Source organism: Enterobacter sp. 198, assembly GCF_009025585.1.
GTDB lineage: Bacteria > Pseudomonadota > Gammaproteobacteria > Enterobacterales > Enterobacteriaceae > Enterobacter > Enterobacter ludwigii.
Window position 1 is genome coordinate 1 of the sequence record NZ_WCIM01000021.1, and the last position, 57,156, is coordinate 57,156.

Below are 57,156 nucleotides of genomic sequence, written 5' to 3' on the forward strand. Positions count from 1 at the left end.
GGCTTCGTGAAGTGCGCGGACGGCAGCGGCGCGACGGCCGCCAGCTGACCATGTTTTTTACGCAGCTCGTCGATAGGACCGAAGTCCAGCGCACGCAGCGGACAGGACTCCACGCAGATCGGCTTTTTGCCGTCTGCCACACGAGTGTGGCAGCCGTCGCACTTGGTCATATGCCCTTTGGCGGCGTTGTACTGCGGGGCACCGTACGGACAGGCCATGTGGCAGTAGCGACAGCCGATGCAGACATCTTCATCCACCACCACAAACCCGTCGTCACGCTTGTGCATCGCCCCGCTCGGGCAGACCTTGGTGCAGGCCGGGTCTTCGCAGTGGTTGCAGGCAATCGACAGGTAGTAGGCAAACACGTTCTGATGCCAGACACCGTTGTCTTCCTGCCAGTCACCGCCTGCGTATTCGTAAATACGGCGGAAGCTGACGTCCGGGGTTAAATCTTTGTAATCCTTGCAGGCGAGCTCGCAGGTTTTGCACCCGGTGCAGCGGCTGGAATCAATAAAAAATCCATACTGAGTGGTCATCACTTACTCCTTACGCCTTCTCGATCTGCACCAGATTGGTATGCTGCGGGTTACCTTTGGCCAGCGGTGACGGGCGGTGCGTGGTCAGGGTGTTGATGCATGAACCGTGGTCGACACGATCGCCGTTCATATTGGCGTCATGCCAGGCTCCCTGGCCCATCGCGCTCACACCGGGCATGATGCGCGGTGTGACTTTCGCTTCGATGCGTACTTCGCCGCGATCGTTAAACACGCGCACCGTATCGCCATTTTTGATGCCGCGTTGCGCCGCGTCCACGGGGTTAAGCCAGACCTCCTGACGGCAGGCGGCTTTCAGCACGTCGACATTGCCGTAGCTGGAATGGGTGCGAGCTTTGAAGTGGAAGCCGAAGAGCTGCAGCGGGAATTTATGACGTTCCGGGGCGTCCCAGCCGTCGAAGGTCGAGGCGTAGACCGGCAGCGGGCTGATGGTTTCGTCGTCGGCGAGCTCCCAGGTAGCCGCAATCTCTGCCAGCTTGCTGGAGTAAATTTCAATCTTGCCCGAGGGGGTGTTGAGCGGATGAGCCTGCGGATCATCGCGGAATTTTTTATAGGCCACGAAGTGCCCGGCCGGATCTTTACGCTTATAAATACCCCTCTCTTTCAGTTCGTCATAGGACGGCAACTGCGGATCTTTGTCGAGCATTTTGGCATACAGATACTGCAGCCACTGCGCCTGGGTACGTCCTTCGGTAAATCGCTGATGAATATCCGGGCCGAGGCGTTTCGCCACTTCACTCATGATCCAGTAGATCGGTTTGCGCTCAAACTTCGGTGCGGTCACGGGCTGAAGGAAAATCAGGTAGCCCATGTTGCCTGCATAATCGTTAGGAATAATGTCTTCCTGCTCAACGGTCATTAAATCGGGCAGCAGGATGTCAGCATATTTCGCCGACGAGGTCATGAAGTTGTCGATCACCACGATGGTTTCGCATTTACTCTCGTCCTGCAGAATATCGTGGGTTTTGTTGATGTCGGAATGCTGGTTGATGATGGTGTTGCCGGCGTAGTTCCAGATGAATTTGATCGGCACATCCAGCTTCTCTTTTCCCCGCACGCCGTCGCGCAGGGCGGTCATTTCGGGTCCGCGCGCGATGGCGTCGGTCCAGCTAAAGCATGAGATTTGCGTTTTCACCGGGTTATCCGGCAGTGGCATACGCTCAATAGTGATCGTGTAGGTCGATTCACGCGCGCCGCTGTTACCGCCGTTAATACCGACGTTTCCGGTCAAAATCGGCAACATGGCAATGGCGCGGGAGGTCAGCTCGCCGTTGGCCTGGCGCTGTGGGCCCCAGCCCTGACAGATGTAGGCCGGTTTGGTACTGCCAATTTCCCGTGCAAGCTTGATGATGCGATCGGCCGGTATGCCTGTGATGCGCGAGGCCCATTCCGGCGTTTTGGCGATGCCATCATCACCCTGACCGAGAATATACGCTTTGTAATGCCCGTTAGCAGGCGCACCTTCCGGCAGCGTTTTTTCGTCATAGCCGACGCAGTACGTATCGAGGAACGGCTGATCGACAAGGTTTTCGTCGATCAGTACCCAGGCGATACCCGCGACCAGCGCGGCGTCCGTCCCCGGGCGAATCGGGATCCACTCGTCTTCGCGCCCGGCGGCGGTGTCGGTATACCGCGGATCGATGACGATCATGCGCGCGTGAGAGCGCTCGCGGGCCTGCTCGAGATAATAGGTTATCCCGCCGCCGCTCATTCGCGTCTCTGCCGGGTTATTGCCGAAATCACCACCAGCTTCGTGTTTTCAATATCTGAGGTGCTGTTGCCATCGTTGCTGCCGTAGGTGTAGGGCATTGCACAGGCTATTTGCGCGGTGCTGTAGGTGCCATAGTGGCTTAAAAAGCCGCCGTAGCAGTTCATCAGACGCGCGACCAGCGAAGCATAAGGGGAGGAGCGGGTGATATTGCCGCCCACAATGCCGGAGGAGTAGTTAATGTAGACCGCTTCGTTGCCGTATTTTTCGACGACATCTTTCAGGCTGCGGGTAAGGGTGTCCAGGGCTTCATCCCATGAGATACGCTCGAATTTGCCTTCACCGCGTTTCCCTACGCGCTTCATGGGGTAGTTCAGACGATCGGGGTGGTTGATCCGACGGCGAATAGAACGCCCGCGCAGGCAGGCGCGAACCTGATGATTGCCATAAATATCCTCACCGGTGTTATCCGTTTCGACCCAGTAAACTTCTTCATCACGGACGTGAAGACGCAGCGCGCAACGGCTCCCGCAGTTGACCGAGCAGGCACCCCAGACCACTTTGTCTTCAGCGGGCTTTACGGCGTTTTGTACCGCGGCAGCGGCGCGTTTGAGGCCAAAAGGCAGTGAAATCCCCCCGGCGGCAAGTGCCAGAGAGCCTATTGCAGTGGATTTAACCAACGTTCGACGGCTGATCCCGCCGTGATTTTCGACATCGGACATAACTCACCCCATCATTTTAATTGCGTATTATTTTCGCCCGTGATTACAACCGGGCTAATGATGGGGTGAATGTTACTTATTTGGAGGTATTAAATATTAATCCTCATCAAGTCAAAGGGAATTGGCCGCGAGAAAGTAATTAAAATCACTGAGGTTCGCCCTGACCATTATCCTGCATCCCTGATGCGGCACCGCTACCGGTGCGGGTATAGAGAATTTTAAAGGTATCGTTCGCACAATGACCGACTACCTGTGCATCCGGCTGGTCAGCCTGATCGTTTGGCACAATATTCAACGTAAAGCCGGACTCGGGCACGCCGTTATTGATGATTTTCTGCTGAATGTCGCTTTTTACGCGCTCGCAGGAATCCGGGGCAGCCAGAGCCGCTGTAGAAGCGCTCATTAACAGCAGGGCGGTAATCCAGGGTAACCGTTTCATCTGTAGCTCCTTTTCTCTGTGTGTCGGTTAAGCTTAGCAGGGTTCGTGTAAGCTTTTGTTATTGGGGATAACTTTCTGAACAATCTTATACAGGCTTCCTGCGCTCATTTTCCCCAATTTCAATTTCCATCAACACGTCCTGCGGGCGGTGATACCCGCCCGGCATCGCGACGCTAAGCGCGGTGCGTTTTGCTCTGCACCTGTTGTTCGCCGGAGTGATGCCGTAAGTCATCACACATCGCCTGTAATTCATTGAACAATCTTGCCACATGGAAACCATCGCACACGGAATGATGGACCTGCACGGCGAGGGGCAACAATACTTTTCCACCCTGGTTGACGTATTTCCCCATCGTGAACATGGGGGCAAAAAAGTTCTGCATATTGGCTACGTTGATATTAAAACTGGTAAAACTTGACCAGGGGATCGCCGACACGAAAAATACATTTTCCCGTGACTCTTCCTTCGGCCAATAAGAAAGGCTATTACCATAGCGAGCAACATCTTCCGAATAAACGTTCTGGAAATGATCAATATTGCCATCGAAGTGACTCCATAATGAAGAAAAGGTCTCCGTTTCATTATGGAAAATGGTATAGCTTGGATGAATTTCATTCCATATGACAAGTTCATTGTTCTTCATGGCCATACGGAATTCCGAATGGTTGTTGACGATTTTAGAAAGGAGGGAAATCATCGTCGGATAAAATTTCCAGCCCAGTTCTTTTATATCCCTGAGCAATGCGGTGATGTCTATTTGAACAGTTTGATTAAATGTAGATTGAGCAAAGGACTGAAATACCTCGAAATGTTCTTTTCTGGCCCAACGTGATAAGTCAACAGGCGTATATGCAGGGATTGTTTTTTTCATTTTTTAACCTTTGATGAGCAATCAAAAATCAGCGTTTTGCCTACGTTTTTTCATGAATAAAGAAAGCATAGAGATTCCAGGCGGTTTTGGACGCGAACGCATTTGTGAGGGTAGCGCATCCTTATAGAGGAAGAAAGGGGATGGTAAACATTTAATATATCAAAGAAAAAGTTAGATGGTGCAATCTGCCGGCGTTTTCATGTTGTTAATATGTCACAGAATATCCGTCATGCGCTCAAAACAGGTGTGTTTCCTGTTCAACAGCGGGCACAGCGCCTTCTCGTTCTGGCGAGGTTTTGCAGAGGGTAAGAGAGATTAATGCATTGATTGTACGTCTCTTTTCGCCTGACATTTTGCTATCGTGTGAACAACGGTATTTGCTAATATGATCGGGAATACTCTCCCTGATTCGGTAAATGATGTGAAGAACTACGCAGCGATAACGCTAATGGCAGCAACACTGGTGGGGTGCGACAACCCTTCCGCGCCGCTGTCGTTTACGCCCGAGATGGCGAGCTTCTCCAATGAATTTGATTTTGACCCTCTGCGCGGCCCGGTAAAAGACTTTACCCAGACACTGTTCAACGACAAAGGTGAAGTCTCCAAACGGGTAACCGGTACGATGTCGACGGAAGGGTGTTTCGATACCCTCGAACTGCACGACCTCGAGGCCAATACCGGCGTGGCGCTGGTACTGGATGCTAATTACTACCTTGATGCGGAAACCCAGCAGCGAAAAGTGAAACTGCAGGGGAAATGCCAGCTGGCCGAATTGCCGTCGGCGGGCGTAACGTGGGATACCGACGATAACGGGTTTGTGGTGGCGGCGCACGGCAAAGAGATGGAAGTGAAGTACCGCTATGATGCGGATGGCTATCCGCTGGGGAAAACCACCGTCTCCGGGGACCAGCATTTATCCGTCCAGTCGACGCCGTCTAAAGATCTTCGCAAAAGAATGGATTACTCCGCCGTGAGCATGCTGAATGACAAACCGCTGGGCAACGTCAATCAGAGCTGTGATTACGATCGACACAATAATCCGGTGAGTTGCGATCTGACGATCACCGACAACAGCGTGAAGCCCGCCGTTGAGCGCAAGTACACCATTAAGAACAGTATTGAATACTACTGAGAAAAAGCCGCGCAGGTTACTGCGCGGTGGGTTTCAGCAGGCTGGCGCCTGACGGTTTGTGTCCGGCCAGGTGCTGATGCTGGAAGATGCACATGCGAATGGTGTTGCGGTATTCACCGTTGATAAAGAACTCGTGAACCAGCTCGCCTTCCACCATAAAGCCCAGCTTGCGGTAGATATGGATTGCTTTCTCGTTCTCTTTATCCACGATGAGATAAAGCTTGTAGAGATTCAGGACGTTGAATCCGTAATCCATCGCCAGCTTCGCCGCCCGCGTGGCAAGACCTTTCCCCTGATGCTCAGGTGAAATGATAATCTGGAATTCTGCCCGACGATGAACGTGGTTGATCTCAACCAGTTCCACCAGACCGGCTTTTTCACCTTCACACTCCACGACAAAACGGCGTTCGCTCTGATCGTGTATGTGCTTATCGTAGAGATCCGACAGCTCAACAAACGCCTCGTAAGGCTCTTCGAACCAGTAGCGCATCACGCTGGCGTTATTGTCGAGCTGGTGGACGAAGCGCAGGTCTTCACGCTCCAGCGGGCGGAGCTTTACGTCACACTGCACTGACATTATGGCGCGACCGTGCGGCCAGTACGACGATCCAGGCAGCGCAGGGTATTTGGCTCCCAGTAGGCGTTAACGTTGGCACTTTGCTGACACTTATCGCGCGCGTCGAAAGCGACATCTTCTTTGTCCCACTCTTTTTCAACACGTTTGTTCACCTTCTGGCGAAGGCTACGGGTGTCATTCCATTGTTCTTTGTCCATGGCGGCGTTCTGACGGCTTTGCGCGCTGTCGCCAGACTCAATAATGAGTTTGCTGGTTTCGGCGGTGGCAGAGGCGGCAAAGGCGAACGATGACAGCGCCAGCAGGGCTGTCAGACAAAGGCGTTTGCTTAATGTAGTCATAGCGTTTCCTTTTAAATGGGCGCAGATAATTAAGTTATCCCGTTCAGATTCTACACCAAAGAGAAATAACGGCATACCCGCGGCACGGGTATGGAAAAGTAAACGATATCATCAGGTATGATGTCTAAATAAATCATCACATGACCGTAAATATGCTCAAAACCACTCTGCTTTTTTTTGCCACTGCGCTGTGTGAAATCATCGGCTGCTTCCTTCCGTGGCTCTGGCTGAAGAAGGGGGCAACCGTATTCCTGCTGATCCCGGCGGGCATTGCGCTGGCCCTGTTTGTCTGGCTGTTGACGCTGCACCCGGCGGCCAGCGGGCGCGTCTACGCCGCTTATGGCGGGGTTTATGTCTGTACCGCGCTGCTGTGGTTACGCGTGGTGGATGGTGTGAAGCTCAGCGCCTATGACTGGGCCGGGGCGCTGGTTGCGCTGTGCGGCATGTTGATTATTGTTGCCGGATGGGGGCGCGCCTGAGCGCCCGATTTTTTTGTGACCGTTCGCTGATTTTATGATCATTATACTTGTATGGTAGTAGTGCAGAAGAGTAAGTTTCCAGCATCACAATGAGCGATGTAAGGAAATGGATTATGAAGATTGTCGGGGCTGAAGTCTTTGTTACCTGCCCGGGGCGTAACTTTGTCACCCTTAAGATTACCACCGACGAGGGCATCGTCGGCCTGGGTGATGCCACCCTCAACGGACGTGAACTTTCGGTGGCCTCTTATCTGAAAGATCACCTCTGCCCGCAGTTGATCGGCCGTGATGCGCACCGCATTGAGGATATCTGGCAGTTCTTCTATAAAGGCGCCTACTGGCGTCGTGGTCCGGTCACCATGTCGGCCATTTCCGCCGTGGATATGGCACTGTGGGATATCAAAGCCAAAGCGGCCAATATGCCGCTCTACCAGCTGCTGGGCGGCGCATCCCGGGAAGGGGTGATGGTCTATTGTCATACCACCGGACACTCCATTGATGACGTGCTGGAAGATTACGCCCGGCATAAAGAGATGGGCTTTAAGGCGATCCGCGTCCAGTGCGGCGTGCCGGGTATGAAAACCACCTATGGCATGTCGAAAGGAAAAGGGCTGGCCTACGAGCCCGCCACTAAAGGTGACTGGCCGGAAGAGCAGCTCTGGTCCACCGAAAAATACCTCGATTTCACACCGAAGCTGTTCGATGCGGTGCGCAGTAAATTTGGCTTTAATGAGCATCTTTTGCACGACATGCACCACCGTTTGACCCCGATTGAGGCGGCGCGATTCGGTAAGAGCATTGAAGCATTCCGTATGTTCTGGATGGAAGATCCTACGCCTGCGGAAAACCAGGCCTGCTTCCGTCTGATCCGTCAGCACACGGTCACGCCGATTGCGGTTGGAGAAGTGTTTAACAGTATCTGGGACTGCAAGCAGCTTATTGAAGAGCAGCTTATCGACTATATCCGCACCACCATTACCCACGCGGGCGGCATCACCGGCATGCGGCGCATCGCGGACTTCGCCTCGCTTTATCAGGTGCGTACCGGCTCACATGGACCGTCGGATCTGTCGCCTGTTTGCCACGCCGCCGCGCTGCATTTTGACCTGTGGGTGCCAAACTTTGGTGTACAGGAATATATGGGTTACTCCGAACAGATGCTGGAGGTCTTCCCGCACAGCTGGCGCTTTGATAATGGCTATATGCATCCGGGCGACAAACCCGGGCTGGGCATTGAATTTGACGAAAAACTGGCGGCGAAATACCCGTACGATCCTGCCTATCTTCCGGTTGCCCGTCTCGAAGATGGCACGTTGTGGAACTGGTAAACGAGGAGCGAACGATGAAAAGCGTAGTGATTCAACAACCCAACGCACTGGTGATTGAAGATCGTCCACTCCCGGAACCCGCGGCAGGTGAAGTGCGCGTCAACGTCAAACTGGCCGGTATTTGCGGTTCAGACAGCCATATTTACCGCGGGCATAATCCGTTTGCCCGATACCCGCGCGTGATTGGCCATGAATTTTTTGGTGAGATTGATGCCGTTGGTGAGGGAGTTGACCCGGCCCGCGTGGGCGAGCGCGTCTCGGTTGACCCGGTGATCAGCTGCGGACACTGCTATCCGTGCTCCGTGGGCAAACCCAATGTCTGTACTTCTCTGGTGGTGCTGGGCGTTCATCGCGACGGAGGCTTTAGTGAGTATGCCGTCGTACCGGCAAAAAATGCCTGGGTTGTTCCGGACGCTATTCCAGATAAACACGCGGTAATGATCGAGCCGTTCACGATTGCCGCTAACGTGACGGGCCACGCACAACCCACCGGGCAGGATATCGCCCTGATCTACGGCGCAGGCCCCATGGGCCTTGTCACCCTCCAGGCGCTGAAAGGTGTCTATAAGGTGAAGCAGGTTATCGTTGTCGATCGGATCAATGAACGGCTGGCGATGGCGCAACGCAGCGGCGCGGACTGGGTGTTCAACAACGCGGAGCTGTCGTTACAGGCGGCGCTGGAAGAAAAAGGGATCAAACCAACGCTTATTATTGACGCAGCCTGTCATCCGACAATTTTACAGGAAGCCATCACCATTGCCTCTCCGGCGGCACGCATCGTGCTGATGGGGTTTTCCAGCGACCCAAGCCAGATTGTTCAGCAGGGGATCACCGGAAAAGAGCTGGCGATATTCTCATCACGGCTGAATGCCAACAAATTCCCCGTCGTCATCGACTGGCTGGAAAAGGGGCTGATCGACCCGGACAAACTGATCACCCACACTTTTGACTATCACCACGTAACAGACGCCATCGAACGGTTTGAAAAAGATCAGCGGCAGTGCTGCAAAGTCTTACTCACGTTCGGGCAATAATAATTCACGCGGTTAAGAGCCTGCGCAGACAGGCTCTGAGTGGTACGCATCTTACCTTGCAGAGATAGCCATTATGACGCAAACACAACCACAAAGAACGACTTCAGATCTGGTGAAAGCCGCCGTTTCCGGCTGGCTGGGTACCGCACTGGAGTTTATGGATTTCCAGCTCTATTCGCTGGGGGCCGCACTGGTATTCCATGAGATCTTCTTCCCGGAACAATCGGCCGCAATGGCGCTGATTCTGGCGATGGGGACGTACGGTGCAGGCTATATCGCGCGCATTGTCGGCGCCTTTATCTTCGGGCGAATGGGCGACAGCATTGGCCGTAAAAAGGTGCTGTTTATCACCATTACTATGATGGGGATCTGCACGACCCTGATCGGGGTCTTGCCGACCTACGCGCAGATTGGGATTTTCGCGCCCGTGCTGTTAGTGACGCTGCGTATTATCCAGGGGCTGGGGGCAGGGGCTGAAATCTCCGGCGCCGGGACCATGCTGGCGGAGTACGCCCCTAAAGGGAAACGCGGCATTATCTCCTCGCTGGTGGCGATGGGCACCAACTGCGGGACGCTAAGTGCAACGGCTATCTGGGCAATTATGTTCTTCGCCCTCGACCGCGAACAGTTGGTTGCCTGGGGCTGGCGTGTCCCGTTTCTTGCAAGCGTGGTGGTAATGATCTTCGCCATCTGGCTGCGAATGAACCTCAAGGAGAGCCCGGTATTTGAAAAAGTGAACGAGGCTGAGACAACCGCACCGGTGACAAAACACGATTTATCATTTGCAGCGATGGTGAAGAGTAAGTCCTTCTGGCTGGCAACCGGGCTGCGTTTTGGTCAGGCGGGGAATTCGGGACTGATCCAGACGTTTCTTGCCGGGTATCTGGTTCAGACGCTGCTGTTCGATAAAGCGATCCCCACCGATGCGCTGATGATAAGCTCAATTCTCGGGTTTATCTCTATCCCGCTGTTGGGCTGGCTCTCCGATAAAGTAGGGCGTCGTCTGCCGTACATTCTGCTCAATATCTCCGCCATTATTCTGGCGTACCCGATGCTGTCGATTATCGTTGATAAGAGCTATGCGCCGGGCGTGATCATGCTTTCCATCATCGTTATCCATAATTTCGCCGTACTGGGACTGTTCGCCCTGGAAAACATCACGATGGCGGAGATGTTTGGCTCGCGTAACCGCTTTACCCGGATGGCTATCTCAAAAGAGGCGGGCGGGCTGGTGGCGGTAGGCTTTGGGCCAGTGCTCGCCGGGATCTTCTGCAATATGACCGGTTCCTGGTGGCCAATTGTCGCCATGATGATCGCCTACTCCGTGATTGGGCTGATCGCCGCCATCTGCATGCCAGAGGTCTGCGATCGTGATTTGAGCGTGGCGGAAGATGCGGCGGAGGGGCCGGCACGTGATTCCGTTGGCTATGGGGCGGTTTCATCGCGGCGGTAATGGTTTATATCTTTAGTGACATGTCACACAACTTTATGTTCATGTCACACCACATGCGTAAAAGTTAATATAAATCAAAATCTCAAACTGCAGGATCAGTATGGTTAATGGCAGTTCTTTTTTACCCCGACTGCCATTCTAGTTGGTGTAGTCAGCAGGCGCTGCTGCTCATTCAGAGCGGCAGCGAATCCCAGCGTACATAACTTAACGAGTCTTAATCATGGAAAACCGGTTATTACAGGCGAAAGCGACGCTTCCTCAGTACGATCGCGAACGCCTCAAGGCACGCATTGTTCATTTAGGGTTTGGCGCATTTCACCGTGCGCACCAGGCGGTGTATGCCGACATTCTCGCCGCGGAATATAATAGCGACTGGGGTTACTGTGAGGTAAACCTGATTGGCGGTGAACAGCAGATTGCCGATTTGAACGCACAGGATCATCTCTACACCGTGGCGGAAATGTCTGCCGATGCGTGGACATCGCGGGTGGTGGGCGTGGTCAGGAACGCACTGCATGCACAGGTTGACGGGCTGGAACGCGTGCTGGCCGCACTGTGTGAGCCGCAGGTGGCGATTGTCTCGCTCACCATTACTGAAAAGGGATATTGCCACTTGCCGGCGACCGGGAAACTGATATTCGATCACCCGTTAATCGCCGCCGACCTGCAAAACCCGCATCAGCCGAAATCTGCGCCGGGTGTGGTGGTGGAAGCACTCGCGCGACGCAAAGCTGCCGGGCTGCCCGCGTTTAGCGTCATGTCCTGTGACAATATGCCGGAGAACGGTCACGTCATGCGTAATGTGACCTGCGCTTATGCCCGCGCGGTTGACGGCGAGCTGGCAGACTGGATTGAATCCAGCGTCACTTTCCCGTCCACCATGGTGGATCGCATTGTTCCCGCGGTTACACCGGAGACGCTGGATAAAATTGAGCAGCTGACCGGCGTTCGTGACCCGGCAGGCGTGGCGTGCGAACCGTTCCGTCAGTGGGTGATTGAGGACAACTTTGTTGCAGGCCGTCCGCAGTGGGAAAAGGCCGGGGCGGAGCTGGTTTCAGACGTCATTCCGTTTGAAGAGATGAAGCTGCGCATGCTTAACGGCAGTCACTCTTTCCTCGCGTATCTTGGCTATCTGGCGGGGTACCCGCACATCAACGACTGCATGGAAGACGAACACTACCGTACTGCCGCCCATGCGCTGATGCTGAACGAGCAGGCGCCGACCTTAAAAGTGAAAGGCGTTGATTTAGGCCACTATGCAGACCTGTTGATTGCCCGCTACAGCAACCCGGCGTTACGTCACCGTACCTGGCAAATCGCAATGGACGGCAGCCAGAAGCTCCCGCAGCGTATGCTCGATTCCGTGCGCTGGCATCTGGTGCATCAAAAAAGCTTCCCGCTGCTGGCATTAGGCATTGCAGGCTGGATGCGGTATGTCGGTGGTGTCGATGAGCAGGGCAACGCTATCGACGTGAGCGACCCGCAGCTGGCGGTCATTCAGGCGGCGGTGAAGGGAAGTGCTGAGGGCGAAGACCGGGTGAAGGCGCTGCTGGGCATTGAGGCCATTTTTGGCAAAGAACTCCCGCATGAAACCGTCTTTGTGGATGCGGTAATGCGTGCTTACCAGACGTTACTGCAAAAAGGTGCAAAAGCCACGATCGCAGAGTACGCGGCGAACTGCTAAGTCATCACATGCCGCCGCGTGCGGCGGCATGATGTCGCATGAATCAGTGCATACCCAGGCGAATTAGTTCAATCGGTTCGAACTTACCTTCGCAACCTTCCACTTCTACCGTTTTGCTGCGACGCACCTGCGCGGCATCCAGCCCTTCGCTGTGGATCGCTTTAATCACGCCGGTGTGTCCTGTGCCATTGATCATTACACGGCTGCCGGTGGTAATTGCGTTACGGTTACGGTCGTATGTCATCATGGTATTTTCTCCTCTCTCACTTATCCGTTACGGCGCTATTTCAGGTTTCACCGTTCACGGGGCACTATAAATACGCCTGTCTGCATCTCATTTTTTTGTTTTTGATCAAACTCACACTTTTTTCTCAATATTGGTGGGTGCTGACGGTTCACGACAGCAATTTACAAAGCCCACATTTATTTTCCTTTATTGATAGTTTCTGCAGGCAAGCGTTTAGGGTTTGTTTATATTCCGGCTGTCATTCTTGGAGCAGGGAATACCCCTTTCACAGGAATAAGGAGTCAGGCTTATGTATAAGAAGATTTTAATGCCTGTTGATGTATTTGAAATGGAATTGAGCGACAAAGCGGTTCGCCACGCGGCCAACCTTGCAAAGGCGGAAGGTGCGTCGATTACGCTGGTGAACATTCTCCCCAACAGCAGCCGCTCGTTGCTGCGCGGATTCAACGCCGATATCAAAAAGTTTGAAGCGTTTATGACCGCAGAATCCGGGAAGAAAATGAACGAGCTAAAAAGGCTGTTTGATCTCCCCGGGGAGAATATCCACAGCCTGGTCTGCTTTGGCAACGTGCGTGACGAAATTATCAAACTGAGCAAAGAAGGGGAATATGACGTGATCGTCATCGGGTCGAAAAACCCGAGCATCAGCACCCATCTGCTCGGTTCAAATGCGGAATCTATCCTGCGCTATGCGAGTATTCCGGTGCTGGTGGTTCGCTAATCTCTTCGCCGCAACCGAAACGGGGGCGGCGTATTTTACTCTTCGCTAAACCAGTCGCTGTTTTCCTGACGAATTAACTGTACGGATTCGCTGATTTCCTGCAGGTGCAGCGTCATCGCTTTTTCTACACCGTCCTGATCGCGTTTTTCCAGCGCACTGAAAATATCATGATGCTGTCGTAGCAACATTTCCGGTGGTGAGACGTGGTCGAGGCTCATATAGCGCACGCGGTCGATGGTGGCTTTGATGTTTTCAATCGTGTCCCATGCCAGCTGACAGTCCGCAATTTGCGCCAGCTTCTGGTGAAACTCGTCATCAAGCTGGAAGAAGTCGTTGAGCTGTTTACGGTCAATCGCAATACGCTGCTGATGCAGGTTTTGCTCCAGCAGATAGCACTGGTTATCGTCAATCAGCGATGCGGCCCGGCGCGCCACCGCGCACTCAATGGCCTGACGGACAAAACACCCGTTACGCACCTGGGAGAGCGAGATTTTGTTCACATAGCTGCCGCGCTGCGGGCGGATCTGAATCAGACCGTTTTCTGCAAGCTTGATAAACGCCTCACGCACGGGCTGGCGGGACACGTCAAACCGCACGGACACCTCTTTTTCAGAGAGCGGCGTTCCGGGTGGGATCAGGCAATGGACAATATCACGTCGCAAAATGCGATAGATTTGCTGGTTTACAGGCTGGGTAGGATTGAGTTGCGATTCAGCGGCCATGAGTTGTCATTTCTCAGAGAGTTAGCCTGAACATACTACCATTCTTTTATGGCCTGAAACAGACCCGGCCCGCAGGCCGGGAAGGGCAATTTTAGCCACGATGGACGCTAAGTCCGCCAAAACTCTGGCTGACTGGCATCATTTCTACCGTGTTAATGTTGACGTGTTTTGGCAGCGTTGCCACCCACCAGACCGCTTCGGTGACATCTTCCGGCGTCAGGGCGTTCGCATTCTCGTAGGTTTTGTCTGCTTTCGCGTCATCACCTTTAAACCGAACGTTGGAAAATTCGGTTCCGCCTACCAGGCCCGGCTCAATATCGGTCACGCGAATGGCGGTGCCGTGCAGATCGGTACGCAGGTTAAGGCTGAACTGGCGCACGAAGGCTTTGGTCGCGCCATAAACATTACCGCCCGCATAAGGCCAGCTTCCGGCGGTCGAACCGATGTTAATAATGTGGCCGCGATTGCGCTCAACCATGCCTGGCAGCACGGCGCGGGTCATGTACACCAGCCCCTTGTTATTTGTGTCGATCATGTTTTCCCAGTCTTCGACGCTGGCTTTGTGGGCAGGCTCCATACCGAGCGCCAGACCGGCGTTGTTGACCAGCAGGTCAATGGCACGCCATTCGGCCGGCAGGTTAGCAATCATCTCTTCGATGGCGGCACGGTTACGGACATCAAGCTGCGCGGTCAGGATGCTGTCACCCAGCTCATCTTTCAGCTCCTGCAGACGCTCCTGACGACGACCCGTCGCAATCACCTTATGTCCGTTGGCGACGAAGCGACGCGTGATGCTTTCACCAAAACCTGCCGTTGCCCCGGTAACTAAAATAATCATCTCACTGTTCCTCAACGCTTTTTGTGTTGTACTAACATAGCACGGCCGAGAAGGATGCGTTAAGGCAACATTTGTATGACGGCATTGCAGGCAGTGGCGGCCTGGCCTACTCTGGGAGGATAACCGTACTCAGGAGTGAAAGATGTCGGCCACTAATCCCTTTTTTGAAAGCAGCCTGTTGCCTTATCAGGCACCCCGATTCGACGAAATCAACGACGGCTACTACCGCCCGGCATTCGATGAAGCGATACGCCAGAAGCGAGCCGAAATTGACGCGATTGTCGCGCAAACGGCCGCCCCCGATTTCAACAATACCGTGCTGGCGCTCGAAAAAAGCGGTGCCATGCTCTCGCGTGTTAGCAGTGTTTTCTTCGCCATGACCTCTGCGCACACCAATGATGACTTACAGGCGCTTGAAGAGCAGATCTCTACCGAGCTTGCTGCGCTGGCGAACGATATCTGGCTTAACGACACGCTGTTCTCTCGCGTGGAGAGCGTCTGGCAGGATTGTGCTGCGCTGGACGCCGAATCCCGTCGGCTGGCAGAAGAGACGTACCAGCACTTTGTGCTGGCCGGTGCGCGGCTGAATGATGCAGAAAAAGCGGAGCTGAAAGCGCTGAATACCGAGGCGGCTACCCTCACCAGCCAGTTTAATCAGCGTCTGCTGGCCGCCACCAAAGCCGGTGGGCTGGTCGTGGATTATGCTCATCAGCTTGATGGACTCAATCCTGACGAGATTGCGACGGCTGCCCATGCCGCCGCGGAGAAAGGGCTGAACGATCGCTGGTTGATTCCGCTGCTTAATACCACTCAACAACCCGCACTTTCCGCGCTGCGTGACCGTCAGACGCGGGAAAATTTGTTTAACGCGGGCTGGACGCGTACCCAGAAAGGGGATGAAAACGATACCCGGGCACTGATCCTGCGTCTCACCGCGTTGCGTGCGCGTCAGGCAAAATTGTTGGGGTTTGAGGACTACGCAAGCTGGAGTATCGCCGATCAAATGGCGAAAACACCTGCCGCCGCGTTGGCTTTTATGCGCGGAATTGTACCCGCCGCACGCACCCGAGCGACGCTTGAGCAGGCCGATATCCAAAAAGTGATTGATGACGAGCAGGGCGGGTTCACCGTGCAGGCGTGGGACTGGGCCTTTTATGCCGAGCGCGTGCGCCAGGCGAAATATGCCCTCGACGAGTCGCAAATCAAGCCGTACTTTGCGCTCAACACGGTGTTGCAGGATGGCGTATTCTGGGCTGCAAGCCAGCTGTTTGGCCTCCGCTTTGTCGAGCGTTTCGATATTCCGGTTTACCATCCTGATGTCCGCGTGTGGGAGATTTTCGACCACACCGGCGAAGGGATGGCGCTGTTCTACGGTGATTTCTTTGCCCGCGAATCGAAAGCCGGTGGGGCGTGGATGGGGAATTTCGTCGAGCAATCGTATGAGTTTGCCTCGCGCCCGGTTATTTACAATGTCTGCAACTATCAAAAACCGGCTAACGGTCAGACGGCGCTGATCTCCTGGGACGATGTGGTCACCCTGTTCCACGAGTTTGGTCATACGCTGCACGGTCTGTTTGCCAGCCAGCGCTACGCCTCCCTCTCCGGCACCAATACGCCGCGTGATTTTGTCGAGTTCCCATCGCAAATCAACGAGCACTGGGCGAGCCACCCGCAGGTGTTTGCCCACTATGCCCGCCACTATCAGACCGGAGAGCCGATGCCCGAGGCGCTGCGCGATAAAATGCTTAACGCGACGCAGTTTAATAAAGGTTATGACATGACCGAGCTGCTTAGCGCTGCGCTGCTGGATATGAACTGGCACGGCATCAGCGAACCCGTGGACGATGTTGACACCTTTGAAGCGGCAGCACTGCACAAAGAGGGGCTGGATCTGCCCGCCGTTCCACCGCGCTATCGCAGCAGCTACTTCGCCCATATCTTCGGCGGCGGCTACGCGGCGGGATATTATGCCTACCTGTGGACGCAGATGCTGGCGGACGATGGCTATCAGTGGTTTGTCGAGCAGGGTGGTTTGAAACGCGAAAACGGACAGAAATTCCGCGAGGCCATTTTGTCGCGCGGGAATAGTACTGATTTAGCTGAACTTTACCGGAACTGGCGCGGCCACGATCCGAAGATCGAACCGATGCTGGAGAATCGTGGATTGAGTGCTTAAGGGCTTTTTTAGTATGGGAACAGAACCGGGCGCGATGCCCGGTTTTTTGACCGATTTTTCTTCCCCAAAATCATTAACGCCACATAAAGTGCCTGGATAAAATCTGGAAGGATGGCCATCGTTACCAGAAAGCCGGAATAATGTCGGGTGACTTCTTCAGCCAGGGGGGGCCCAGCTCAACCTTTTCGATGAGAACGCACCGTATGCTGGCAGCGAAAAGTTGATTAAGGTGCTCGATCACCTGAATGCGAAAGACGGGAAAGGCACGCTTTACTTTGCAGGACAGGGCATACAGCAGTATTGGCAGATGAACCGTGAAATGCTGTCGCCGAGATATACGACCAGATATTCAGATCTGCTAAGGGTCCGGTGATTTTCCCAATTTCCAGGGCCGTTATGTGCCAGAAGCGGACCTCCGTAACTATCCTGAAGAGGAAGCACAGAAATATTTAGGTCTGTTGGGTAATAATTACGATATATAATAAAAACTCCTCCATTTCAGAATCCAAGAGTATGGGCATACGCAAGGATGCAATTATGAAATCCAAGAGTGCGTTAGTTTTAGAAGAACTCAGATCCAAATTACGTACTGCATCTGTGGCACAAGTCGGTGGTTTCCGCCCTACAGCAGACCCAATTACATCCTGGTTTTTAAAAGGAGTCGCTCTTCCAGGTGAAGGGTTGCCAGTTTGGAAGGGGCAGCCGATGTTTCCGCTTCTCCAGATTCGCGTAGATGAGCTTCCCGTGATTCCTGAACAACTGAAGGGGATCGCGCTCTTAGTGCTTTATCATAATATGGAAAGCCATCCATTTGATAAACCTCATGGCGAGGGGTGGCTAATACGAGAATACGCAACCCTTGATGGGCTTGAGTTATTGCCTGCAATTAACACTCCATATCGAGCATTTCCGGTTCGGTGGGTGAGTGTCAATGATGATGCTCCGGGATGGGAGGATGCTTGGGATATTATTGACTTGTCTGACGTAAACGATGATGAGGATGCAAGTAATAGATTCTATGATGGTTTTAACCGGTACAGGGGAACCAAGGTTGGAGGATATCCAATGGAGATACAACATGGTGTGGGGATTCAAGATTTTGTCTTTCAAGTGGGGTCAGAAGAAAAAGTAAACTGGATGTGGGCGGACAATGGTATCGGCTACTTTCACAAATCCCCAGAGGGACTTTGGACGTTTTCATGTCAGTTTTACTAGAAACTCAACGTCCTCTTATCGCTCACAGCGGACCTTGCGGCTCTTATGCCGGTCCGCTTTGTGCAGAAAGGTAAATTCAGCTGTATTCAATAATATCAAACCCTTCATCAGCCGTTGGCTCTGCGAAAAAGCGCGTTATGGTTTCAAATTGTTGATCTGAGGCTGTAAATTCATGCATTCCTTCTGCATTACGGGCGCGCAAGCGGGATTTACATACTTCATCAGTAACTTTCAGGTAATGCAGCCTGTTACTGGCACCTGACTCCTTAATGATGCTCATCATCCATTCACGATTGGTTTGTGTGTTTGCCGGAAAATCCAGAACTACGGATAAACCCGCTTTGAGTAGCGACACCAGATGAGGCTTCATAGCGTTTCTGAGTCTTGAGGAATACTGCACATAATCAGCTATGGATTGCATTTCATTGGCAAAGAGGGCAGCCAGCCAATAATCTTCACTGACAATTATGGTGCCGGGTAATGCACCTAACTTTGCTGACAATGTGGATTTGCCTGATGCGATTTTCCCACATAACAAGTGCAAAGTGGGTTTTTCTGACGTTGTTACTGAAGTGATATCCATTATTTACCTCACGGGATTGTTACCGGTAAGGCCCGCCTTACCGGCGGGAAAATGGCGAACGTTATCCCACCTGAGTCAGACAGGTGATAATAATCATTGAATGGAATAGGACAGAGTGTGTTTTCATTGTCATTCAAGTTAACAGGGCCTGAATGCAAAATCAGCAATTTTTTCCCTTATAAATTGAATGTCCACTCCAGTGAGTTTGGCCGCTTCGTGCCAAGAGCGGAAGTTATTTACACCTTGCTATGCAATTTACGGCCAGCCGGTCAGTTCGTCATCTCAGCTTCATTTCAATGGGTTGTAAACTTTGAAGCCGGGATTTTTTTCAAAAATCTCAGCAACAAAATCCATGAACACAATCGCGCGTTTTGGTAAAAGTCGATTTGCAACATAAACAGCCTGAATGGGAACGGGAGATGCAGTGTAATCCGCCAGTAATAATTGTAAGTTGCCATTTGCCAGTCCCTCCTCGAACAACCATTCTGGGCCCTGTGCGATCCCAACCCCAGCATTGACAAATTTCTGCACTGCTTCAGGTGAATTGACCCTGAGCCGGCCAGAAACAGGCACATCCATATCCCGAAATCTCCAGGTAGCGCCCGTTGATAATAGGGTATAGATCAAACAATCATGTTTTTTTAAATCCTCCGGGGTGTCAGGAATCCCATGTTCAGCCAGGTACTTGTGACTGGCAACACAGACTCGCTCATACATGCCAAGTCTGCGGGCACGCATTGCACTGTCCTCAAGGTGACCAATGCGGATTGCCAGCTCAGCGCCTTCATCAACGAGATTGATATAGCGGTCATTAATCTGTAGATCGAGTGTTAGCTCAGGGTAGCGTTCTAAAAAATCGGGTATGCGCGGAATCAAAAATGTGTGAGCCAGTGCAGTGGGACAAGCAACGCGCAGTAACCCTGTGGGCGTCACATTTTCTCTGAAAGAAGACTCTGACTCTTCGACCGCTTCCAGAATACGCCTTGCTTCCAGATAATAACGTTCTCCTTCAGGAGTCAGGGAAAGCTTGCGGGTTGATCGGTGGAGTAATCTGGTCTGCAAATGCTCTTCGAGGGTTGCAACATGACGACTCACGTTCGGTTGCCCTAAGCCTAAATCCCTGCCTGCTGCAGAAAAGCTGCCTGTCTCCGCAGTGCGGACAAAGCATGTCATCAAAAGTAATCTGTCCATCCTAAACCTATTTATGCTTTTAACGCATGGAACATATTCATAAATACAATCTTATCACCCTTAAAGCATGAGTATAGAGTGGCGATCAAATCGGTCATTTGCCGATCAGCTGTTAAAACTCACGGGAGATATGTTCATGTCCAGATTACAAGGTAAACGCGCACTCATCACGGGTGGAACAAGTGGTATTGGTCTTGCAACCGCGAAGCTGTTTGTCGCAGAAGGTGCACGCGTAATGGTTACTGGTATTAACCCTGATTCTGTCGCAAAGGCGAAACTCGAGCTGGGTAAATATGTGGTCGTCGTGAGCGCGGATTCTGCAGATGTGAATGCACAGAAAGCGCTGGCTCAGACGGTTCAGGAACATTTTGGTGAGCTGGATATTGCTTTCCTGAATGCGGGTATATCAATGTATATGCCAATTGAGGCATGGACAGAAGAAATGTTCGACCGCATTTATGATATCAACGTTAAAGGTCCTTATTTCCTGATGCAGGCGCTGTTGCCAGTGTTCGCAAGCTCTGCATCAGTGGTCTTTAATACATCTATAAATGCGCACACGGGCCCGGTGAACTCTTCAGTTTATGGCTCCACCAAAGCCGCATTACTCAACATGTCGAAAACACTGTCTAACGAGTTACTTTCTCGCGGGATCCGTATCAACGCGGTGAGCCCAGGCCCGGTTGACACGCCGCTTTACGATAAGGCGGGGATCCCCGTGGAATATCATGATCAAGTGATGAAAGATATCGTTGCAACCATCCCTGCCGGTCGTTTTGGTAAGCCTCAGGAAGTCGCGCAAGCGGTGCTTTACTTTGCCTCCGATGCGTCTGCCTGGACCGTGGGTTCAGAAATCATCATCGACGGCGGCGTTTCAATCTAAGCCACCAAAATAAGATTTACAATTCATCAAGCCCGCCACCTTTTATGGCGGCGGGCTATTATTTTATCTGGGGGTTGAGATGTCTACCCATGACCTGACACTGATTAGCCACCCATTGTGTCCCTTTGTGCAGCGTTCAGCGATCGTTCTTCTCGAAAAAAATGTGCCATTTGACCGTGTAAATGTAGATCTGTCGGCGAAGCCTGACTGGTTTCTTGCTCTGTCACCCACCGGCAAGGTACCGCTACTTAAAGTGCATCATGCAGAGGGCGAAGATGCCATTATTTTTGAGAGCATGGTGATCTGCGAGTATCTTAATGAAACGCAAGATGGTGATTCGCTGTATGCTGACGATGCATTAGAAAGGGCTAGACAGCGAGCATGGATCGAGTTCTCTACATTAATGCTTGGAAATGCCTGGCAATTTTTAAATGCGACTGATCAGGCCATGGCAGACAGCAAACGCGCTGTGCTCCGTGAGCAACTTGAATATATTGAATCTGAATTGAATTCAGGGCCTTATTTCTCGGGTTCCAAATTCAGTATGGTTGATGCGATCTACGCTCCTGTTTTCCGTTACTTCTCCATCATTGATGCATCAGTATCTGAGGCGATTTTTGAGGAACTTCCGCGGATTTCCGCATGGAAAACTGCACTTGCGAAAAGGGAAAGCGTAAATGCCGCTGTATCACCAGATTATGCAGAACTTTTCCAAAATCATCTTCGTCAGCATTCTGCAATTCTCGCTGCCTGAAGATATTTTTTGAGAAACCGTGACCTGCTCTTCTCCCTGTTGATTATCAGATGCCAATGATAGTCCCAGCTCCCGGTTGTTACGACAAATGCGAACTTCCGCTTTTCGCTCACAACAGACCTTCAGCCTAGCCATCTTGTCCGCTTCGTGCCAGAAGCGGACATTTCTCGCTGTTAGGTGCAGGAAAAATCGTGTTTTTAGGCTTAGGAAAAGGCATATGGGTATGCCGAATCTAAAAGCCTAAATCCTGATAGTTTTTCTCCAGTTGCCGCCACTAAACTAATTACAATTCCTGAGCCGTTGGTCTGAAAATAATTTCACTCACACCAACATCTTCTGGTTCATTAATTGCGAAGGCTACCATGCGTGCAAAGGTTTCTGCTGGTACGCCAACATTTTCAACATAATCCTGGTTTGCAGCCTTAACATCTTTATCCGTTATATGCTCCAGCAGTTCTGTTTTAACAGCACCGGGGGAGACTAGCGTGACGCGAATGTTATGTGCCGCCATTTCCTGGCGCAAACCATCGGTTAATGCACGAACAGCAAATTTTGTCGCCGAATAGACAGCAGAACTCTGGAAGACAAGGTGTGCAGCAACAGATGCGGTGTTAATGATATGACCTGTTTTTTGTGATTTCATATAAGGCAGCACCGCAGCAATCCCGTGTAGAACCCCGCGCAGATTGACATCAATCATCTGATTCCATTCATCGACATTTCCCTGTTCAAGGCGGGAAAGAGGCATCAGGCCGGCATTATTGATAAGAACATCTACACGACCGAATTTGTTGACCGCAGTCTCAATGAGGTTGTTTACGTCATCAAGTTTCGTCACATCGGTTGCGACGGCGATGGCTTCTTTATTCTGCTTTTGGAGCTCACTCGCAATGGCCTCTGTGCGGTCTATTCTCCGCGCAGCCATCACAACCTTTGCTCCTTTTTCAGCAAGATAACGTGCAGCCGCTTCACCCATACCGCTTGATGCGCCCGTGATTACAATTACTTTGCCTATGATGTTATCTGTCATTTTTACTCTTCCTGAATAGGAGATGGGCTGTTGTCACCACTATCAGACTGAGATCAGGTTCGATCTCTTCAGACTTCAGTGACACATTCCTGAACAGGGATAATCTTAGCAGTAGAGCATTAATTCGATAATGCGAATAAATTTATATTGATTATGAGTACAGCTCATTAATTGGAGATTCGTTACGGGTAGTTCGTATGAGCAGGCTGATCTGCAGCCGTTATTCCCACGCCGATATTGCCGGGCTGAGAGCCGGTTGCGCCCCCCTGGTTGAGCCTCCGCACGGGTTAAACTCCCTTCACGGGTGACGGTAATGAAATAAAGGAGGTCATTCAAATTACGTTTCATCGGTGAAATACTCACAAAATATAACTATAGCTTATAAGCCCATTAAGCATTCATTAGCTAGTCAGCATACATCTATCGTGTAGAATTTCCAGTAAGAGAGGAGTCCGGAGAAAAGCATACGGATTTGAACCCATTTGATAAATTGACCTCTTTGTAAAAGCTTATCTAAAATAATCATTGATGCTGCACCTGAAAGGTGCAGCACATTTACGGGAGAGAATCTGGATGAAAAAAATATTATTCCTGTTATTTATTATCATCGCGAGCTTTTTATTCCCGGTTCGTGCCAGTAATTCTTTGCAGCCAGGCAAGGAAGAAGCCGTGACCATTAAAATGACTATCAATCAGCAAACTTTTTACATTGAACTTAAGAATAATCCAGCCGCACAGGAATTTATTGAACAGCTTCCCCTGACTCTAACGATGGAGGAACTTAACGGGAACGAGAAATTTGCTGATCTGCCCCGTCCCTTACCGACCCGCCAGGTCAAACCTGGAACCATTAATCAGGGCGATCTCATGTTATATGGCCATCGTACCCTGGTACTTTTTTATGAGACCTTTCAGACAAACTACGGATACACACCCGTTGGCAGAATAATAGCGCCAGAAAATCTTGGTAAAATTGCAGATGAAAAAGAAGTAATAGCAAGGTTTACCACAGATAAAAAAGGTTGATCTGTATTATCAAACACTGAATCTGGATTACCTATAGACGCAAATGCTGGCAGACGATGGCTATCAGTGGCTTGTCGAGCAGGGTGGTTTGACCCGCGAAAACGGACAGACATTCCGCGAGGTGATTTTGTCGCGCGGGAGCAGTAGTGATTGAGCTGAACTTTACCGCCAGTGGCGTGGGCACGATCCGAGGATTGAACCGATGCTGGAGAATCGTGGATTGAGTGCGTAGCGCTTATTCAGGTCAGAAACCAAACCGGGCGTGATGCCCGGTTTTTGTTTGATTATGTCTTACCCACAACTTTAATTATTTATGCCGTGTAAAAGGTATAAAAATTTCTGATGCCGTATGAAACATTTTAATAATTGCCGAATATGATGTAATTCGTAATGACCATTAATGTGGGATGAGATATAACATGTTTTGAAAAATTAACATTCTCATAACGTCATTAAGGTTAAGCAAATGAAGCAGGTTGGTATTGTTGGTTGGCGAGGAATGGTGGGCTCTGTTTTGTTACAAAGAATGGTCGAAGAGAACGACTTCGACAATATTTCCGCGCATTTTTACAGTACTTCCAGTGCAGGTGCCGCTGGTCCCGTCATTGGTGGCGTCAACCACACACTCAAAGATGCTAATTCTATTAGCGCCCTGGCCGAAATGGATATCATCATAACCTGTCAGGGCGGGGATTATACCAAAGCAATTTATCCTGAGTTGATTAGTCATGGCTGGCAAGGCTACTGGATTGATGCGGCCTCAGCGCTCCGGATGGATGAAAAAGCCTGCATTATTCTCGACCCGGTTAACCGCACAAATATCGATCATGCCATCAAAGAGGGAATTAAACTTTTTGTTGGGGGCAATTGTTCCATTACGCTGAGTCTTATGGGACTGTCAGGCTTAATTAAAGCTGACCTGATAGAATGGATGAGTGTGATGACCTATCAGTCTGCATCCGGAGCGGGTGCTAAATATGTCCGGGAATTAATTGCTCAAAGCGCTTATATCAGTAAACATTTATCTTCTGATGAGCTGGAATCCTCAGGTTCAGTGCTTCCTTTAGTCAATAAAGTGAGTGAATTAATTAACAGTGCTAACATGCCCATCCAGAATTTCGGCGCGCCTTTAATGGGCAATATTATTCCATGGATTGACAGCGATTTAGGGGATGGTAATAGCAGAGAAGAATGGAAGGGTGAGGCAGAAACGAACAAAATTCTTGGTCTCTCTCCGGGTACGATTGCAGTAAATGGCTTGTGTATTCGGGTCGGTGTGATCCGTTGCCATAGTGCTGCAATAACCCTGAAGCTCAAGCGTGAAGTCAGCGAAGAAGAATTTGCAGAGCTTGTGACGCATTCCCATCCATGGGTTAACTATGTGCCCAATAATAAGGATGACAGTGTCAGTAAATTGACTCCCGCTAACATTAGCGGTTCGCTGCAGGTGGGTATTGGCCGTTACAAGAAAATGTCGCTTAACAATGACCCTATATACTCGGTTTTGACGGTCGGCGATCAGCTGTTGTGGGGCGCTGCGGAACCCTTGCGACGGATGTTGAATATTCTGCTTGGTAAAGTCTAATCACGCTCACACGGTCATGGCGCGCTGCGCGTAAGGCGTGGGTTTAACGAGAAGCTGGAGACTGAACTCCAGCCTCTAGGAATGGGTTTCAATCTGAGGCCGTTTCGCCTGGGGCTTCCTTTAACGACTCGATACTTATCTCTGAGTCATTAGTTTCGAGTAGCTGGGTTAATAAAATCAGGTTATTGAATTCGTTCAGTAACATTTCAGCGTCGGATTTGAGCGGCGTATCTGCTGCTTCAAGCGCCGCGTTGATCGCTTTTCTGACATTCTCGAGCATTTCGTTCATACCGCCATTTTTACCAATGGTCAGTAACAACGCGCCTATCAACAAAGACTGTGCTTCTACTTTGGCCGCCAGCTCTTTAGCTTCAGCGTCCATTTTGGAAATTTTTGCGATAACACTGAGTATCAAGTTTTTCATAATGCCCCCTTATTTTCTTTGCGAGATTAACTCCTTAATAAATTTTGAGCGAGGTTTATTTTATGGCGACAGCAATTGTCTTTGTTGATGAAGCAGGGCACGGTGCCAGCAGTGATCAACACCGTGCGCTTCCTGTTAACGGAAGAAGTCTGCCAGGGCCTCACTCAGGGCCTGAGGTTGTTCATCCGGAATGAAATGACCGCAATGAGCAAGCGTAATGCCACTCACCGTCTCTGCAAACTGGCGAAGCGGGGCAGCCATATCGGCAATCGAACCCTGATCGGCACTGACGGCCAGCAGCGGCACCCGAAGTTTTTGCGTTTCAGCCAGCGTCCGGTTCTGAACAGCGGAGACCGCCGCTTCTCTGTAAGGGGCCAGCCCGGCACGCAGCGCGCCGTTTTGCTGCATCAGGCGGACATACCGGGCGATATCCGCATCGCTAAAGGCCATCGGACTGGCGGTTTTTCGCCGCAGGAACCATTCGAGGTAAATCTCTTCACGCCCGCTAATTAAGGCTTCCGGCAGGTCGGGGAGAAGATGAAACGCGAAGTGCCAGGTTTTCCAGGCTTTTTCTGGCGTCGCGGGCAGGGCGTCCGGCAAAGTAATACCCGGGATACCGGCATCAAGCAGAGCCAGCTTGATTACCTGCTGTTCATAACGCAGGGCATACGGCCAGGCAACCCATGCACCTACATCGTGGGCGGCCAGGTAATGTCTTGTGATCCCGAGTGTCTGCACCAGCCCAAAAACCGAACTGGCAAGCGTAAGGGTATCGTAGCCAGACTGTGGCTTATCGGAGTCGCCCTGGCCCGGGAGGTCGAGTGCAATGATATCGTAACGATCGGCTAAAAGAGCCATCACCTTATGCCAGGCAAACCCGCTTTGCGGGAAGCCTGCAAGCAGCACGATTGTTTCACCTTGCGTCTGTCCGCCTCTGACATAGTGCAGACGAACCCCATCAACCGTTGAGTAATAGTGCGCAAAATCGGGCAAGCCCGCGACAGGCTGCGACCACGGAAGGGGGATTGAATTCTCAGACATGACTACCTCCAGCTATTTAGGAAATGATCATTTCCTTTATGGATAAATTTTTTAGGCGAGTAGCGCCATCACCGTCTCTACCAGCCGTTCGCGTGCCGGTAATTCTCCGGCTTTGCCCGCCACACGCATGCCCAGGACCAGGCACAGCAAAACGCCGCTCAACGCCTGCGCGTCGTGTCGCGAATTAACTGAACCGTCATGCATACCCTGTTCGATCAGCTGGAGGATCGCGTGCTGATTTCGCGCAAGCGCGCTCTGCACCAGCCCGGCAATTTCGCCGTCAAACTGGCTGAGTTCAAGGGTGCTGCCGACCACCAGGCAGCCGCGGCGTCCTTCGACAGCGCTGGCCGATTCAAGATAAAAGTTCAGCAGCTCGGCTATTTTGGCCCGGCCATCAGGTTGTCGCGCCAGACGCTCGCGCAACGATTGATTGCGCAGGGAGGTATAACGCGCGAATACCTGCAGGAACAGGCCACGTTTATCGTGAAAGGCTTTATAAATACTGCCCGCAGTGAGCTGCATCGCGTCGCTCAGGTCACTTATCGACGCGCTGTGGTAACCCTTTTCTCTGAATACCGGCATCGCCAGATCCAGGGCCGCATCGAGATCAAACTGCCGCGGACGTCCGCGCTCGCGTGCGTTCTGTAGCTTCTCAGACATTGTGTTCATCATTTAGGAAACAATCGATTCCTAAATACTCCCATAAATGGGCGTATCTGGAAAGCGTGAAGTTCTATAAAAAGAGTTTGCCGCGGCAGAAGAGTGGAGAGGTCATTTTAGCTTCAACACGCTCCGGTATACTGCATCGTGATTTTAACAGGGCGTCGAACGTACAGGCCGTCGCTAACAGAGCCAGCCAATATGCAAAAGGCAGGAAGTATGTCTCTTCGTTCACTGCGGGCGTTGTGCCTGACAAGTTTTTTCATTGCTGATGTTCGCGATGGCCTCGGGCCCTTTCTCGGCATCTTCCTGACGGAACGTCACTGGACCCCGGATGATATCGGCATCCTGATGACCGCCGGGGGGCTGGCGGGATTACTGGCAACGCTGCCGGCGGGATTTATTACGGATACCTCCCGCAATAAGCGTTCGGTTCTGGCACTGCTTTGTATCGCCATTACGCTGAGTACGCTGCTGCTCTGGTTTAGTCAGCAGAGCGGCGTCGTCGCCGTCTCGCAAATTATCACCGGTATCTGCGCGGCGTTTGTGGGGCCACTGATTGCGGGTATTACGCTGGGTCTGACGGGCCCGAGCGGGTTTAGCGCGCAGATGGGGAAGAACGAGGCGTTCAACCACGCCGGCAATTTCCTGACGGCGGTGATTGCAGGCGGCATTGCCTGGTTCTGGGGCGTCGGGGGCATTTTCCTGCTGATGACCTGTACGACGCTTCTGACGTTGTGCGCGCTGCTTGCCATTCGTCATACAGATATCGACAACGATGCGGCGCGGGGGCTGACCTCTTCAGACCGTCAACCGGTCCCCGGCGTCGCGGTGCTGATTAAAAACCGGGCGCTGTTGATAACCGGGCTGACGCTGCTGCTGTTCCATCTGGCCAATGCCGCACTGCTGCCGATGCTGAGCATGAGGGTTGCTGCGGCACCGGCAACCATCAATCCCGGATTATTTGCGGCGGCCACCGTCATCATTTCTCAGGCGGTGATGATCCCCGTCGCCATGGGGGTGGCAGGCCGAATTGAGCGCTACGGTTACTGGCGTTTCATCATGCTGGCCCTGCTGATCATGCCCGTTCGGGCGGCACTGGCAGCCTCCACAGACGCCCCGTTGATGATGATCCCGGTACAAATTCTTGATGGTCTGGCCGCGGGGATTCTGGGCGTTGTCGTGCCGTCGTTTATCGTGGTGCTGTTGCGCGGGAGTGGGCACGTGAATGCCGGGCAGAGCGTGGTAATGCTGATGCAGGGTGTCGGGGCAGCAATGAGCCCGGCGTTAACCGGCACGATTGCCGGTCATTACTCTTTTGCGACGGCCTTTAGCGTGCTCAGCGCCATTGCGCTGCTGGCTGTCCTGCTCTGGTGGCGCTTTGCTCACCGGCGCTGGACACCAGACCGGGCGTAGCTGGCCGGGCAGGGCAGAGCCGCACCCGGCATATAGATTTACACGATAGCGTTAGGGCACTCTTCACCCTTTTCCAGCTGCTGCAAGTTCCCCAGCGTGGTTTCTGAAATGCTGATCAGCGCTTCGGCAGTCAGAAACGCCTGGTGTCCGGTGAACAGGACGTTATGGCAGGCAGACAGACGGCGGAATACGTCGTCCTGGATCACGTCATTAGATTTGTCTTCAAAGAACAGATCGCGCTCATTCTCATACACGTCCATCCCCAGCGCGCCAATCTTCTGGGTCTTCAGCGCTTCAATAGCGGCCTGGGAATCAATCAACCCGCCGCGGCTGGTGTTGATGATCATCACGCCATCTTTCATCTGGTCAAACGCCGCCTGGTTGAGCAGGTGGTAGTTTTCCGGCGTCAGCGGGCAGTGCAGGGAGATAACGTCAGACTGTGAAAACAGCGTCGGCAGGTCGACATATTCCACGCCCAGATCCAGCGCGGCAGCGCTTGGGTACGGATCAAACGCCAGCAGACGCATACCAAACCCTTTCAGAATGCGCAGGGCGGCGACGCCAATTTTACCAGTACCGATAACGCCCGCGGTTTTACCGTACATGGTAAAGCCGGTCAGCCCTTCCAGAGAGAAGTTGGCGTCACGGGTACGTTGATAAGCACGGTGAATACGACGGTTCAGCGACATCATCATACCGATGGCATGTTCCGCGACCGCTTCCGGAGAATATGCCGGGACGCGGACCACCTTCAGTCCCAGCTCTTTTGCGGCATCAAGATCCACGTTGTTGAAGCCAGCGCAGCGCAGGGCGATATATTTCACGCCCTGTTTTTTCAACTCTTCCAGCACCGGACGGCTGCCATCATCATTCACAAAAATGCAAACGCCTTCACAGCCGTGCGCCGTTTTGGCGGTTTTTTCGGACAGCAGAAAGTCGAAAAATTCAAGCTCAAACCCGTAAGCCTCGTTAACATGTTGCAGATACTTTTTGTCGTACTGCTTTGTGCTATATACCGCGAGTTTCATAAGACTTTCTCCAGTGATTTTGCATTCACGTTAGCATGATTAAAATTATCTTACAATTTCTGAAATATTATTGAATTCAATAAGTTCTATCAATTATTTTAGAGCATCTATCCTTAAATTTGGCATTCTCTTCAACTGACTGGCTAAACATGCGACAATGATCGGCACTGTCGGCTTAATTCTTTCGCTAAATCAGGATATTAACTGCCCATGAGGGGTACATACAAAGCCGCAATCGCGCTCTTACTGCTGTTCATTCTGGTGCCGCTGACGCTGCTGATGACCCTTGCCCAGTGGGTACCAACCCTTGCCGGGATCTGGCTTCCAGTCGGGACACGCATCGCCTTTGAACAAAGTCCCAGACTCACGCGTCATGCCCTGATTATCCCCGATCTTCGCTATCTTGTGGATGACTGCGAAATTGCCCGAGTCGATAACGCGACCCTGTCGCACCCCAGCCGCTGGAAACTGGATGTCGGCGCGCTCGAACTGAACTCCGTTTGCCTCAATAAAATTCCCCAGTCCGCACCGTCCACGGTAGCGCCCAAAACGCTGGCACAGTGGCAGGCGGTGTTACCGAATACCTGGCTTACTGTCCATCGTCTGACGCTCTCGCCCTGGCAGCAGTGGCAGGGAGAACTTCAGGCGTCGCTGACGCCCGCGCGTCAGGAGATTGCCTACAAAGGTGAGCAGGTTAGCATTAAAGGGATGCTCCGCGGTCAGACCCTCTCTGTCACCCAGTTTGATGTACAACTTCCCGACCAGCCACAGCCGATAAAACTGGTGGGACAATTCACCCTGCCGCTGGTGCCGGACGGCGTGCCGGTTAAAGGCCATGCGGTTGCGACCTTTAACGTGCCACAGTTAACCTCGCTGGTCGATGCCGATCTCGACTGGGAAGCCAATCAGGGGCAACTGGTGGTCATGGCGCGGGATAACCCCGATCCGCTGCTCGATCTGCCGTGGCAAATAACCGCGGAACAGCTGAATATCAGTGACGGACGCTGGAACTGGAACCTTTCCGGCATGCCGCTGAACGGGCGCGTTGGCCTTCGTGTCGATAACTGGCAGGCGGGGCTTGAGAAAGCGACCCTGACCGGGCGTCTGAATGTGCTCACTCAAGGGGATGCGGGGAAGGGCAACGCGGTGCTGAATATCGGACCGGGCAGGCTCAGCATGGAACAAAGCGACATGCCGCTTCATCTGAGCGGCGAGGCGAAACATAACGACCTGGTGCTCTATGCCAGACTGCCGGCAAAACTGACCGGAAGCCTGTATGAACCGCAGCTCTCCTTTGAGCCGGGCGCGCTGCTGCGCTCACGTGGTCGCATTATCGATTCACTGGATATTGATGAAATTCGCTGGCCGCTGGCGGGCGTCAGGCTGACCCAAAAGGGTGTCGATGGACGCCTGCAGGCCATTTTGCGGGCACACGAGAACGAGATGGGTGATTTTGAACTGCATCTGGATGGCCAGGCCAGTGACTTTTTACCCGACAACGGCCTGTGGCAGTGGCGCTACTGGGGCAAAGGGGGCTTCACCCCAATGAATGCGCGCTGGGATGTTGCCGGAAAAGGCGAATGGCGCGACAAACTTATTGAGCTGACCGCGCTTTCAACCGGTTTCGACCAGCTCAAGTACGGTGCCATGGAGGTCAGTAAACCACGTCTGGTGCTGGATAACCCGGTGCGCTGGTATCGCGATCCTGACAAGCCGACGTTCAGCGGAGCGCTGTCGCTGAATGCCGGGCAAACCCGTTTCAGCGGCGGCAGCGTATTGCCGCCGTCGGTGCTGACCTTCAGCGTAGACGGAACAGACCCGACACTGTTCCAGTTCAAGGGCGATCTGCATGCTGATGCTATCGGACCGGTACAGGTGAACGGACGCTGGGACGGGGAACGCCTTCGCGGGCAGGCCTGGTGGCCGAAACAATCCCTCACCGTGTTCCAGCCGTTGATCCCGCCAGACTGGAAAATGACGCTGCGTGACGGCGAACTGTATGCGCAGGTGGCCTTCTCGGCAGCCGCGGGTCAGGGCTTTGAGGCGGGCGGTCACGGCGTACTGAAAGCCGGTAGCGCCTGGATGCCAGACAACCAGATCAACGGCGTCGACTTTGTCCTGCCGTTCCGGTTTAGTGAGGGCACCTGGTCGCTGGGAACGCGCGGCCCGGTAACCTTACGGATTGGCGAGGTGGTAAACCTGGTGACCGCGCGGAATATCACGGCGGACCTGCAGGGTGACTACCCCTGGAGTGAGGCGAACCCGCTTTTGCTCACCAATGTGAAGGTGGAAACCCTCGGCGGAAAAATCACCATGCAGCAGTTGAGGATGCCGCAACACGATCCGGCGCTGTTGCGGGTAGACAATATCTCCTCCAGCGAGCTGATCAGCGCTGTTAATCCGAAGCAGTTTGCGATGTCTGGCCCGGTGAGCGGGGCGCTGCCGTTCTGGCTGGACAATGAAAAATGGATCATCAAAGATGGCTGGCTGACCAACCCCGGCCCGATGACGCTGCGTATCGATAAAGACACGGCGGACGCCATCGTAAAAGATAATATGGTGGCGGGCGCCGCAATTAACTGGCTGCGCTATATGGAAATTTCTCGCTCGTGGACAAGAATCAATTTAGATAATCTGGGTGAATTAACCATGCAGGCGACCCTTAAGGGAACCAGTCGGGTAGAGGGTAAAAGCAGCTACGTTAATCTGAACTATACCCATGAAGAGAATGTCTTTACCCTCTGGCGCAGCCTGCGTTTTGGAGACAACCTGCAAACCTGGTTTGAGCAACACGCGGCAATACCTGGTATCCGCAGTTCGACTGGCAAGGAAAGTGAGGAACAACAATGAAAAAGATGGCTGGTGTGCTCACCGTTGCCGTTGCCGTTGCCGCGCTACTGACCGGCTGTACGCCGCGCATTGAAGTCGCCGCGCCGAAGGAGCCGATTACCATCAATATGAATGTCAAAATCGAACATGAGATCCACATTAAGGTCGATAAAGACGTTGAAACCCTGCTGAAATCACGCAGCGATCTGTTCTGAGGATGCCATGAAACGATTAGCTCTGATGTTACTGGCGCTCGGCATGAACGTGCAGGCGGCAACGCTGACCTTAAATGACGCCCGGACGCAGGGGCGCGTGGGGGAAACCCTGAGCGGTTATCTTGCGCCAATCAAACAGGATGCGGAAACCCTGGCGCTGGTCAATCGCATTAACGCCGCGCGCACGGAAAGCTATCAGAAGCTGGCTGACAGCAACAATCTGCCGGTGGATGAAGTGGCGAAAATGGCAGGGCAAAAGCTGGTTGCCCGCGCCCAGCCGGGCGAGTACGTGAAAGGCATCAACGGGAAATGGCTGAAGAAGTAGTTAGCGAAAGCGCTTACGATATTCGCCAGGCGAGACGCCAAAACGCTGCTTAAAGGCGGTTGAAAAATGGCTGTGGTCGGAAAAGCCCCAGCTGTAGCCAATGCCCGCCAGCTTTTCATCATCGCTGGCGGAGCGCAACACTTGTGCGCACAGGTCGAGACGGCGGTTTTTAATGTACTGGGCGACCACCAGCCCCTTATCAGCAAACATGCGGTAGAGGCTTCGCACCGACATCCCGCTCTGTGCAGCAATCCATTCCGGTCGCAGTGATTCAGACTGAATATGATCGTCAATCAATGACAGCACATTGCGGAACAGGCGTTCTTTACGTGGCTGAGCCACGTCGCGCTGCTGGAACGCGGGGCGAAGCAGACAGATCATCGCTTCCAGCGCCGCTTCACTCTCCCGGTCACTCAGATCGGCATTCCCCATACTTTCCATCAGCAGGTGGTGGCTTAACTGAACGGTGGGCAGCGTGCGCGAAAGGGTGAGCGCGCAGTTTACCTCCTGAAAACGACACTGTTGCTCAATAATCTGGCGCGGAACCAGCAGCGAAATCTGGCGGGATTTTTCATGCCAGGCAATGGAGCACGGGCGGGAAGCATCAAGCAGCGTGATATCGCCGGTCTTCAGCACCGCGCGGCGGTCGTCCTGTTCAATCTCCGCGCTGCCTTCCAGCTGAAATACGGTGTAGAACCAGGCATCGTTACTGTCGTTAATCTCATGGCGGGATCGGAACAGGTTAACGCCACCTGCGGTTACGGTGCTTAACTTCAGGCTACGGGCATAGCTGGTTTCCAGCTCGCCGACGAATTTCCCCTCCAGCGGACGCGCATTAAAACGCCCGCAGACCTGGTTAATTTGTGCCAGCCACTGTTGATACTGTTCCTCTTCGCTTGCACACGCCATCGCTTATCTCGCTGCACCGTCAATGTTTTTGCATTGTTGCATTTGTGTTGCATTTTGTCAGAGCTATGAGGCTGACTATAGGAAAGAACACTCACCGGTAACAGCGTTATAAGACGGAATTATCACGATTTGCGGAGCCTGTCACAGGTGGCAAAGCGAATGTCACAGAGACAAAAGCGAGAATCCAAAACCCCTCTTAGACTGCATTAACACCCTGCGAATAAAAACGAAGGAGTACCCTATGTCTGAATCTCAGGTAGCCGTTCAGCCTGCCGTACAGCAGTTTTTAGACCGACATCATGGCCTGTGGATTGAAGGGCGTCAGGCCGCGTCGGACAGTGAAAAGCGGCTCAATGTCTATAACCCGGCAACGGGCGACGTCATCGCTTCCACCGCCGATGCCAGCGTTGATGATGTCGACCGCGCCGTGATGTCCGGCTGGCGTGCGTTTGTTGCCCGTAGCTGGGCCGGAAAATTACCGGCGGAGCGTGAGCGTATCCTGCTGCATTTCGCCGATCTGGTTGAGCAGCACAGCGAAGAGCTGGCCCAGCTTGAGACGCTGGAGCAGGGGAAATCCATTCATATCTCCCGCGCCTTTGAAGTGGGCTGCACCCTGAACTGGATGCGCTATACCGCAGGGCTTACCACGAAAATTGCCGGTAAAACCCTCGACCTCTCCATCCCCTTACCGCAGGGGGCCCGCTATCAGGCGTGGACGCGCAAAGAGCCGGTTGGCGTGGTGGCCGGGATTGTGCCGTGGAACTTCCCGCTGATGATCGGGATGTGGAAAGTCATGCCTGCGCTGGCGGCGGGGTGTTCCATTGTCATTAAGCCTTCAGAAACCACGCCGCTCACCATGCTGCGCGTGGCGGAACTGGCAAGTGAAGCGGGCATCCCCGACGGGGTGTTTAATGTGGTCACGGGAAGCGGTGCGGTGTGCGGTGCCGCGCTGACCTCACATCCGCATATTGCCAAAGTGAGCTTTACTGGCTCAACGGCGACAGGCAAGCAAATTGCCCGCGCGGCGGCGGATACGCTCACGGGGGTGACGCTGGAGCTGGGGGGTAAAAACCCGGCTATCGTGCTGAAAGATGCTGACCCGGCCTGGGTAATTGAAGGCCTGATGACCGGCAGTTTCCTGAACCAGGGGCAGGTTTGTGCGGCGAGCTCCCGTATCTATATTGAAGCGCCGCTGTTTGACACGCTGGTCAGCGGGTTTGAACAGGCGGTGAAATCCCTGAGCGTCGGGCCGGGCATGTCGCCGGAGGCGTTCATCAACCCGCTGGTCTCGCGCGCGCACTGCGATAAAGTGCAGACCTTCCTCGACGAGGCAAAATCGCGCAATGCGGAGTTGATCACCGGTAACCGGGGGCCGGATGGCAACGGTTATTACGTGTCGCCGACGCTGGTGGTGAACCCGGATGCCGCGCTGCGACTCACCCGCGAAGAAGTGTTCGGCCCGGTGGTCAACTTGGTGCGCGTCGCGGATGGCGAAGAAGCGCTGGCGCTGGCCAACGACACCGAATATGGGCTGACGGCCAGCGTCTGGACGCAAAATATCAGCAAGGCGCTGGAATACACCGACCGGCTGCAGGCGGGAACCGTCTGGGTGAACAGCCATACGCTGATCGACGCCAACCTGCCGTTTGGTGGCATGAAGCAGTCCGGCACCGGGCGCGATTTCGGCCCGGACTGGCTGGATGGCTGGTGTGAAACCAAATCGGTATGTGTACGGTATTAAAACAAAGCGTGTCGGGCTGGCGCAACGTCCACCCGACACGGCTATCGTGACCAGCGGTCCCGTCCGGCCGCTTTCGCCCGGTACAGCGCCTCATCGGCGCGGGCGATAATCTCCGTCCCCGCCAGTCCCTCTGCCATTCCTGCAATGCCCATGCTTACGGTGACGTGATCGCTGACTTTTGAGGCATCGTGCGCTATCGCTTCCGCGCGCAGGCCGTCCTGAATACGCATGGCAACTTTTTCGGCTGTGTTTTCCGGGCAATCAAAGAGGATCACCACAAACTCTTCACCGCCGTAGCGAGACACGACATCGTCCGGTGTTCGCACCGACTGCCGGAGCACCTGCGCCACGCGGGTCAAACATTCGTCACCGGCCTGATGACCATAGGTGTCGTTGTAAAGTTTGAAATAATCTATATCCAGCATAATCAGCGAGAAGGCTTTTTTCTGCTCAACGGCATTCTCCAGCACCACTTCCATCTTGCGACGGTTGGCGGTCTGGGTTAACGGATCCTGATGCGCCAGCGCTTCCAGCCGCGAAATCAACAGCTGGTTTTGCTGGTTACGTCGCCAGGCCTCATCAAACCAGCTTATCAGGATGAAACGCCCGCAGAGCAAAATCAGCGTAAAGACGGTCCAGACGGCGGCAAAGTGAAGGTTGACACCATCATTGAGTACCCAGCTTGCGACCGGTAGCGTGACCCAGAGCGGGATCACGAAGGCGAGTAACCCACGGGGGTAAAAGTAGAGCGCCGTCAACCCGGCGAGTAACAGAATCGCGCACAGGGGCCAGACGTGAGGCAGCAACAGATCGGTGATAAACCAGAAACAGGATATCGACCAGATGACGCTACAGAAAAAGAGCACCACGCTGATGCCGGCAATACGTCGCCAGGCCATGATGATTAACGCAGCTGACAGAATAATAATGCCGAACATCGAGGCATCGATAAACTTCAGCAGAGGAAGCGACCGGAGGTAGAGGGGGTCGTCGGGCTTAAGCGAGACGTGGCGCAGCAGGATCATCACGGCGAAGCTGATGTTGACGAATGCCAGCCACGGCAGGTTCATCGCCAGCCCGTGCATGACCATCGCCTGACGCGTCGGCCAGGCAGCCCGCTCTGGCGTCGTTTTTTTTCTTTTTTCCATAAATGCTCTTTACCCTTTCCTGGGAGCAAGTGAAGCAGGAACGGGCGGAAGGACCGCCCGTCTGTTTTGCACCGTTACGGTGTCACAATATTAAACCAGAAATCGAACTTATCCATATAGCCAAGCATAGCGTCCAGTTTGGCACTGTCGCCGCTGATCTTGATATCGCCACTGTCCTGCGCCTGTTTCAGCGTGACTTCTTTCAGGATAATTTTATTCAGGGTATCACGGTTCAGGGTAAGCGTAGCGTCAGCGTCTTTCGCCTCGGCATTTGCCGTGTGGTTCAGCACGCCGTTTTCCAGTTCAAGTTTGTATTTGCCGCCATCGCTGCCCAGATCGATGTTAAACACCGATTTGGCATCGCCGGCTTTTTGGCCATTGATATGAACGGCAAGGTAGTCGAAGAACATCTCTGGCGTCATCGCCCGCACGGTATCCGGGCTGGCGGTGTTCGGGGTCGGGCCTTTCACCACGCCGTTACGCAGCTCTTGCGCGCCGGTCAGGTAGAAGTTGCGCCACGGGCCGGATTCCGCCTGATAACCCAGTTGCTCCAGCGCATCTGCTTCGAGATTACGCGCGGCCTGATTGTTCGGGTCGGCAAACACCACTTTACTCACGACCTGCGCCACCCAGCGATAGTTGCCCTGATCGAAGTCAGTTTTCGCTTTGTTCAGAATGGCCTCCGCGCCGCCCATATACTCAACGAATTTCTTCGCAGCCTCTTCAGGAGGCAGTTCATCCAGCGTGGCGGGATTACCGTCGAACCAGCCCAGATAGAGCACATAGGTGGCTTTAACGTCATGACTGACAGAACCGTAGTAACCGCGGTTAGCCCAGGTATGGGCGAGGGAATCCGGGAGTTTGAAATTAGCGGCGATTTCATCACGCGTCAGGCCTTCATTCGCCATGCGTAACGTCTGGTCGTTGATGTAACGGTAGAGGTCGCGCTGGCTCTTCAGCAGTGTGACGACATTATCATTGCCCCAGGTTGGCCAGTGATGCTGTGCCATGATGATGTCGGCTTTATCGCCCCAGCGCACAATCGCCTGGTTAATATATTTTGACCAGGGCAGCGGTTCACGAATTTTTGCGCCGCGCAGCGAGTAGGTGTTATGCAGCGTATGGGTCACATCCTCTGCGGATTCAATGATTTTTTTCTCTTCGATAAACCAGAGCATTTCTGAAGGTGCTTCAGAGCCGGGGGCCAGCATAAAATCGTAGGTCAGCCCGTCAATGACCTCTTTTTGTCCGTCTTTTTCAATGATGTTAGTCGGTGCGATAAGGGTGACGGTACCGGCGGACGTGGTCGTCCCCAGACCCGCACCCACTTGTCCTTTCGCATCAGGCTTCAGCAGGTTGCCATACATATAACTGGCGCGACGACTCATAACGTTGCCCGCCATGATATTTTCCGCAACCGCCGCCTCCATAAATCCGGAAGGGGCATAAACTTTTACCTTGCCAGCCTTCACGTCTGCTTCATCAACCACACCCCGCACACCGCCATAGTGGTCAACATGACTGTGGGTATAAATCACCGCCACGACCGGTTTTTGGCCGCGATTTTTGTAATAAAGATCCATGCCGACTTTGGCGGTTTCTGCCGAGACCAGCGGGTCAACGACGGTAATCCCTTCTTTGCCTTCGATGATGGTCATATTTGACAGATCGAGATTGCGGATCTGATATACCCCTTCGGTAACTTCAAACAGACCGCTGATATTAATCAGCTGGGATTGACGCCATAAACTGGGGTTTACCGAATCCGGCGATTTATCACCTTCTTTAATAAATGAATACTGTTGGGGATCCCAGATGACATTGCCTTGTTCGCCTTTGATAACGTCCTGAGGAAGTGGAGCGATAAATCCTTTATGGGCATTGGTAAAATCGGTGTTATCGGAGAAAGGAAGCTGGTTAAAAAGGGCATTGTTGGCTTGTTGTGTTGCGGCAGACGCGTCCTTTGGTGCTTCCGCCGCATAAGAGGGACTGTTGGACATGATCATTCCAGCCAGCACGAAACTTCTGACAATCAGATTCAATTTCATTTAAAACCTCTCAGAGAAAGTACTACGTCGTTTGTGAAAACTTCGCGTCCTGGCTGAAAATGTTTCAAAAGATGCAATCGGAATGAGTGGAGTAAAATAACTATAATCAGGATGAGATATTCAGCAAATAAACGAATAAAAAACCGGGCATTACGCCCGGTCTGTTTTTATTTCTGCTCGTCTTTTTTCCTGCCGAGTGTCGGCGTTTCGTCGAAGAAGTTCCACGGTTTGAGCAGGGTATGCACCCATTCCGTTGGCATGATTGGCCACTCTTCGGCGCGCGCGACGTGGGTTGTGCCGGTGGTCATCCAGACGACGTCATCCTGATCGTTTAGCGACTCGTTATCTTTGCTGTATTTGCCAAGCCCCGTATCGTGGGTTGAGCGGTTTGGGAATTTGCCCTCCGGGTACATCTCATCCGGATGGTAACGCGTCACCCACAGCTGTTTATCCATAAAGCTCAGGCGGTGATAGATCCACTCGTCCGGGGCGAACTTCGCGCCGGTCGCCACCGGGTGCGTCCCCCCGGCGTAAGGGATTATCTGATACGAAATTGGGTTCCCCATGCGGTTCTCTTTGCTGGTGTTGCTCAGCAGACGAATGGTGCCCGGGTCAAATTTCTGCGCCGCCTGCTGCTCGGTATCAATAGCGTACTGATTGATCTGCATGGTGCTGGTTCGCGGGCCGCCGGCGGTGTTCGGTTTCACCTGTGGATCCATTGCCACCAGCGTGTTGTTGATGCCATCCACATCCATATCGAGACGGAAGTTATAGATGTGCTGGTGGGTGGTCCCGACGATGTTGTGATCAATTAATGTGCCGTATCGGGTATCGTCTTTGGCAGTAGGGTCATGCATCGTTTTCGCCTGTACGCCTTTCACCGCCTCAATCCCCGTTGCACCGGCATCAATCCCGATGGTGCCATTTTCGTGGAATACCCAGTCGAAAATGTAGTCGTAGTTGCCAACGGTGCTCACCCAGCGAACCACCAGCTCGCGCCGCTCGGTACTGACGTTAGGCTGACCCATCTCCTGGTGTTTATATTCCGGTCCTGCGTAGCGTTCAAAAATGGCGATGGCGCGGGGGATCTCCATCGGCGCACCGGTGTAATCGGCAATGGTTTCATTGAGCATCACGGCGTTGGACGGCACGTCTTTGCCGCGCACCAGCGGAGAGGTCAGGGTGCCCATGCCGTAATCGCCGGAATCCAGATAGGCTTTGAAGTACCAGCCCACGTCAGGGTCACCGTAAGGGACGATCATCCCGCCCAGGGAGCCCTGATACATAATCTGGCGTTTTTTGCCGTTGTCATTGTAAGTGACGGTCGAAATCATTGGGCCCACGCGGGAATCCAGACTCAGATGGAAATCCCAGTTCTGCCAGTGAATCATATCGCCGGTAATGGTGTAGTTTTTGCCTTCCGGCTCAATGATGTCGAGCGGCTTTTTCGGCGTGTTAATGCGGTCACGTCCATCATACGGACGCGGCGTCATCGGCACCGGCACAACGGCACCTTCTTCAATCTTCTGGATCTTCTTCTGCTCAAGGTCGACCACTGCCACCAGGTTCTCAATCGGGTGCGCCCAGTAGTTGCCGTCGCCCACGTCCAGATAGCTCACCACTTTCAGCAGCCGGTCTTCCTGTTTCAGGCCATCTTTGCCGTCGAAATAGCCGACGGTCAGTGGCGTGGTGATCACTTTCTTCGTATCGGTAATGCCGCGCTTTTTCAGAATCTCGGCAAACTCTGCACTCTCGTTGATGATCTGCTGAACGGTCGCAAAATCATCCAGCAGCACCATGCCGTGGGCATCTTTAATGGCGTCCCAGCGCAGGATCTTTTTATCCTTCAGGTCCACCAGACTTTCAATAACGTGTTTCCCGTCCAGCATGGTGATGTTCGCCTGGCGGGGAGAGTCCACCGCCGTGCCGTTGAGCACAAAGTCCCACACTTTGGCTTTCTCGGGTTCGGCCAGGGCTATCTGGGTAAAGCGGGTGTTCGGTTTAAAATCCGCAGAGCCTTTCACAATCTCTACGGCTTGCTTAATTTCGTCAGCCGTTAGCGCATTTAACGGGTGAGGGCGTTTTTCAACCTGGAAGGTCTGGTCGAGACCAGACTGGAATACGTCGTTGATGAAGGTCTCGGAGATGAACGCTTTTTTGCCTTTCATGACCACCGGCACCTGCAGCGTGAGGGTTTTGCCGTTCACAATAGCGGTTTTCGCGCCGGGCTTGACCTTCACATATGCCCCGTCCTTCGCAAGGGTAAACATCTGTGCGTAATCATCCCACTGCACATCGGCGCCAAACGCCTGCAGCGTTTTGTCCATCGGGACCATATGCGCCTCACTGCCGTGTGCGAAAACAGGTGATTGCCAGGCGCAACACAGCGCAACGGCCATAGCCAGTGCCGTTCTACGGGCAGAAAAAGAAGAATTGCTTCCCATCGTAGACCTCATCTTGTTGTGTTTATTGTGTTGTGACAGCCTTATCCTGACAGGCGCCCGAGAAAAGCGTTTGCCTGCATCTGCCAGGTTATTTGTTGGTCTTGCCAGGTTAAAAAAAGACCGGGGCAATATCACACCCCGGTCAACGTGCGAGAGAGGAACGTGTCAGAAGTCGCCGTGCTGGCGCGCCACCAGCGTCAGGATGGAGTAGAGCGCGACCGCCTGCTGGTGCTGGTTAAAGATCTCAACGGCCCATTCGACCACGCCGGTCTGCTTCTCATCGGCGGTCCGTTGTTTCTTCAGCGTTTTACGTTTACAGGTGAGGCGCACCTGAATGGTATCGCCCGGCTTAACCGGTTCGATAAAGCGCAGGTTTTCCATGCCGTAGTTGGCAATCACCGGCCCAACGCCGGCATCAACAAACAGACCCGCCGCGGCAGAGATCAGGAAGTAACCGTGCACCACCCGTTCGCCAAAGATGGATTCTGCCGCGCCGATTTTGTCCATATGGGCGTAGAAGTGATCGCCGCTCAGGCAGGCAAAGTTAACGATATCGGCTTCCGTCAGGGTGCGGCGCGGGGTCAGCAGACTGTCGCCCGGCTGCAGTTCTTCAAAGTATTTCCGGAACGGATGAACGCGATCTTCCTGAACCGCAGCACCCCGTACCCACTGTTTGCCGATGGCGGCAAGCATGGTCGGGCTGCCCTGAATGGCGGTGCGCTGCAGATAGTGCTTCACCGCACGCAGTCCTCCCAGCTCTTCACCGCCACCTGCGCGGCCAGGACCGCCGTGCACCAGCTGCGGCAGCGGAGAGCCGTGTCCGGTGGACTCCCTGGCGGATTCGGCGTTAAGGATCTGAATTCGTCCGTGCGCCCGCGCCGCGCCGGCAATAAACTGGCGGGCGATAGCCGGGTCGGCGGTGACCAGCGTACCGGCCAGACTCCCGCCACCCGCCCGTGCCAGCTGCATCGCGTGGTCTGAATTGCGGGAGGGCATCAGCGTGGCGACTGGCCCGAAGGCTTCGGTGCAATGCACGGCGGGAGTTTCATCTGGCTGTGGGCAGAAAAGCAGCGTCGGCGGGAAGAATGCCCCCGCAGCCTGCAGATCGGCTTTTCCGCCGAGTCTGACCTGGCAACCCGCCGCAATCAACAGATCGACTTTCTCCTGTACGTCCGCGCGTTGCTCGCCGTTCACCAGCGCACCCATCTTCACCCCGTCCTCTGCCGGGTCGCCGACGACCACGTTTTGCAGCCGTGCGATCAGCGCCTGGCTGACGGCATCCATCCGATCCTGAGGCACAATTATGCGGCGGATGGCGGTACATTTTTGCCCTGCCTTGGCGGTCATTTCGCGTACCACTTCGCGAATAAACAGCGCGAATTCTGGCTGTTCCGGCGTCACATCCTCACCCAGAACGCAGCAGTTGAGGGAGTCGGCTTCCATGGTAAAGGGAATGGAATTCGCCACGATATTCGGGTGAATGCGCAGGCTCTGGCCGGTGCTGGCGGAGCCGGTAAAGGTCACCACATCCTGGCTGTCGAGATGATTCAGCAGATCGCCCGCGCCGCCGCAGACAAGGCTGATAGCACCGTCCGGCACCAGACCGCTCTCCACAATCGCTTTCACCATCGCCTGCGCGACCTGCGCGGTAGCGGTGGCGGGTTTGATAATGGCAGGCATCCCCGCAAGCCAGGTGGGCGCCAGTTTTTCCAGCATTCCCCAGCACGGGAAATTAAAGGCGTTGATATGGACCGCCACGCCCGATTTTGACGTCAGTACGTGACGCGCAGCAAAGCCGCCTTCCTTCGACAACGGGATCAGCTCATCTTCCGGCCAGAGTGTGTCATCAGGCAGCTCGCGACTCCCCAGGCTGGCATAGGTGAACAGCGTCCCGATCCCACCCTCAATATCCACCCAGCTATCCGCTCGGGTCGCCCCGGTCTGGGCAGACAGGGCATAGAACGTCTCTTTCTCACTAAGCAGATGTTTCGCCACCGCCTTCAGCATGGCGGCACGGTCGATAAAGGTCATGGCGCGCAGGGCTTCGCCGCCACGCGCGATCGCATAGCGACGTGCATCCGCCATGTCCAGCCCTTCGCTGGTCACGGACCACAGCGCTTCGCCACTGATGGCGTGATGGATAGTACGTTCGCGGCCCCGGCCAGACTGCCAGGCACCGGACAAGAAGCTGGCTAACTGCTGCATCGCTTATCTCCAAGTGTTACGTGATTTCACTATCAATAGTTTAATCATGAATCATAAAAAGCAAGCTGAGTTTTAATGAATTGTTAACATTGTGATCCAGCATAATGAAGCAGAGGGCCGTAAGCCCCGTCGTGCAGGCCTTGTGCAAAAAGCCTTGCGAGCACCATCACAAAATGGGGAAACATTTCTTGGGGTTATATTTAACCTTTGTGTAACTTTTAAGAAATGAAGTGATTCAGTATTTCACTTTAAGTGGTAAATAATAGAATCATAAAGGTGATGACGTGACGCAAGAACAACGCTTTGAGCAGCGCATAGCGCAGGAGACGGCGATTGAGCCTCAGGACTGGATGCCTGATGCCTATCGTAAGACGTTGATCCGCCAGATTGGTCAGCACGCGCACTCCGAAATTGTCGGCATGTTGCCGGAAGGAAACTGGATCACCCGCGCGCCGACGCTGCGCCGCAAAGCGATCCTGCTGGCGAAAGTGCAGGACGAAGCCGGGCACGGTTTGTACCTCTACAGCGCGGCCGAGACGCTGGGCTGCGCGCGGGAAGACATCTACCAGAAGATGCTCGACGGCAAGATGAAATACTCCTCCATCTTCAACTACCCGACCCTGAGCTGGGCGGATATCGGGGTGATCGGCTGGCTGGTGGACGGTGCGGCGATCGTCAACCAGGTGGCGCTGTGCCGTACCTCATATGGCCCCTATGCCCGCGCGATGGTGAAAATCTGTAAAGAAGAGAGTTTCCACCAGCGTCAGGGCTTTGAAGCCTGTATGGCGCTTGCGCAGGGGAGTGACGCCCAGCGCCAGATGCTGCAGGACGCCATTAACCGCTTCTGGTGGCCCGCTCTGATGATGTTCGGCCCAAACGATGACAACTCGCCGAACAGCGCCCGCAGCCTCGCCTGGAAAATCAAACGCTTCGGCAATGATGAACTTCGCCAGCGCTTTGTCGACAACACGGTTCCGCAGGTAGAAATGCTGGGCATGACGGTCCCGGATCCTGACCTGCGTTTTGACGAAGAGAGCGGTCACTACCGCTTTGGCGAGATTGACTGGCACGAGTTTGATGAGGTCATTAACGGGCGCGGTATCTGCAACCACGAACGTCTGGCTGCCAAACGTAAAGCCTGGGAAGACGGGGCGTGGGTGCGTGAAGCCGCACTGGCGCACGCGGAAAAACAACACGCCCGCAAAGTGGCTTAAGAGGAAACACGATGAGCAATGTCTACTGGCCGCTGTACGAAGTGTTCGTACGCAGCAAACAAGGGTTGTCCCACCGTCATGTGGGAAGTCTTCATGCCGCCGACGATCGCATGGCGCTGGAAAATGCGCGTGATGCCTATACCCGTCGCAGTGAAGGCTGCTCTATCTGGGTGGTGAAGGCGAGCGAGATTATCGCCTCTCAACCGGAAGAGAGCGGCGAGTTCTTCGACCCGGCGGAAAGTAAGGTTTACCGCCATCCTACGTTTTACACCATCCCTGATGGCATCGAGCACATGTGAGGTCAGGGATGAAAACATTATCCGCATATGCCCTGCGTCTGGGCGACAACGGTCTGGTGCTCTCCCAGCGTCTGGGCGCCTGGTGTGGTCACGCGCCGGAGCTGGAAATCGATCTCGCGCTCGCCAACATCGGCCTCGACTTGCTGGGGCAGGCGCGCAATTTCCTGACCTATGCCGCAGAGCTGGAAGGTCAGGGCGATGAAGACACCCTGGCGTTTGGGCGTGATGAGCGCCAGTTTCACAACGTGTTGCTGGTGGAACAGCCTAACGGCAGTTTCGCCGACACGCTCGCGCGCCAGTACTTTATGGATGCCTGGAACGTAGCGCTGTATGAACGCCTGACCCACAGCAGCGACAGCCAGCTTGCCGCCATCGCCGCGAAAGCCATTAAAGAGGCGCGCTACCACCTGCGCTTCAGTCGTGGCTGGCTGGTGCGTCTGGGCGACGGAACGGAAATATCTTCACAGCGTATGCAGCAGGCGGTCGACACCCTGTGGCGGTTTACGGCCGAGCTGTTTGAAGCCGATGACGTCGAGCTGGCGTTGATTGCCTCCGGCGTCGCGGTTGATCCGCGCGAGCTTCGTCAGCCGTGGGAGCAGGAAGTGTTTTCCGGTTTGCAGGAGGCCACCCTGAGCGTGCCGTCGGAAGTGGCGTATCGCACGGGGGGCAAGCGCGGGCTGCATACCGAACATCTCGGCCCAATGCTGGCAGAAATGCAGTATCTCCAGCGTGCCCATCCGGGTCAGCAGTGGTAAGTACGGAGGTGAAGATGCAGCGTTTTGCCGGGATTGAACCCGCGGAGATCCCTCAAATCTGGTCACTGTTAAGCCAGATCCCGGACCCGGAAGTGCCGGTGTTAACCATCACCGATTTAGGCATGGTGCGTAGCGTATCGCCGCAGGGCGAAGGCTGGGTTATTGGCTTTACGCCAACCTATTCAGGCTGCCCGGCGACGGAACATTTGCTTGGCGCGATTCGCGAGGCGATGACCGCACACGGCTTTACGCCAGTGCATATTGTGCTTCAGCTCGAACCGGCCTGGACAACCGACTGGATGACGGCGGATGCGCGTAAACGCCTGCGCGCATATGGCATCAGCCCACCGGTGGGCCACAGCTGCCACGCGCATGCCCCGGCCGAGGTGAGTTGCCCACGCTGTGCCAGCACACATACCTCGCTTATCAGTGAATTTGGTTCGACGGCCTGCAAAGCGCTTTATCGCTGCAACGACTGCCGTGAGCCTTTCGACTATTTCAAATGTATTTGAGGTTGCCATGACAACGTTTCATTCATTAACAGTGGCAAAAGTGGAACCCGAAACTCGCGACGCGGTGACCATCACTTTCGCGGTACCGCAGGCGTTGCAGGACGCCTATCGCTTTCGTCCCGGACAACACCTGACCCTGAAAGCGAAGCTGGGTGAGGATGAGCTGCGTCGCTGCTACTCTATCTGCCGCAGTACCGCGCCGGGTGAGATCAGCGTAGCGGTGAAAGCCATCGAGGGCGGACGTTTTTCCCGCTATGCCCGGGATGAGATCAAACAGGGCATGGTGCTGGAGGTCATGGTGCCGCAGGGCCAGTTTGGTTACCAGCCGCGCGCCGACCGGGAAGGGCACTATCTGGCCATTGCCGCGGGTTCAGGCATTACCCCAATGCTGGCCATCTTATCCGCCACGCTCGCCACCGAGCCGAACAGTCATTTCACCCTGATCTACGGCAACCGCAGCAGCCAGAGCATGATGTTTCGCGAGGCGCTTGCCGATCTGAAAGACAAATACCCGCAGCGTCTGCAGCTGGTCGCCATCTTCAGCCAGGAGGTGCTCGACAGCGATCTGCTGCATGGACGTATCGACGGTGAGAAGCTGCAGGCGCTGGCAAAAACCCTGATCAACTTCCGCCAGTACGACGAAGCCTTTATTTGTGGCCCGTCCGCCATGATGGACGACGCGGAAGCGGCGCTGAAAGCGCTGGGGATGCCAGAGAAATCGATTCACCTTGAGCGTTTTAATACGCCAGGCTCGACCGGCAAACGCACGGTCAGCGTGCAGGCTGAAGGGCAAAAAGTCACCGTGCGTCAGGACGGTCGCGACCGGGAAATTACCCTCACGGCAAACGATGAAAGCATTCTTGATGCCGCCCTGCGTCAGGGCGCCGACCTGCCGTATGCCTGCAAGGGCGGCGTATGCGCGACCTGCAAATGCAAAGTGCTGCGTGGCAAAGTTGATATGGCGACGAACTACAGCCTTGAGCCGGACGAACTGGCGGCCGGGTATGTGCTGAGCTGTCAGTCGCTGCCGTTAACCGCTGACGTGATAGTCGATTTTGACTCCAGGGGGATGGCATGAGCGAACTGATGGTCACCCGTCATGGTCGTGTCCTGCAGCTGACGCTTAACCGTCCGTCGGCACGCAACGCGCTGAATAACGCCCTGTTAGAGCAGATTGCTGATGCGCTCGACGCCGCTGCGGCCGATCGCGATCTCTCCGTTTGCGTGATTTACGGCAACGCACGCTGCTTTGCCGCCGGCGCAGATCTCAACGAAATGGCGGAGAAAGACCTGCCTGCCACCCTGAACGATATCCGTCCCCAGCTGTGGGCCCGGATCAACGCCTTCAATAAACCCCTGATTGCCGCCGTCAACGGCTTCGCGCTGGGTGCGGGCTGCGAGCTTGCGCTGCTGTGCGACGTGGTGATTGCCGGGGATAACGCCCGTTTTGGTCTGCCGGAAATTACGCTCGGCATCATGCCCGGGGCGGGCGGTACGCAGCGCCTGATTCGTAGCGTGGGCAAATCGCTGGCCAGCAAAATGGTGCTGACCGGGGAGAGCATTACCGCGCAGCAGGCGCAGCGCGCCGGGCTGGTCAGCGATGTGTTCCCGGCTTCATTGACGCTGGAATATGCCCTGAAACAGGCGGCGCTGATGGCACGACACTCACCGCTGGCGCTCCAGGCGGCGAAGCAGGCGCTGCGCCAGTCTCAGGAGGTTTCCCTGCAGGCCGGACTGGTCCAGGAGCGACAGCTGTTTACGCTGCTTTCAGCGACCGAAGACCGGCGAGAAGGCATCGACGCATTCTTACAGAAACGTACCCCCGACTTTAAAGGACGCTAATCGTGGAATTTATTCTCAGTCATGTAGAACAAGGCGTGATGACCCTGACGCTGAACCGCCCGGAGCGTCTGAACAGCTTTAACGACGTGATGCATCAGCAACTCGCTGAGTGCCTTAAACAGGCCGAGCGCGATGACACCATCCGCTGTCTGCTTATTACCGGGGCGGGGCGCGGCTTCTGCGCGGGTCAGGATCTTAATGACCGCAACGTCGACCCTAACGGTCCGGCGCCGGATCTGGGAATGTCCGTGGAGACGTTCTACAACCCGCTGGTTCGCCGTCTTGCGACGTTGCCGAAACCGGTGATTTGCGCGGTCAACGGCGTGGCCGCCGGGGCCGGGGCCACGCTGGCGCTGGGGTGTGACATGGTCATTGCCGCCCGTTCTGCCACCTTTGTGATGGCTTTCAGCAAGCTCGGATTAGTGCCGGACTGCGGGGGAACATGGTTCCTGCCGCGCGTCGCCGGGCGCGCCCGCGCAATGGGACTGGCGCTGCTCGGAGACAAACTCAGCGCCGAACAGGCACACGCCTGGGGGATGATCTGGCAGGTGGTGGATGACGAACACCTCTCCGCCACGGCCCAGCAGATGGCGCTGCACTTTGCTTCTCAGCCCACCTTTGGTCTGGGGCTGATTAAGCAGGCGATTAACGCGGCAGAGACCAACACCCTCGACGCCCAGCTTGACCTGGAGCGCGATTATCAACGTCTGGCCGGTCGCAGCGACGACTACCGGGAAGGGGTCAGCGCCTTCCTTGCCAAACGCGCACCGACATTCACGGGGAAATAAGATGGCGATCACGGTTCGTACTGTCGCCGTCATTGGAAGCGGCACGATGGGTGCGGGAATTGCGGAAGTTGCGGCGAGTCATGGGCATCAGGTTCTGATGTATGACATTGCTTCAGACGCGATTTCACGCGCGATTGACGGGATCCGCCAGCGTCTCGCCTCCCGGGTGACTCGCGGAAAACTTTCCGCCGATGCTGGCAGCCAGATACTTGCCAGGCTGCTGCCGGTAACGGATATCGAAGCGCTTGCCGCGGCAGATCTGGTGATTGAAGCCGCGTCTGAGCGTATCGACGTCAAAAAAGCGCTGTTTGCGCAACTGGCTCAGATTTGCCCGCCGCAGACCTTGCTGACCAGCAATACCTCCTCCATTTCTGTTACGGCGATTGCGGCGGATGTTCACCATCCGGAGCGCGTCGCGGGGCTGCATTTCTTTAATCCTGCACCGGTCATGAAGCTGGTCGAGGTGGTGAGCGGGCTGGCGACATCGCCCGAAGTGGCCGATGCGCTGTGCGAGCTGGCGCTGAACTGGGGGAAACAGCCCGTCCGCTGCCAGTCAACGCCAGGGTTCATCGTCAACCGCGTTGCGCGTCCGTTCTATTCTGAAGCCTGGCGCGCCCTGGAAGAGCAGGTCGCCTCGCCAGAAGTGATTGATGCCGCCCTGCGCGACGGCGGCGGTTTCCCTATGGGACCGCTGGAGCTGACCGACATGATTGGTCAGGACGTCAACTTTGCGGTGACCTGTTCCGTGTTCAATGCCTTCTGGCAGGAACGTCGTTTCCTGCCGTCGCTGGTGCAGCAGGAACTGGTGCTGGCGGGGCGACTGGGCAAAAAAAGCGGGAAGGGCGTTTACGACTGGCACAGTGAGAAACCGTCTGTGCCGTGGCTTGACGCAGTAAACGACAGCTTTACACCCCTGCGCGTGCAGCGAAGAGGTGACGGTGTCACGGAAATAGATGAGCTCCTGTTGATTGAAACCCAGGGGGAGACCGCTCAGGCGCTGGCCCGGCGTTTTCACTGTCCGGTCGTGGTGATTGACCGCATTGAACGCGACGTGGCGGTGATCGCAGCCGCATCGGATAACCCGCATACCGCCACGCAAAAAGCCGTCTGGTACCTGCAGCAGCAGGGACACCGGGTACTGCACATTGCCGATTACCCCGGCCTGCTGGTCTGGCGGACGGTGGCGATGATCGCCAACGAAGCGCTGGATGCGCTGCAAAAAGGGGTGGCCAGCGAGAAGGATATCGACACCGCCATGCGCCTCGGCGTGAATTACCCGAACGGGCCCATTGCCTGGGGGGAGCGTCTGGGCTGGCAACGGCTGTTAACGCTGCTTGAAAATTTGCAACGCCATTACGGCGAAGAACGCTATCGCCCTTGTTCACTGCTGCGCCAGCGTGCGCTTCTGGAGAGTAGCTATGAGTCATAACGCCTGGCATAACGCCCGCACCATGTATGAACAGGACGCCTGCGCCCAGGCGCTGGGGATCGACATCATCGACATGGACGATGGCTACGCGGTAGTGACGATGACCATCACCCCACAGATGCTCAACGGCCACAAAACCTGCCACGGAGGACAGCTGTTTTCACTGGCCGATACCGCTTTTGCCTACGCCTGCAACAGCCAGGGGCTGGCGGCAGTGGCGTCAGGCTGTTCAATCGATTTTCTGCGCCCGGGGTTTGCCGGCGACACGCTGACCGCCACCGCGCGGGTTAAGCATCAGGGCAAACTGACCGGCGTGTATGACATTGAAATTCAGAACCAACAACAGAAAACCGTTGCCCTGTTTCGCGGAAAATCTCACCGCATCGGCGGCAGTGTGACAGGAGAAGCCTGATGCGTGACGCTTTTATTTGTGATGGCGTTCGAACCCCGGTGGGGCGCTATGGCGGGGCGCTGGCCAGCGTCCGCGCCGACGATCTCGGCGCGGTGCCACTGCGTGCGCTGCTGGCCCGTTATCCGCAGCTCGACCTCGAGCGGATTGATGATGTGATCTTCGGCTGCGCCAACCAGGCGGGGGAAGATAACCGCAACGTGGCGCGTATGTCGCTGCTGCTGGCCGGACTGCCTCAGACGGTCTCGGGCACCACGCTGAACCGCCTGTGCGGTTCGGGTCTGGACGCGATTGGCTTTGCCGCACGGGCGATCAGGGCGGGTGATGGCGACATGCTGCTTGCAGGCGGCGTCGAGTCAATGTCCCGGGCGCCGTTTGTAATGGGTAAAGCCACGGCGGCGTTCCAGCGTCAGGCGGAGATTTTCGACACCACCCTCGGCTGGCGATTTGTGAATCCGCTCATGCATCAGCAATTCGGAACTGACAGCATGCCGGAAACGGCAGAGAATGTAGCTGAATTGTTAAATATCAGCCGGGCCGATCAGGATGCTTTCGCGCTGCGTAGCCAGCAGCGTACTGCTCAGGCACAGCAGAACGGCATTCTGGCGCAGGAGATTGTGCCGGTGCAGGTGCCCGGCAAAAAAGGAACGGTTACGGAAGTTTCGGTAGATGAGCATCCCCGTGCTGATACCACGCTTGAACAACTTGCCGCGCTGAAAACACCGTTTCGCAGGAACGGTGTCGTGACGGCGGGTAACGCCTCCGGTGTAAACGATGGCGCTGCGGCGTTGATCATCGCCAGCGAGTCGATGGCGCACGCGCAAGGGCTTGTGCCGCGCACGCGGATCGTGGCGATGGCTACCGCTGGCGTGGAGCCACGTCTGATGGGGTTAGGACCGGTGCCAGCCACCCGCAAAGTGCTGGAACGTGCCGGGCTCAGCATCAACGATATGGACGTGATTGAGCTTAACGAAGCTTTCGCTTCTCAGGCGCTGGGCGTGTTACGTCAGCTGGGATTGCCGGATGACGCTGAACACGTTAACCCGAACGGAGGGGCCATTGCGTTGGGCCACCCGCTGGGCATGAGCGGTGCCAGACTGGCGTTGGCCGCGAGCAATGAATTGCATCGACGCAACGGGCGCTATGCGCTGTGTACGATGTGCATCGGTGTGGGTCAGGGCATTGCCATGATCCTTGAGCGTGTTTGAGCGAATAACAGTGTGAGTACCCTACAATGACAAATACAACAAAGCTTGATCCGATCGAAACGGCCTCCATTGACGAATTACAGGCGCTGCAAACCGAGCGTCTGAAATGGACGCTGCATCACGCCTATAACAACGTTCCGATGTACAAACGCAAGTTTGACGCCGCGGGCGTTCACCCTGACGATTTTAAAACGCTGGAAGATATCCGTAAGTTTCCGTGCACCACCAAGCAGGACCTGCGTGATAACTATCCGTTCGATACCTTTGCCGTACCGATGGAGCAGGTGGTGCGTATTCACGCCTCTTCCGGCACCACCGGAAAGCCAACCGTCGTCGGTTATACCCAACATGACATCGACAACTGGGCCAACCTGGTGGCCCGTTCTCTGCGCGCCGCGGGCGGCAGTGCGAAAGACAAAATTCATGTGGCCTATGGGTATGGCCTGTTTACCGGTGGGCTGGGCGCGCACTATGGCGCAGAGCGTTTAGGGGCGACCGTTATCCCGATGTCCGGCGGCCAGACGGAGAAACAGGCGCAGCTGATCCGCGATTTCCAGCCGGACATGATCATGGTGACGCCATCCTACTGCCTCAATCTTATCGAAGAGCTGGAGCGCCAGATGGGAGGCGATGCCAGCGCCTGCTCCCTGCGTGTGGGGGTGTTTGGCGCAGAGCCGTGGACGCAGGCCATGCGCCGCGAAATCGAGAAACGTCTGGGGATCACCGCGCTGGATATCTATGGGCTTTCTGAGGTCATGGGGCCAGGCGTGGCGATGGAGTGTATCGAAACCGCCGACGGTCCGACCATCTGGGAAGATCATTTCTATCCGGAGATCGTCAACCCGAACGATGGCACGCCGCTTAATGATGGCGAGCAGGGCGAACTGCTGTTTACCACGCTGACCAAGGAGGCGCTGCCGGTTATTCGTTATCGCACCCGTGACCTGACGCGCCTGCTTCCTGGGACCGCCCGTACCATGCGTCGTATGGACAGGATCAGCGGTCGCAGTGACGATATGCTCATCATCCGCGGCGTCAACGTCTTCCCGTCCCAGCTGGAAGAGGAGATCGTGAAGTTCGAACACCTCTCCCCGCACTACCAGCTGGAGGTCAACCGCCGCGGCCATCTTGATTCACTTTCCGTGAAGGTGGAGCTCAAAGAGAGCAGTCTGACCCTGACCCACGAGCAGCGCTGCCAGGTGTGCCATCAGCTGCGCCATCGGATTAAATCGATGGTCGGGATCTCCACCGACGTGATGATTGTCAACTGCGGCAGTATCCCGCGCTCAGAGGGCAAAGCCTGTCGGGTGTTTGATTTGCGTAAAGTTGCGGCTAACGGTTGAGTTTCCCTCACCCCTCATCCTAACCTTCTCCACAGAGGGGGGAAGGGACGTTGTCTCCCTCTCCCTTTGGGAGAGGGCCGGGGTGAGGGGAATATGCTATGATTCATCCAGACCAAAAATAACAACAGAATGAATCACATGAATAAACTCGATGCCTTTATCCAGCACGCGGTTAGCTCGGTTCCCGTTAGCGGAACGTCGCTTATCTCCTCATTATACGGTGACGCGCTTTCACATCGCGGCGGCGAGATTTGGCTTGGCAGCCTCGCCGCCTTACTGGAAGGGATGGGGTTTGGCGAGCGCTTTGTGCGCACTGCGCTGTTTCGTCTTAACAAAGAGGGCTGGCTGGATGTGTCGCGCATCGGACGACGCAGCTTTTACCGGCTGAGCGACAAGGGGCTACGTTTGACCCGTCGCGCGGAGAGTAAAATCTACCGCGCAGAACTCCCGGCATGGGACGGTAAGTGGCTGTTGCTGCTCTCGGAAGGCCTGGATAAAACCACCCTTGCTGACGTCAAAAAGCAGCTGATCTGGCAGGGTTTTGGCACCCTGGCTCCCAGCCTGATGGCCTCCCCATCGCAGCATCTGGCGGATGTGCAGTCGCTTTTACACGACGCAGGCGTGGCGGAAAACGTCATCTTCTTCGAGGCCCATTCGCCGCTGGCGCTGTCCCGCGCGGCGCTGCGTGCCCGGGTCGAGGAGTGCTGGCAGTTGACCGAACAGAACGCGATGTACGAGACGTTTATCCACTCGTTCCGTCCTCTTCTGCCGCTGCTGAAAGAGGCCGCACCGGACGAATTAACGCCGGAACGCTGCTTCCAGATCCAGCTGTTGCTGATCCATTTTTACCGTCGCGTGGTGCTGAAAGACCCGCTGTTGCCGGAGGAGTTATTGCCTGCACACTGGGCCGGACAAAGTGCGCGACAGCTGTGCATTAATATTTATCAGCGTGTGGCACCGGGGGCGCTGGCGTTTGTCAGCGAGAAAGGTGAAACCTCCGTCGGCGAACTGCCTGTGCCCGGCACGCTCTACTATCAACGCTTTGGTGGTCTTACTATCGTATAAGGAGTGGAGATGCCCGTTTATCAAATTGACGGTCTGACGCCGGTGGTGCCTGATGAGAGCTACGTTCACCCGACGGCGGTGCTCATCGGCGACGTGATCCTGGGCAAAGGCGTGTATGTTGGCCCGAATGCCAGCCTGCGCGGCGATTTTGGCCGGATTGTGGTGAAAGACGGCGCAAACATTCAGGATAACTGCGTCATGCACGGTTTCCCGGAGCAGGACACGGTGGTGGAAGAGGACGGACATATCGGCCACAGCGCGATTCTGCACGGCTGTATTATCCGCCGTAACGCTCTGGTAGGGATGAACGCGGTGGTCATGGACGGCGCGGTGATTGGCGAAAACAGCATTGTCGGCGCGGCGGCCTTTGTGAAAGCGAAAGCGGAGATGCCCGCCAACCATTTGGTCATTGGCAGTCCGGCAAAAGCGATACGTGTGCTGAGCGAGCAGGAAATCGCCTGGAAGAAGCAGGGCACGCGTGAGTATCAGGTGCTGGTGGATCGCTGCAAGCTGACCCTGCATCAGGTCGAACCCCTGCGCGAAGTGGAGCCCGGTCGAAAACGTCTGGAGTTTGACGAGGATCTGCGACCAAAATCGGCGTCATGAAGGGGCGCGCACCTGCGGAAGTAAAGCAGCGCATCGAAAAAGGCCCCGTCAGGGGCCTGTGCATGTTTACGCTGGCCTGTTGCGTTGCGCGAAATCAGAACCGGTATTGCAGACCGGCGGTAACGGTATAGTTTTTGTTGGAAATGCCCGCCGCATCACCGCCAATTGACCCGGATTCGCCCGTGTTAGTATCAATAATCTGCGTGCCGCCTTTGCCCTCTTTGTAACGGCTATACGCGAACTCGGCAAAAACTTTGGCGTGTGGCGTGACGTAATATCCTGCATCCACTGACGCACCATAATAGCGAGAGTCTGAGGTTTTCTCGCGGAAGGTCAGGTCGCGCATATAGTGCTCGTCGTTATCATGAGCGCGCACCCAGTCACTGAATTTAAACAGGCCATTAAATTCGAAATTATTAATACGATACTGCCCCACAAGCCCAATATAAGGCATTGAGAAGCGCTGGCTATAACCAATGCCGCGTTCGCCCGCCGGGAAATTCCCCGTGTTGGTACCGTTATCATAATTATAAGAGCCACCGGTGGCCGTCCAGCTAAAACGGGTTTCCTGATAACCGGCAGTCACGCCCGCTTTATAGCTTTCGCCCTGCAATATCCAGCCTTTTACATTGAGATCGTATTCATTGGCATAATTGACGTTAGTTGCCGGATGCGTCGAATGATCTGTCCAGCTGGATTGTCTTTCGTTCATCCAGTCATAGTCATCCATATGACCCGAGCCGGATGCCAGCGAGGTCCAGCCGCGTGCGTTCAGGGTCAGGAAAGGGTACGCATCCCAGGAAATATCGCCTTTCAGGATGGCGACGTTTTTAATTTTCCAGTCCAGCTGGCTGATTTTTCTGCCTGTGACGTCGTCATACACCATTTCATGGGATTTCCCGCTGAGCATCCCGCCCGAGGCTGAAACGGTGACGCTGTCAGGTGAGAAATTCGGCGTAAATTGCGTTTCCCCTGCGTATACTGCGCCTGAAAAGGCGGCCATCATCGTCAGTAAAAGCGTATTTCTTGTCATTTTTATGTCCCTAATTAAAATTTAATAAATACCTTGCAATTAAATTTTAAAAGCCACGCAAATAACAATCAACTGCCAGTTTTAGTCATTATTCGCCTTTGCGTTGTATATTCCTTTCACAAGAAACGTCCCTGGGCGAGATAATATTGCCGTCCGGCCTCCGACAATTAGCGTGAATATCTTTAGCAGGATATTAATCAAAGTACGGTTTTAAAATGACTTCTGTCCAGTGCATAAAAGCTCTGACACGCTGCGATAAATTACGCCGATGGGCGACCACGAAAGCGGCATTAAGCGGTTCAGGAGGCAAATGGGGAAGCACTTCAACCAGCGCGCCGCGCTGGATATGGGGCGCCAGCGCGGAATACCCGCCCTGAATTAAGCCCAGACCCGCCAGCCCGGCTTCATGATAGGCCGGTACGCTGTTGACCCGCGCGGCGCCGGGTAACATGACGGACCGGTAGCCATCACCGTCCGGGTACTGCCAGCCATCAGGTCGGGCACCAAAATTTCGCATGTAATGCACCATTCGGTGTCCCTGACGAAGCAGGTCGTCAATCGTCTCGGGCACTCCGACGCGCTCCAGATAGCGTGGGCTGGCGGCGTTAATCATCCGTAACTGACCCAGCGGTCGGGCAATGAGGGTCTCATCAACAATGGGCCCAAAACGAATCACGCAGTCAAAGCCTTCCTGAACCAGATCGACTCGCCGGTCTGTGCTTGAAAGTTCTATTTCAAGTTCAGGATGCGCGTCCAGCAGTTGTGGAAGGGCGGGAATCACTACGCTTTGGGCCAACACTGCTGGCATATCGACGCGTAAACGTCCCCGCAGTGACATGCCGCCAGGCGCAAACATGGACTGCAGATCTTCTGCATCTGCTAACAAATCCCGGGCGCGGGAATAAAAAGCCCGACCGTCTTCGGTCAGC

The 57,156-nt window shown here is 54.6% G+C and carries 53 protein-coding genes and 4 pseudogenes (1 of these 57 only partly in view); 33 read left to right on the plus strand and 24 right to left on the minus strand.

Annotated features, from left to right (window positions below; all coding sequences use genetic code 11):
• The 4 genes and pseudogenes from F8561_RS12350 to catA form a co-directional block, all read right to left on the minus strand.
• A partial coding sequence (locus tag F8561_RS12350; protein ID WP_151887524.1) for a DMSO/selenate family reductase complex B subunit occupies positions 1–536 on the minus strand: 536 nt, incomplete at its 3' end.
• Between the two features lie 10 nt (positions 537–546).
• A pseudogene (gene ynfE, locus F8561_RS12355) lies at positions 547–2,984 on the minus strand (selenate/tellurate reductase subunit YnfE).
• A 145-nt stretch (positions 2,985–3,129) separates the two neighbouring features.
• Complete coding sequence (locus F8561_RS12360) at positions 3,130–3,423, minus strand: DUF1161 domain-containing protein (protein ID WP_014169881.1); 294 nt, start codon at positions 3,421–3,423, stop codon at positions 3,130–3,132.
• Between the two features lie 173 nt (positions 3,424–3,596).
• The gene (gene catA, locus F8561_RS12365) at positions 3,597–4,295 is read right to left on the minus strand and encodes a type A chloramphenicol O-acetyltransferase (protein WP_108648356.1); all 699 of its coding nucleotides are present in this window, start codon (positions 4,293–4,295) and stop codon (positions 3,597–3,599) included.
• Between the two features lie 421 nt (positions 4,296–4,716).
• Here catA and F8561_RS12370 point away from each other — a divergent pair, with 421 nt between their 5' ends.
• On the plus strand, positions 4,717–5,427 hold the full coding sequence (locus F8561_RS12370; RefSeq protein ID WP_151887525.1) for a YnfC family lipoprotein: 711 nt from the start codon (positions 4,717–4,719) through the stop codon (positions 5,425–5,427).
• Between the two features lie 16 nt (positions 5,428–5,443).
• On the opposite strand, the gene speG is transcribed toward F8561_RS12370, so the two are convergent.
• Together speG and F8561_RS12380 are read right to left on the minus strand one after the other, a co-directional pair.
• Positions 5,444–6,004 carry a spermidine N1-acetyltransferase gene (gene speG / locus F8561_RS12375; protein WP_020884265.1) on the minus strand — a complete coding sequence of 187 codons (561 nt, stop codon included), beginning with the start codon at positions 6,002–6,004 and terminating at the stop codon, positions 5,444–5,446.
• Positions 6,004–6,342 (minus strand): DUF1283 family protein, encoded by a 339-nt coding sequence (locus tag F8561_RS12380; RefSeq protein WP_020884264.1) that lies wholly within the window; start codon positions 6,340–6,342, stop codon positions 6,004–6,006. The genes speG and F8561_RS12380 overlap by 1 nt, the downstream gene beginning before the upstream one ends.
• 152 nt (positions 6,343–6,494) lie before the next feature.
• On the opposite strand from F8561_RS12380, the gene F8561_RS12385 reads away from it, so the two are divergent.
• The 5 genes from F8561_RS12385 to F8561_RS12405 all read left to right on the plus strand — a co-directional run bounded on the left by F8561_RS12385 (position 6,495) and on the right by F8561_RS12405 (position 12,320).
• Complete coding sequence (locus tag F8561_RS12385) at positions 6,495–6,821, plus strand: YnfA family protein (RefSeq protein WP_025204305.1); 327 nt, start codon at positions 6,495–6,497, stop codon at positions 6,819–6,821.
• 113 nt (positions 6,822–6,934) lie between these two features.
• Complete coding sequence (gene rspA, locus F8561_RS12390; RefSeq protein ID WP_020884262.1) at positions 6,935–8,149, plus strand: starvation-sensing protein RspA; 1,215 nt, start codon at positions 6,935–6,937, stop codon at positions 8,147–8,149.
• A gap of 14 nt (positions 8,150–8,163) precedes the next feature.
• Complete coding sequence (locus F8561_RS12395; protein WP_020884261.1) at positions 8,164–9,183, plus strand: Zn-dependent oxidoreductase; 1,020 nt, start codon at positions 8,164–8,166, stop codon at positions 9,181–9,183.
• A gap of 73 nt (positions 9,184–9,256) precedes the next feature.
• Positions 9,257–10,636: an MFS transporter gene (locus F8561_RS12400; RefSeq protein ID WP_014169890.1), complete on the plus strand. Its 1,380-nt coding sequence runs from the start codon at positions 9,257–9,259 to the stop codon at positions 10,634–10,636.
• Positions 10,637–10,856: 220 nt separating this feature from the next.
• Positions 10,857–12,320 (plus strand): mannitol dehydrogenase family protein, encoded by a 1,464-nt coding sequence (locus F8561_RS12405; RefSeq protein WP_151887526.1) that lies wholly within the window; start codon positions 10,857–10,859, stop codon positions 12,318–12,320.
• Positions 12,321–12,363: 43 nt separating this feature from the next.
• Here the strand turns inward: F8561_RS12405 and ydfZ are convergent, their stop codons facing one another.
• Positions 12,364–12,567 (minus strand): putative selenium delivery protein YdfZ, encoded by a 204-nt coding sequence (gene ydfZ, locus F8561_RS12410; protein ID WP_013096785.1) that lies wholly within the window; start codon positions 12,565–12,567, stop codon positions 12,364–12,366.
• A 289-nt stretch (positions 12,568–12,856) separates the two neighbouring features.
• Here ydfZ and F8561_RS12415 point away from each other — a divergent pair, with 289 nt between their 5' ends.
• Entirely contained in the window at positions 12,857–13,288 is a 432-nt protein-coding gene (locus tag F8561_RS12415) for a universal stress protein (RefSeq protein WP_014169892.1), read from the plus strand.
• 35 nt (positions 13,289–13,323) lie between these two features.
• On the opposite strand, the gene F8561_RS12420 is transcribed toward F8561_RS12415, so the two are convergent.
• Both F8561_RS12420 and ydfG read right to left on the minus strand, forming a co-directional pair.
• Positions 13,324–14,010: a GntR family transcriptional regulator gene (locus F8561_RS12420; protein WP_014169893.1), complete on the minus strand. Its 687-nt coding sequence runs from the start codon at positions 14,008–14,010 to the stop codon at positions 13,324–13,326.
• 91 nt (positions 14,011–14,101) lie between these two features.
• On the minus strand, positions 14,102–14,848 hold the full coding sequence (gene ydfG / locus F8561_RS12425; protein WP_020884259.1) for a bifunctional NADP-dependent 3-hydroxy acid dehydrogenase/3-hydroxypropionate dehydrogenase YdfG: 747 nt from the start codon (positions 14,846–14,848) through the stop codon (positions 14,102–14,104).
• Between the two features lie 142 nt (positions 14,849–14,990).
• On the opposite strand from ydfG, the gene dcp reads away from it, so the two are divergent.
• The 3 genes and pseudogenes from dcp to F8561_RS12440 all read left to right on the plus strand — a co-directional run bounded on the left by dcp (position 14,991) and on the right by F8561_RS12440 (position 18,239).
• Positions 14,991–17,024 carry a peptidyl-dipeptidase Dcp gene (gene dcp / locus F8561_RS12430; RefSeq protein WP_151887527.1) on the plus strand — a complete coding sequence of 678 codons (2,034 nt, stop codon included), beginning with the start codon at positions 14,991–14,993 and terminating at the stop codon, positions 17,022–17,024.
• A gap of 83 nt (positions 17,025–17,107) precedes the next feature.
• Positions 17,108–17,397 (plus strand): annotated as a pseudogene (locus F8561_RS12435) (DUF4113 domain-containing protein); the annotation flags it as partial.
• Positions 17,398–17,561: 164 nt separating this feature from the next.
• Positions 17,562–18,239 carry a DUF1963 domain-containing protein gene (locus F8561_RS12440; protein WP_032677601.1) on the plus strand — a complete coding sequence of 226 codons (678 nt, stop codon included), beginning with the start codon at positions 17,562–17,564 and terminating at the stop codon, positions 18,237–18,239.
• 76 nt (positions 18,240–18,315) lie between these two features.
• Here the strand turns inward: F8561_RS12440 and F8561_RS12445 are convergent, their stop codons facing one another.
• Both F8561_RS12445 and F8561_RS12450 read right to left on the minus strand, forming a co-directional pair.
• Positions 18,316–18,822 (minus strand): AAA family ATPase, encoded by a 507-nt coding sequence (locus tag F8561_RS12445; RefSeq protein WP_032681109.1) that lies wholly within the window; start codon positions 18,820–18,822, stop codon positions 18,316–18,318.
• 288 nt (positions 18,823–19,110) lie between these two features.
• Complete coding sequence (locus tag F8561_RS12450; protein WP_040017377.1) at positions 19,111–20,013, minus strand: LysR family transcriptional regulator; 903 nt, start codon at positions 20,011–20,013, stop codon at positions 19,111–19,113.
• Positions 20,014–20,149: 136 nt separating this feature from the next.
• Here F8561_RS12450 and F8561_RS12455 point away from each other — a divergent pair, with 136 nt between their 5' ends.
• Together F8561_RS12455 and F8561_RS12460 are read left to right on the plus strand one after the other, a co-directional pair.
• Positions 20,150–20,896, plus strand: coding sequence for an SDR family oxidoreductase (locus tag F8561_RS12455; protein WP_121339731.1), 747 nt, complete (start codon positions 20,150–20,152; stop codon positions 20,894–20,896).
• A 79-nt stretch (positions 20,897–20,975) separates the two neighbouring features.
• Positions 20,976–21,650, plus strand: coding sequence for a glutathione S-transferase family protein (locus F8561_RS12460; protein WP_151887528.1), 675 nt, complete (start codon positions 20,976–20,978; stop codon positions 21,648–21,650).
• A gap of 283 nt (positions 21,651–21,933) precedes the next feature.
• On the opposite strand, the gene F8561_RS12465 is transcribed toward F8561_RS12460, so the two are convergent.
• Together F8561_RS12465 and F8561_RS24405 are read right to left on the minus strand one after the other, a co-directional pair.
• The gene (locus F8561_RS12465; protein ID WP_151887529.1) at positions 21,934–22,680 is read right to left on the minus strand and encodes an SDR family oxidoreductase; all 747 of its coding nucleotides are present in this window, start codon (positions 22,678–22,680) and stop codon (positions 21,934–21,936) included.
• Positions 22,681–22,903: 223 nt separating this feature from the next.
• A pseudogene (locus F8561_RS24405) lies at positions 22,904–23,028 on the minus strand (helix-turn-helix domain-containing protein); the annotation flags it as partial.
• A 225-nt stretch (positions 23,029–23,253) separates the two neighbouring features.
• Between F8561_RS24405 and F8561_RS12475 the strand changes: the two are divergent.
• The 3 genes and pseudogenes from F8561_RS12475 to asd all read left to right on the plus strand — a co-directional run bounded on the left by F8561_RS12475 (position 23,254) and on the right by asd (position 25,291).
• Positions 23,254–23,706: a cyclophilin-like fold protein gene (locus F8561_RS12475; protein ID WP_151887530.1), complete on the plus strand. Its 453-nt coding sequence runs from the start codon at positions 23,254–23,256 to the stop codon at positions 23,704–23,706.
• Positions 23,707–23,743: 37 nt separating this feature from the next.
• Positions 23,744–23,938: pseudogene (locus F8561_RS12480) on the plus strand (M3 family metallopeptidase); the annotation flags it as partial.
• 234 nt (positions 23,939–24,172) lie between these two features.
• Positions 24,173–25,291, plus strand: a complete 1,119-nt coding sequence (gene asd / locus F8561_RS12485; protein WP_151887531.1) for an aspartate-semialdehyde dehydrogenase — start codon at positions 24,173–24,175, stop codon at positions 25,289–25,291.
• Positions 25,292–25,379: 88 nt separating this feature from the next.
• Here asd and iraP read toward each other — a convergent pair whose 3' ends face one another.
• The 3 genes from iraP to F8561_RS12500 form a co-directional block, all read right to left on the minus strand.
• Positions 25,380–25,715, minus strand: a complete 336-nt coding sequence (iraP, locus tag F8561_RS12490; RefSeq protein WP_014169912.1) for an anti-adapter protein IraP — start codon at positions 25,713–25,715, stop codon at positions 25,380–25,382.
• 135 nt (positions 25,716–25,850) lie between these two features.
• Positions 25,851–26,756: an alpha/beta fold hydrolase gene (locus F8561_RS12495; RefSeq protein WP_049022938.1), complete on the minus strand. Its 906-nt coding sequence runs from the start codon at positions 26,754–26,756 to the stop codon at positions 25,851–25,853.
• 51 nt (positions 26,757–26,807) lie between these two features.
• Positions 26,808–27,416 (minus strand): TetR/AcrR family transcriptional regulator, encoded by a 609-nt coding sequence (locus F8561_RS12500; protein ID WP_072126414.1) that lies wholly within the window; start codon positions 27,414–27,416, stop codon positions 26,808–26,810.
• 219 nt (positions 27,417–27,635) lie between these two features.
• Here F8561_RS12500 and F8561_RS12505 point away from each other — a divergent pair, with 219 nt between their 5' ends.
• On the plus strand, positions 27,636–28,832 hold the full coding sequence (locus tag F8561_RS12505) for an MFS transporter (protein ID WP_151887532.1): 1,197 nt from the start codon (positions 27,636–27,638) through the stop codon (positions 28,830–28,832).
• A 38-nt stretch (positions 28,833–28,870) separates the two neighbouring features.
• On the opposite strand, the gene F8561_RS12510 is transcribed toward F8561_RS12505, so the two are convergent.
• Positions 28,871–29,860: a 2-hydroxyacid dehydrogenase gene (locus F8561_RS12510; RefSeq protein ID WP_014169916.1), complete on the minus strand. Its 990-nt coding sequence runs from the start codon at positions 29,858–29,860 to the stop codon at positions 28,871–28,873.
• 210 nt (positions 29,861–30,070) lie between these two features.
• Here F8561_RS12510 and F8561_RS12515 point away from each other — a divergent pair, with 210 nt between their 5' ends.
• The 3 genes from F8561_RS12515 to F8561_RS12525 are packed head-to-tail and all read left to right on the plus strand — an operon-like array spanning position 30,071 to position 33,229.
• Complete coding sequence (locus tag F8561_RS12515; protein ID WP_151887533.1) at positions 30,071–32,710, plus strand: YdbH family protein; 2,640 nt, start codon at positions 30,071–30,073, stop codon at positions 32,708–32,710.
• Entirely contained in the window at positions 32,707–32,904 is a 198-nt protein-coding gene (locus tag F8561_RS12520) for a YnbE family lipoprotein (protein WP_151887534.1), read from the plus strand. The genes F8561_RS12515 and F8561_RS12520 overlap by 4 nt, the downstream gene beginning before the upstream one ends.
• A 7-nt stretch (positions 32,905–32,911) precedes the next feature.
• Positions 32,912–33,229: a YdbL family protein gene (locus F8561_RS12525; RefSeq protein WP_014169919.1), complete on the plus strand. Its 318-nt coding sequence runs from the start codon at positions 32,912–32,914 to the stop codon at positions 33,227–33,229.
• Here the strand turns inward: F8561_RS12525 and feaR are convergent, their stop codons facing one another.
• On the minus strand, positions 33,230–34,138 hold the full coding sequence (feaR, locus tag F8561_RS12530) for a transcriptional regulator FeaR (protein WP_151887535.1): 909 nt from the start codon (positions 34,136–34,138) through the stop codon (positions 33,230–33,232).
• Positions 34,139–34,379: 241 nt separating this feature from the next.
• Between feaR and F8561_RS12535 the strand changes: the two genes are divergently transcribed.
• Positions 34,380–35,879 carry an aldehyde dehydrogenase family protein gene (locus F8561_RS12535; RefSeq protein WP_063925004.1) on the plus strand — a complete coding sequence of 500 codons (1,500 nt, stop codon included), beginning with the start codon at positions 34,380–34,382 and terminating at the stop codon, positions 35,877–35,879.
• Positions 35,880–35,920: 41 nt separating this feature from the next.
• On the opposite strand, the gene F8561_RS12540 is transcribed toward F8561_RS12535, so the two are convergent.
• From F8561_RS12540 to paaZ, 4 genes are all read right to left on the minus strand, one after another.
• The gene (locus F8561_RS12540) at positions 35,921–37,027 is read right to left on the minus strand and encodes a GGDEF domain-containing protein (RefSeq protein WP_044858382.1); all 1,107 of its coding nucleotides are present in this window, start codon (positions 37,025–37,027) and stop codon (positions 35,921–35,923) included.
• Between the two features lie 74 nt (positions 37,028–37,101).
• Positions 37,102–39,075, minus strand: a complete 1,974-nt coding sequence (locus tag F8561_RS12545; RefSeq protein WP_047744588.1) for an alkyl/aryl-sulfatase — start codon at positions 39,073–39,075, stop codon at positions 37,102–37,104.
• Between the two features lie 167 nt (positions 39,076–39,242).
• Complete coding sequence (gene tynA / locus F8561_RS12550; RefSeq protein WP_063156031.1) at positions 39,243–41,519, minus strand: primary-amine oxidase; 2,277 nt, start codon at positions 41,517–41,519, stop codon at positions 39,243–39,245.
• 165 nt (positions 41,520–41,684) lie between these two features.
• A complete protein-coding gene (gene paaZ, locus F8561_RS12555; RefSeq protein ID WP_063156030.1) occupies positions 41,685–43,724 on the minus strand; it encodes a phenylacetic acid degradation bifunctional protein PaaZ in 2,040 nt (679 codons plus the stop codon).
• 284 nt (positions 43,725–44,008) lie between these two features.
• Here paaZ and paaA point away from each other — a divergent pair, with 284 nt between their 5' ends.
• The 13 genes from paaA (at position 44,009) to paaY (ending at position 55,194) form a co-directional block, all read left to right on the plus strand.
• Positions 44,009–44,938 carry a 1,2-phenylacetyl-CoA epoxidase subunit PaaA gene (paaA, locus tag F8561_RS12560; RefSeq protein ID WP_014169925.1) on the plus strand — a complete coding sequence of 310 codons (930 nt, stop codon included), beginning with the start codon at positions 44,009–44,011 and terminating at the stop codon, positions 44,936–44,938.
• 11 nt (positions 44,939–44,949) lie between these two features.
• Positions 44,950–45,237, plus strand: a complete 288-nt coding sequence (paaB, locus tag F8561_RS12565) for a 1,2-phenylacetyl-CoA epoxidase subunit PaaB (protein WP_006175064.1) — start codon at positions 44,950–44,952, stop codon at positions 45,235–45,237.
• An 8-nt stretch (positions 45,238–45,245) separates the two neighbouring features.
• Positions 45,246–45,992, plus strand: a complete 747-nt coding sequence (gene paaC / locus F8561_RS12570; RefSeq protein WP_047744591.1) for a 1,2-phenylacetyl-CoA epoxidase subunit PaaC — start codon at positions 45,246–45,248, stop codon at positions 45,990–45,992.
• A gap of 14 nt (positions 45,993–46,006) precedes the next feature.
• Complete coding sequence (gene paaD, locus F8561_RS12575; RefSeq protein ID WP_047744592.1) at positions 46,007–46,504, plus strand: 1,2-phenylacetyl-CoA epoxidase subunit PaaD; 498 nt, start codon at positions 46,007–46,009, stop codon at positions 46,502–46,504.
• Between the two features lie 7 nt (positions 46,505–46,511).
• Entirely contained in the window at positions 46,512–47,582 is a 1,071-nt protein-coding gene (paaE, locus tag F8561_RS12580) for a 1,2-phenylacetyl-CoA epoxidase subunit PaaE (protein WP_041162586.1), read from the plus strand.
• Positions 47,579–48,346, plus strand: a complete 768-nt coding sequence (paaF, locus tag F8561_RS12585; RefSeq protein ID WP_148575737.1) for a 2,3-dehydroadipyl-CoA hydratase PaaF — start codon at positions 47,579–47,581, stop codon at positions 48,344–48,346. Before paaE ends, paaF begins: the two co-directional genes overlap by 4 nt.
• Positions 48,346–49,134 (plus strand): 2-(1,2-epoxy-1,2-dihydrophenyl)acetyl-CoA isomerase PaaG, encoded by a 789-nt coding sequence (gene paaG, locus F8561_RS12590; RefSeq protein WP_025204280.1) that lies wholly within the window; start codon positions 48,346–48,348, stop codon positions 49,132–49,134. The genes paaF and paaG overlap by 1 nt, the downstream gene beginning before the upstream one ends.
• A 1-nt stretch (position 49,135) precedes the next feature.
• Positions 49,136–50,563 carry a 3-hydroxyacyl-CoA dehydrogenase PaaH gene (gene paaH, locus F8561_RS12595; protein WP_047744594.1) on the plus strand — a complete coding sequence of 476 codons (1,428 nt, stop codon included), beginning with the start codon at positions 49,136–49,138 and terminating at the stop codon, positions 50,561–50,563.
• Positions 50,553–50,975, plus strand: a complete 423-nt coding sequence (gene paaI / locus F8561_RS12600) for a hydroxyphenylacetyl-CoA thioesterase PaaI (protein ID WP_020884240.1) — start codon at positions 50,553–50,555, stop codon at positions 50,973–50,975. Before paaH ends, paaI begins: the two co-directional genes overlap by 11 nt.
• Entirely contained in the window at positions 50,975–52,180 is a 1,206-nt protein-coding gene (pcaF, locus tag F8561_RS12605) for a 3-oxoadipyl-CoA thiolase (RefSeq protein WP_044859087.1), read from the plus strand. Before paaI ends, pcaF begins: the two co-directional genes overlap by 1 nt.
• A gap of 26 nt (positions 52,181–52,206) precedes the next feature.
• The gene (paaK, locus tag F8561_RS12610) at positions 52,207–53,523 is read left to right on the plus strand and encodes a phenylacetate--CoA ligase PaaK (RefSeq protein ID WP_014169934.1); all 1,317 of its coding nucleotides are present in this window, start codon (positions 52,207–52,209) and stop codon (positions 53,521–53,523) included.
• A 129-nt stretch (positions 53,524–53,652) separates the two neighbouring features.
• Positions 53,653–54,588, plus strand: coding sequence for a phenylacetic acid degradation operon negative regulatory protein PaaX (gene paaX / locus F8561_RS12615; protein ID WP_014169935.1), 936 nt, complete (start codon positions 53,653–53,655; stop codon positions 54,586–54,588).
• Positions 54,589–54,597: 9 nt separating this feature from the next.
• Complete coding sequence (gene paaY, locus F8561_RS12620; protein WP_063156029.1) at positions 54,598–55,194, plus strand: phenylacetic acid degradation protein PaaY; 597 nt, start codon at positions 54,598–54,600, stop codon at positions 55,192–55,194.
• Between the two features lie 94 nt (positions 55,195–55,288).
• Here paaY and F8561_RS12625 read toward each other — a convergent pair whose 3' ends face one another.
• Both F8561_RS12625 and F8561_RS12630 read right to left on the minus strand, forming a co-directional pair.
• Complete coding sequence (locus tag F8561_RS12625; RefSeq protein WP_025204278.1) at positions 55,289–56,227, minus strand: omptin family outer membrane protease; 939 nt, start codon at positions 56,225–56,227, stop codon at positions 55,289–55,291.
• 193 nt (positions 56,228–56,420) lie between these two features.
• On the minus strand, positions 56,421–57,156 hold the 3' portion of the coding sequence (locus F8561_RS12630; RefSeq protein WP_068794593.1) for a LysR family transcriptional regulator. Its footprint extends 170 nt past the window's final position; only the last 736 of its 906 coding nucleotides appear in the window; the start codon falls outside the window, past its right edge — the gene reads right to left on this strand; the stop codon is at positions 56,421–56,423.

Coding starts and splice junctions, on each gene's coding strand:
- F8561_RS12625 (WP_025204278.1), bottom strand. CDS start 56,227: ATGACAAGAAATACGCTTTTACTGACGATGATGGCCGCCTTTTCAGGC.
- F8561_RS12385 (WP_025204305.1), top strand. CDS start 6,495: ATGCTCAAAACCACTCTGCTTTTTTTTGCCACTGCGCTGTGTGAAATC.
- dcp (WP_151887527.1), top strand. CDS start 14,991: ATGTCGGCCACTAATCCCTTTTTTGAAAGCAGCCTGTTGCCTTATCAG.
- tynA (WP_063156031.1), bottom strand. CDS start 41,519: ATGGGAAGCAATTCTTCTTTTTCTGCCCGTAGAACGGCACTGGCTATG.
- F8561_RS12525 (WP_014169919.1), top strand. CDS start 32,912: ATGAAACGATTAGCTCTGATGTTACTGGCGCTCGGCATGAACGTGCAG.
- paaF (WP_148575737.1), top strand. CDS start 47,579: ATGAGCGAACTGATGGTCACCCGTCATGGTCGTGTCCTGCAGCTGACG.
- F8561_RS12475 (WP_151887530.1), top strand. CDS start 23,254: ATGAAAAAAATATTATTCCTGTTATTTATTATCATCGCGAGCTTTTTA.
- F8561_RS12500 (WP_072126414.1), bottom strand. CDS start 27,416: ATGTCTGAGAAGCTACAGAACGCACGCGAGCGCGGACGTCCGCGGCAG.
- paaI (WP_020884240.1), top strand. CDS start 50,553: ATGAGTCATAACGCCTGGCATAACGCCCGCACCATGTATGAACAGGAC.
- F8561_RS12400 (WP_014169890.1), top strand. CDS start 9,257: ATGACGCAAACACAACCACAAAGAACGACTTCAGATCTGGTGAAAGCC.
- F8561_RS12445 (WP_032681109.1), bottom strand. CDS start 18,822: ATGGATATCACTTCAGTAACAACGTCAGAAAAACCCACTTTGCACTTG.
- paaH (WP_047744594.1), top strand. CDS start 49,136: ATGGCGATCACGGTTCGTACTGTCGCCGTCATTGGAAGCGGCACGATG.
- paaX (WP_014169935.1), top strand. CDS start 53,653: ATGAATCACATGAATAAACTCGATGCCTTTATCCAGCACGCGGTTAGC.
- F8561_RS12540 (WP_044858382.1), bottom strand. CDS start 37,027: ATGGAAAAAAGAAAAAAAACGACGCCAGAGCGGGCTGCCTGGCCGACG.
- F8561_RS12535 (WP_063925004.1), top strand. CDS start 34,380: ATGTCTGAATCTCAGGTAGCCGTTCAGCCTGCCGTACAGCAGTTTTTA.
- F8561_RS12460 (WP_151887528.1), top strand. CDS start 20,976: ATGTCTACCCATGACCTGACACTGATTAGCCACCCATTGTGTCCCTTT.
- F8561_RS12440 (WP_032677601.1), top strand. CDS start 17,562: ATGAAATCCAAGAGTGCGTTAGTTTTAGAAGAACTCAGATCCAAATTA.
- paaD (WP_047744592.1), top strand. CDS start 46,007: ATGCAGCGTTTTGCCGGGATTGAACCCGCGGAGATCCCTCAAATCTGG.
- F8561_RS12450 (WP_040017377.1), bottom strand. CDS start 20,013: ATGGACAGATTACTTTTGATGACATGCTTTGTCCGCACTGCGGAGACA.
- F8561_RS12495 (WP_049022938.1), bottom strand. CDS start 26,756: ATGTCTGAGAATTCAATCCCCCTTCCGTGGTCGCAGCCTGTCGCGGGC.
- F8561_RS12455 (WP_121339731.1), top strand. CDS start 20,150: ATGTCCAGATTACAAGGTAAACGCGCACTCATCACGGGTGGAACAAGT.
- paaB (WP_006175064.1), top strand. CDS start 44,950: ATGAGCAATGTCTACTGGCCGCTGTACGAAGTGTTCGTACGCAGCAAA.
- paaE (WP_041162586.1), top strand. CDS start 46,512: ATGACAACGTTTCATTCATTAACAGTGGCAAAAGTGGAACCCGAAACT.
- pcaF (WP_044859087.1), top strand. CDS start 50,975: ATGCGTGACGCTTTTATTTGTGATGGCGTTCGAACCCCGGTGGGGCGC.
- speG (WP_020884265.1), bottom strand. CDS start 6,004: ATGTCAGTGCAGTGTGACGTAAAGCTCCGCCCGCTGGAGCGTGAAGAC.
- F8561_RS12380 (WP_020884264.1), bottom strand. CDS start 6,342: ATGACTACATTAAGCAAACGCCTTTGTCTGACAGCCCTGCTGGCGCTG.
- F8561_RS12415 (WP_014169892.1), top strand. CDS start 12,857: ATGTATAAGAAGATTTTAATGCCTGTTGATGTATTTGAAATGGAATTG.
- asd (WP_151887531.1), top strand. CDS start 24,173: ATGAAGCAGGTTGGTATTGTTGGTTGGCGAGGAATGGTGGGCTCTGTT.
- rspA (WP_020884262.1), top strand. CDS start 6,935: ATGAAGATTGTCGGGGCTGAAGTCTTTGTTACCTGCCCGGGGCGTAAC.
- F8561_RS12510 (WP_014169916.1), bottom strand. CDS start 29,860: ATGAAACTCGCGGTATATAGCACAAAGCAGTACGACAAAAAGTATCTG.
- paaK (WP_014169934.1), top strand. CDS start 52,207: ATGACAAATACAACAAAGCTTGATCCGATCGAAACGGCCTCCATTGAC.
- F8561_RS12505 (WP_151887532.1), top strand. CDS start 27,636: ATGTCTCTTCGTTCACTGCGGGCGTTGTGCCTGACAAGTTTTTTCATT.
- F8561_RS12515 (WP_151887533.1), top strand. CDS start 30,071: ATGAGGGGTACATACAAAGCCGCAATCGCGCTCTTACTGCTGTTCATT.
- iraP (WP_014169912.1), bottom strand. CDS start 25,715: ATGAAAAACTTGATACTCAGTGTTATCGCAAAAATTTCCAAAATGGAC.
- F8561_RS12545 (WP_047744588.1), bottom strand. CDS start 39,075: ATGAAATTGAATCTGATTGTCAGAAGTTTCGTGCTGGCTGGAATGATC.
- F8561_RS12405 (WP_151887526.1), top strand. CDS start 10,857: ATGGAAAACCGGTTATTACAGGCGAAAGCGACGCTTCCTCAGTACGAT.
- paaC (WP_047744591.1), top strand. CDS start 45,246: ATGAAAACATTATCCGCATATGCCCTGCGTCTGGGCGACAACGGTCTG.
- F8561_RS12395 (WP_020884261.1), top strand. CDS start 8,164: ATGAAAAGCGTAGTGATTCAACAACCCAACGCACTGGTGATTGAAGAT.
- F8561_RS12520 (WP_151887534.1), top strand. CDS start 32,707: ATGAAAAAGATGGCTGGTGTGCTCACCGTTGCCGTTGCCGTTGCCGCG.
- F8561_RS12465 (WP_151887529.1), bottom strand. CDS start 22,680: ATGACAGATAACATCATAGGCAAAGTAATTGTAATCACGGGCGCATCA.
- feaR (WP_151887535.1), bottom strand. CDS start 34,138: ATGGCGTGTGCAAGCGAAGAGGAACAGTATCAACAGTGGCTGGCACAA.
- F8561_RS12420 (WP_014169893.1), bottom strand. CDS start 14,010: ATGGCCGCTGAATCGCAACTCAATCCTACCCAGCCTGTAAACCAGCAA.
- ydfZ (WP_013096785.1), bottom strand. CDS start 12,567: ATGATGACATACGACCGTAACCGTAACGCAATTACCACCGGCAGCCGT.
- paaZ (WP_063156030.1), bottom strand. CDS start 43,724: ATGCAGCAGTTAGCCAGCTTCTTGTCCGGTGCCTGGCAGTCTGGCCGG.
- paaY (WP_063156029.1), top strand. CDS start 54,598: ATGCCCGTTTATCAAATTGACGGTCTGACGCCGGTGGTGCCTGATGAG.
- catA (WP_108648356.1), bottom strand. CDS start 4,295: ATGAAAAAAACAATCCCTGCATATACGCCTGTTGACTTATCACGTTGG.
- F8561_RS12360 (WP_014169881.1), bottom strand. CDS start 3,423: ATGAAACGGTTACCCTGGATTACCGCCCTGCTGTTAATGAGCGCTTCT.
- ydfG (WP_020884259.1), bottom strand. CDS start 14,848: ATGATTATTTTAGTTACCGGGGCAACGGCAGGTTTTGGTGAAAGCATC.